This window comes from Thermoanaerobacter thermocopriae JCM 7501, assembly GCF_001310975.1.
Lineage (GTDB): Bacteria > Bacillota > Thermoanaerobacteria > Thermoanaerobacterales > Thermoanaerobacteraceae > Thermoanaerobacter > Thermoanaerobacter thermocopriae.
This window is the reverse complement of the sequence record NZ_BAZY01000006.1, coordinates 1-57,671: the sequence shown is the minus strand read 5'-3', so window position 1 is coordinate 57,671 and position 57,671 is coordinate 1. Positions and strand designations below refer to the sequence as shown.

Below are 57,671 nucleotides of genomic sequence, written 5' to 3'. Positions count from 1 at the left end.
CAATCTTTGCTTCATTTGCAGCAGTAGAAGCAAGAAGTATAGGAACATTCTTTCTTGTAAAGAAACACTTCTTTTCTGCACAGTCACCCACAGCAAATATATCTGGATCGTTAGTTCTCATGTACTCATCAACTACAATTGCTCCTTTTTCATTGAGTTTTATACCTGCTTCTTCTGCCAACTTAGTATTTGGTTTTACGCCCATAGCTAATATCACAACATCAGCTTTTATCTTTTCTCCTGTATCCAATTCTACTTCTTTTACTTTAGTATCTCCTACAAGTTTTGTAACTTTTGTGTTTGTTTTTACTGTTATACCGTGATCTTTTAATGTAGCCTCCACCATATCACTATATTCAGGGTCAAAGGCTTGCCATAAAAGCTTGTCAGCAACCTCAATTATTGTTACATTTTTGCCAAGAAGTTGCACCTGCTCTGCCATTTCAACACCAATAAATCCACCACCAATTACTACAATATCCTGAGCCTCGTTAATCTTTTGCTGAACAAATTTTAAGTATTCTTCGTCTTTTTTTATTGTCAATACATTCTCTAAGTCATGTCCAGGTATAAAAGTAGGAACTATTGGCAAAGAACCTGTCGCTAAAATTAGTTTTTTGTAATAAATTTCTCCACTCTTTTTTGCATTAACTTTTTTGTTTTCCCTATCAATTGAAACAACTTCATCTATTATTATATCAATACCGGCATTGGTAAGCATTGTATCAGCTATAACATTTTTAGAAGTGTCTTTTAATGTTCCAAAAATGTACGGAATACCGCAAGGAACCATGACTTTCTCTGTCATTCTTACAACAGTAACCTTCTTATCTCTGTAGGTTTTTTTAGCGGATAAAGCGGTTAAAATACCACCTGCACTTCCTCCAATGACCAAAACATCAGTTTCTATCACTTCTATTACCTCCTATATCTTGTATTTTGTTAAAAACTACCCCTCCCCTCGTGGGTGCCCCTACATAAATTATAGGATTATTATAAATGTACGTCAATAAAACGTCAAAAATTTGTTAAGAAAATAATTTACCAATTTTATTGATTTTTTATTAACAATTACTTATACTAATTAAGGAAAGCGAGAGTGATATTCATGATAAATGAAAAAGATAACGATGTATTAATTGAAAAATTAGAGACGCAGCATGACATTGAGAAAGAAGAAATCGTAATGCTATTAGCATTGAAAGATCCTTCCAAGCTTTATCAAGCTGCAGATAGAGTTAGAAGAAAATATGTAGGAGATGATGTACATTTAAGAGGTCTTATAGAATTCAGTAACTACTGCAACAACACTTGTTTTTATTGTGGCCTTCGGGGTCCTAACAGGACAATTAAACGATATAGAATGGAACCTGAAGAAATAATACAATGCGCAAAATACGGAGCAGCAGCTGGACTTAAAACTATAGTTCTTCAAAGTGGTGAAGATAAATATTTTAAAATAAACACTTTATGTAAAATAATAGAAGAAATTAAAAAATTAGATATGGCAATTACTTTAAGCATTGGAGAACTTACCACCAAAGACTACGCTGAATTAAAAAAAGCAGGAGCTGATAGATACTTACTTCGCATTGAAACTACAAACAAAGAGCTTTATCAAAAATTACATCCCGGCATGAGTTATGAAAATCGTGTAAGGTGCCTTATGGATTTAAAAGAATTAGGTTATGAAGTCGGAACAGGAAGCCTTGTAGGCCTTCCGGGGCAGACCTTAGAAATGCTGGCAGACGACCTTATATTCTTTAAAAAAATAGATGCAGATATGCTAGGAATAGGTCCTTTCATACCTTGCGAAAACACACCTTTAGAAAGAGAAAAAGGCGGCAATGTGGAAATTGTATTAAAAATGTTAGCTTTATCAAGACTACTATTGCCTGACATTAATATACCTGCTACTACAGCATTAGCTGTTAAAGATAAAGAAGGTTATATTAAAGGGCTAAAGTGTGGAGCTAATGTGATAATGCCAAATATAGGTAAAGATGAGTATAAGAAATTATACAAGCTCTATCCTGGAAAAGTACCTGACAATCCTTCAGAAGCTGTAAATAGCCTTGAAAATATCAAAAAGCTTATTCTATCCCAAAATAGGACAATTGGAAAAGATAAAGGGTATCGTAAAAAAATATTAAATTGATGTTCAATAGCCTTTTTTCTATGGAATCGCCTCTACAAGGCAAATATCAATACATCTGTTTTTTTAAACAATAATGGAAGAACTTGTAGTTAAATAGGACAGTTTGTCTTTTAGCACTGATTTTAAAATCCCATATTCCTCTATTCCCGTACAATGACCTGTATATATTTTCTCTATTCCATAGCTATCTATTTTTTTGGCTATTTCTATGATTTCCTCTTCTGGCATACCTTTTAAATGGAACCCTCCAACTAAAGACTTGAGAGAACTTCCTTTAAACCGCCTTGTCGCTGTTTCTAAAATATTTAATATTCCTGAGTGAGAACATCCTGTAATAGCATTGATACCATCCTCTTCTTTTACAACCACAAAAACCTCGTCTAAAAATTTATCTTTTATCTTTTCTCCCTCCTCTTCTACCAAAAAATTTTTCGTAGTAAAATCATTGTCATAAATTATATCAGTGCTTGTAATTACAAAAAAATCTTTCTCTATCTCTGTATCCTCATCTATTAACAGGAAATTGTCTTTATACTTATTATAGACCGCCAAACTAAACCCTATCTCATCTATATTTCCATTTTTTCTCAATGCATATTTTTTATCTAAAATCCGCTTATGAGCATATATTTTTACATTGGGATTCTTTTCAAGCAAACCTTTGAGCCCACCAATATGGTCATAATGCCCATGGGTGAGAACCACTTTTTGTATTCTTTCTACCTCTATACCCATTAAACCACAATTTTTTATAAAGTTTTCACTCTGGCCGGTATCCACCAAAACTTCCTTATCATCTTTTTTTACTAAAATTGATAATCCATGTTCTGCTACAAAGTTTTTATTAAAAACCACATTTTCTATAAGTACCTGTACTTCCAATTATTCTCTCCTCCCTTCTTTAATGATGATGTTCGTGTTTTTCACAAGGACTGTTAGAAGATATCAAAGTACCATTGATGTACTTCTCTGCCACTTCTGTAGCATTTCCTTCAGCGCCAGTTATTACATCTATTCCATAACTATCAAAAAGCTCAATAGCACTGGTCCCCATTCCTCCAGAAATTATACAATCAACTCCTTTGTCTTTTAAAAACTGTGGAAGAAACCCTGGTCTATGACCGGGATTAGGTAAAAAAGTAGAGTCTTTTATTTTACCATTCTCCACATCAAAAATCCAAAAACCTTCACAATGTCCAAAATGCATTGAAACTTCTTCGTCTTCTGAAGCAACAGCAATTTTCATTTACTTTCCACCCCTTCATCTAAAATTTCTTTAATCCTAAGCCACATTTTATAAATTTGCTGGTAAGCAGTACTGTCAGGATAACTACTTAAGCTTTGTAAATTTTTTAAAGCTTTTACAACTGTTTCATCAAAATCTATTTTCCCAACAACCACAATTTTGTTTTCCTCACAATATTTTTCTATTTGTTGTGATACTTCTTTATTTAAATCCCATTTATTGACACACACCACGGAAGGAACTTTAAAGCTTTCTATCGCTGACAATACTCTCTTCATATCAGCAAAACCAGAAAGTGTAGGTTCCGTAACAATTAATACTAAATCAACACCCGTAGCAGAAGCAAGGACAGGACACCCTATCCCTGGAGTGCCATCAATTATCAAATACTCATCGCTCTCATCACTTACTTCCTTCGCCTTCTTTCTCACCTCTGTCACCAATTTCCCTGAACCATCTGCTCCAGGAAAAAGCTCTGCATATACTACTTTTTCTCCCGACTTTGTCTTGGCATATATCACATGGCCTGTTTTTTCCTCTACCAATTTAATCGCTTCAACAGGGCATTTATACATGCAAAGGCCACAACCTTCACAATAATAAGGATTTACCTCAAAATTTGAAATAGCGCCAAACCTACAAAGTTCTTCGCAAAGTCCACATTCAATACATTTGTCTTTGTCAATTACTGCTGTCTCTTTGCCGTAAAAGTCTTGTTTTTCTATTATTTCTCCTTGTAAAACTATATTTAGGTTAGGAGCTTCTACGTCACAATCCGCCATAATCTTATTTTTAACAATGGTGCTCAAAGTAGCGGCAACTGTAGTCTTCCCTGTACCACCTTTTCCGCTTAAAATTGCCAACTGCTTCATTTTTTTATCAACTCCAATGCATCAGTTGTCAACTTCTCAAATATTTCTTTTACCTCTTCATCAACCTCAATCAATAATTTCCCTTTTGAATAGGCCTCTGCAAACTCTTTTTTAAAAGGAATCTTCGCTAAAACTTTTATCCCTTCTTTTTCGCAGTATTCCTCGATAATATTGTCTCCTTCCCCAGATTTATTAATAACAGCAGCCATAGGAATGCCCATCTGTTTTACAAGCTGCACCGCTAAGCCAAAGTCGTGCAAGCCATAAGGGGTAGGTTCTGTAACCAGAATACACAAATCGCTTCCTTCAATAGAATGTATAACTGGGCAGGAAGTCCCTGGCGGGCTATCCACTATTACAGGTCTATCTACATTCTCAATTAATTTATTAATCTCTTTTAAAATAGGCACTCCAGTGGCCTCACCATAATTTAATTTTCCGTCTATAAAATCTACGCTTTGGGCTTTGCCTTTCCTTATCGTACCAATAGGTTTATATTTTTCTACTATGGCATCATAAGGACACATCTCAAAACAAGCTTCACAGGAATGACATAAGTGGTCAAACACGAGAATTTTTTTGATTAATTTTGTCAAAGCTCCAAATCTGCAGGCTTTTACACACTCACCACATAATGTGCATTTGTCGGAGTTTATTTCAGGTATTATGACTTCAACCGTTTTTTCATCTTCTATTTGAGGATTTAAAAATAAATAGCCGTTGGGCTCTTCTACATCGCAATCAACATACACGCTATTATTAAAAGTTTTCGCAAGGTTAACAGAAACGGTTGTTTTCCCTGTCCCACCTTTACCGCTCAATACAGAAATCTTGACTCTTCTCATCTTTAATGCTCCTTTTAATGATGGTGATGTCCTTGATTTGTCGCTTCTGTTATCTTTTCAAGGTTTCCCTTTTTAAAAAGCTCTATGTTTGTTTTTACATCTCCCTCTACTGCTTTATAAACTGGAATTTCTGCTGCTTTAAATACTTCCATAGCGTTTGGCCCTACATTGCTTGAGATGAGAACTTGCACGTCTTCATCTATAAGAGTCTGTGCCGCTTTAGTGCCCGCACCACTGCTTTTGGCTACTGCAGCGTTGTCAATAACTTTATAATCCATCGTCTCACTATCAACTATAATAAAATATTTAGCACGTCCAAATCTTGAATCCACCTTAGCTTCAAGTGTTTTTCCTTCTGAAGAAATAGCTATTTTCATATTGCGTCCTCCATTTCATTATTGACATATGTTACTTACATTTATTAATATATTATTATTTTTGTCATATGTCAATAATTTATTAAACAAAAAGCACACTTAATAAATAAGCAGCCACTTGCGTGACTGCAACTTTTAAAACTAATTATTCCTCTTTTTTATCATCTTTTTTATCTAATTGGTCCAATCTTTCTTTTATATATTTTAATTGATCTTCCAAGTATTTTGCTTCAGCACTTAAAATATCTTTTTCGTCTATATTGGAGACAGGATATGGAGGATAACCAAACCATCCTCTTGCCCAGCCAGGAAGTCCTGTTAAATAGTACATGTGTCTAAATCCTCTTCCTCTGCCAAACCACCCAAAGCCTCTGCCAAATCCCCAATATGCTCCTAGGGGATTTAAATAACCAGGTACATTATATCCTGAACAATATCCTAAGCCTCTTCCTGTTCTTGGGCCTAATCCCATTGGACCTGTTCCGTCTCCTTTTGGCATATCAACCCCTCCTTTTTTTATTTTGGTCATATGACCATTACCTAGTTATATAATATCACCGTTTTGGACTTATGTCAATAATATTTTACCCAAAAAATTTTTTATTGTGGAATTTTTAAATCCTTTAATCTGTATACTAAGTAAAAACTACAAGGTGTAAATGCATTACATTTCGGTCATATGATGCGAAATAGTTGAGTTACTTTACGAGACAGGTTTCAAAAATTTCAATTTCTCTCAGACCATTTTTAAAAAACTTGATAAAATAAAAGAAAAAGAACCCGTAAGATATGGCTTCGGCAAAGGCTCCTTCATAGTAATAAGCGCTAAAAAGTGACATTTGAGCTATGTTTTTTAAAGCAAAGCTTTTATTACGTTATCTAAAAAATCCCCTTCTTCGGGTTGCAAGTCCTCTTTTGATTGTATTTTTTTCTCAATGTACCTGATAAAACAATTTGCACAGTTTGATTTCTATCCACAATTATTGAGATAGGCTCCAAAGCTCCGCCAAGTATACCTAAAATAACCATTATCTGTGAAGGGGTTAAAACTCTCCTCTCTTTTTCATCTCCTCCTTTTCCACCTGTGTTATATTCTTCACCATTTTCCCTATTGCCTTTATCGCCATTTCCTCCACCTGCAACAGGATGTTCTTCATCTTCTTCGTTTTTATCCTCCTCATTATTTCCTTTTTGGCCTTTCCCTTCGCTATTTTCTTTTATTCCTAGCTTTAATAGCAAATCTTTCAGTTGGGATTCTAAACTACCTGATGAATACATGCTTTTTTCCTCCTATGAGCTTATGTCATATTGTTGGCAGTGGAAAAACTATTATCACTGGCTCTTCAGGTTTTGCATAACCCAAACCAAAATAAAGAATCAACAAAAGTGTAATTACAAGCAAATAAGCATTTAATCCTTCTTTTTCTTCTTTCATAGTGCTCACTCTTTTCACGAAATTTTATATACTCCTTCTTATATATGATTTTATAGTTTGTCCTGTGCTTGTACTGGATAATAAATATAGGCCTCCACATTATTGTGGAAGCCTATGCTTTGTCGCCTTTGTAAATTAAAGCCTCTTCGTCTACATACAGCTCACAAGGTTTATCTTCATTTTCAATTCCTTTTGAATCTTTTAAGGTCTCTATGCGATACATAGAAGACCTGTACCAATTAAGTCTTGGCTCTACTTGCACAAATTCATATTGTTTACCTACTGTATTTAAAAGATAATCCCAATTTACATAATGATTAAAGTCATGGATAATATCTGTCACTACCACTTTAAATTTGCTTGCTAAAATTTGCTGGAAAACATTCCACTTTTCCAATGAGGCCTCTATCAATGTCAGTCCGAAATACCCACCACACCCTTCTCTAGAAAGAGCAGAAATCCCTCTTCCTATGCAAATTTCCAAAGCCTCTATTGTTTCTGGCGGGTCAGTAATAAAAGTATCAAAATACCCTACATATTCCTCTGGTAATTTGTCTCTAAAATCATATTTTATAGCTTTTATAGGTAAATTATGTTTATTTGCTATCTCATTGATATACCCAACTAACCTATCATCTATTTCCAACACTATAATCTCAGTTGGCATGCCCGAAAGTCCTGCTGCTATACTTACAAGGTCATCATCGCCTAAAACTAAAAGTTTCTTTCCTTCTAAATCTCCTCTTTCAGCCATGAGAGCTATTCTACCCATTACCGTTTGTGTCGTAACAAAACCTTGGTCATAATCACTAATAGCTTTTGGACGATTTGCTGTCACTTGGTCAAATTTTTTAATCAAGTCTTCTAATTTAGAAAGATTTATTCCTCTTCCTTCACAATGAGGGCAAGTATATGTTCTTGTTGGAGCAATTTTAAGGTTATCCAGATATTCTAAACCTTTAGAATTAAACTTTATATCTCCACTTTTGTCAACTTCCAACAGATTTTTTTGACGTAGTATCTCAATTATTTCTGCTACAACCGAAAAAGGTTTCTGAGATAAGGTTATAATCTCCCAAAAATGCGGAGTTGCTGCAGCAGCTGATAATATTTTCTCTACATCTTTTGAGGAAGTCATAACCCCTGTTTTTTGGTAGATTTGGTGTGCTATATCTTGTAGATTTTCCATCCTCTCACCCCCATACTAGTATTGCTACAAGTTTTTTACACCTTCAAAATACCATACAGGGGTATATTCCATTTGAGTCAATATTTAGGCCAGCACATAAATTATACATTTAATTCAATAAAAAAGTCAAGAGAGGTCAAAATTAAGTAGTCTCCCTCTCCATCAAAGTTACAGGCAAAATATTTTCTTTTTCTACTTTTTCTCCATCTATTTGGCGTAACAAAAGTTCAATAGCTTTTCTTGCTATTTCTTTAATTGGTTGTCTTACGGTTGTTAAAGATGGAACTACCAAATTAGCGACATTTATATCATCATAACCTACAATTTTCAAATCTTGAGGTATTTTTTTATTTAACTCTTTAGCCACACTTATTACAGAAGCAGCAATTAAATCGCCACTGGCAAATATACCGTCAATGTCTGGATGTTCTTTAAAAAGGCCTCTTACTATTTTTTATATTCTTCTATCTCAAACCTGTTTAACTTTGTTTCTACAACAAAATACTCAACATTCTCTTGTGTTGCTACCTCTTTGAACGCTTTATAACGATTATTTGCCGGTGTATTCAAAATCAATGGGCCGCTTATGTGAGCAATTTTTTTACATCCCTTTTGTATTAAAAGTTTTGTAGCCAAAATTCCACCTTTATAATTGTCTGAAGCTACATAAGGTATATTGGAATAATATCTATCAATTGCCACAATAGGAAGTTTCACATTTAAATATTGCTCTGCTTCTAAGGTATGACTGCCAATAATTATACCATCAACTTGATGCCTTTTCAGCATATCTATATACTCTTTTTCCTTGCTACTATCTTGCCCAGAATTGCACAACAAAATTTTATAACCTTCTTGATAAGCATAATATTCTATATAACCGGTCAATTCTGCAAAAAAAGGGTGCGCTACATTGGGAATTAATAAACCTATTAAATAGGATTTTTTTCTGTATAAGGACCTTGCTAACTCGTTAGGCTGGTAATTTAACTCTTTCATCGCCTCATAAACTTTTTTTCTCGTTACCTCGCTTATATAGCCTCTGTTATTTAAAACCCTCGATACAGTCGTAACTGTAACTCCTGCTTTTTTCGCTACGTCTTTTATAGTTGGCATGTCTATCACCTTCTATTACTACTTTTTGTCTCCTCTTCTATTATACCTTTATCGTAATTACAATTAAAGTCTTCATAATGGCATATTTTACAACAATTTTACACCATGTACTAGTAAATATTTTACCTCTTCTAACGTTGGCATTGCAGGAATTGCTCCTCTTTTAGTTGTACACAGGCCACCGGTTGCATTAGCAAAGTCAATAATTTTTTCGAGTTCTTGAGTTTTTATTTTTTCTAAAGAATAATTTATTTTTGATATATTATAAAGAACTCCTCCTAAAAATGCATCTCCAGCTCCTGTTGTATCTACCACATTTACACGATATGCAGGTATATGTCCTGTGCCCGATGTATGTCTATAATAACAACCTTTTGCTCCTAAAGTTACTAAAACTAGTTTTATCCCCATATCAAATAATATTTTGCTGCCATATTCCAAGTTTGATTCTCCAGTTAGAAATTGTAGCTCTTCTTCAGATAATTTCACTATATCTGCATATTGTAATCCCAAAACCATTTCTTTTTTCGCAACAGTTTCATTTTTCCATAAAGGTGGTCTCCAATTAGGGTCATATGAAATAATTTTTTTATTTTGTTTTGCATATTCAACAGCTTTCAATGTGGCACTTTTTGAGGGTTCATCTGTCATAGATAAAGACCCAAAATGAAATATTTTTCCTTTCTCTATTAAATTCAGGTCAATATCTTCTTCTTCCAACATCGTGTCAGCTCCCGGATTTCGATAAAAAGTAAAGCTTCTGTCTCCTTTGTCATCAAGATGTACAAAAGCAAGAGTTGTATTTGCTTTTTTAGTAAATTTTAAACCATCTGTGTTAATTTGATTATTTTCAAGTACTTTTTTTAAAAAATATCCAAATTGGTCATCACCTACTTTACCTATAAAAGCACCTTTTCCTCCTAATTTTGTAACAGCAGTTAACACATTTGCAGGTGCTCCCCCAGGATTCATTTCAAATAGTGTATTTCCATTATCAGAAAACCCTGCAGGAGTAAAATCAATCAGCAACTCACCTAAAGCTACAACATCATACATTATAATCACCCCACACAGATTTTATTTTACACTGTGGTAACGCCCACTTTAAATTTATCAATAAATTTAATCTACAATAATATCCCATTTATTTAAATAATTAATTTTGCATTCCCCTTTGGAATATACAGATATATTTACCGAATCTTTGCTAGGATATATCCTTCCACTCATTACCTTTTCCCCATCATTAATAAATATCTCAACTGAACTTACATCTACAAATACTCTGAGTTTAAGTTTATTATTTTTTAAAGCTACATTTATTTTCCTTTCTCCTTTAGGTCCTATACCTGATTTATTGCGGTCAAATATAAATAATGATTCATCTCTTTTATATGATAAAATAGTTTCTTCATTGTCTCCTTTTCTTATTTTTAAACCAAATTCCTCTGCTTTACCCCCCTCAAACTCAACTTCAAGTTCATAACAGTCACCATATGTGTCTAACTTTTTTTCTCCATCTATCATTAAGTTTGTAAGCTTATAATGATTTTTTCTGTAGTTTTCTATTTCTTTAATCGGCCTAAAATATAATTTACCATTAGCCATTAAAATTTCCCTTGGTAATGTCATGGCTCCAGCCCAATTATGGCCTCTTTCCTGTGTTGGCATAACTTCCCCCCACATATCCATCCATGCAACCATAAGCCTTCTTCCGAATTTATCACTAGTAGTTTGTGGAGCATAAAAGTCAAATCCATAGTCAATCTGTTGATAACCATCAATATCAAACTTAAATATCCCTTTGTTTATGTCTAAATCTCCAATAAAATATATAGATGAGTGAGTACCATTAAAATCATTCCCTCTAGTCTTTATATGTTCTGTAGATACCATCAGTACATACTTACCTTGTAATTCAAATAAATCAGGACATTCCCAATTGTAACCTGTGTTTTCATTCCCTCTCGCAAGTATATTTACAAAATCCCAATCTTTTAAATTTGTTGATTTATACAATAATACCTGCCCGTGTCCCTTCCCATCATTTGAACCTAACATCATGTAATAATACTGTCCGTTCTTAAAAACTTTAGGGTCTCTAAAATCCTTTTTACTTGCTTCTTCTGGAATCTGCTTTTCTCCAATTACAGGATTTTTACTATATTTTACGAAATTAATACCATCTTTCGAGTAAGCCAAATTTTGAACCTGCTTATAATCTTTACTCTTATCAGGTCCTGTATATATGTGTCCAGTATACAGTAAACATAACATATCGTCTTTTTCAATGGCACTACCTGAAAAACACCCATCTTTGTCAAAATCATCTCCCGGCACTAACGCTATTGGAAGATAAGTCCATTTAACCAAATCCTTACTAATCGCATGCCCCCAATGCATTGGACCCCAAATTGCTTCATAAGGGTTGTGCTGATAAAACAAATGGTAATTACCTTTGTAATATATAAATCCATTAGGGTCATTAATCCAACCATATTCACCCATTAGATGGTATTTCAATCTATACTGTAAATTTAATCTACTCTTATTTGCTTGAATATACTTATTTGCATCATTTATATTTATCAATTCCAATTCTACTACCTCCAGACCTTTATTTTATTGAACCCTTTAAAACGCCTTCTATAATCTGCTTTTGCATTAGTAAATATGCAATTATTACAGGAATTGTAGCTAACATAAGAGCTGCCATAGCAGGCCCATATTCAATCGTGTAAGTTCCATAAAAATAGAAAACAGAAAGCGGTAAAGTTCTCTGCTCTGGCGCCATGAGTACTAAATATGGCAATAGAAAGTCATTCCATATCCACAAAATATCCAATATAGCTATTGTTGTTGTTACTGGCTTCAAAAGTGGAAAAACAATTGTAAAAAAAGTTTTAAGCTGACCGGCTCCATCAATCATAGCAGCTTCTTCTAATTCCAGTGGTATACTCTTTATAAAACCGTGATACATAAATACAGCCAAAGATGCACCAAAACCTACATACATATAAATCAATGCCCATTTGCTATTCATCATGCCGATAGAACCATATATTTTTACAAGGGGTATCATTATCCCTTGAAAAGGAATAATCATAGATGCCACCATAAAAAAGAACATAAACTGATTAAATTTCCACTTTTTTCTCACAAATATATAAGCGGTCATTGATGACAGCAATGTAATCAAAAATACACTAAAAGCAGTTATAATCAAAGAATTCAAAAAAGCATGCATATAATTCATTTTTGTGAAAGCATCAATGTAATTGCTTAAATTCAGCGCCGACGAAAGCTTGAGTGGATTTTGGAGTATTTCCTTTCTCTCTTTAAAGGAATTAATTAAAACTATAAAAAATGGAAATATATAAAGCACCAAAAAAACACTTAAAGCAAAAAACTTTATGCCGTTAAGTAGGCGATTATTTTTTTCCATTAGTTTTCCACCTCCAGCTTTTTGCTAAAATACACTTGAAGCAACGTGACAGCCGCTACCACAAAAAAGAGAAAAAACGCCTCTGCTTGACCAATACCATACTGTTGACTTAAAAAAGCAGTGTTATATATATGAAGAGATATGAGCTCGGTGCTTTTGTAAGGCCCTCCATTTGTCAAAGCCAAGTTTATGTCGTAAACCATAAACCCTCGTTGTAAAGTCAAAAAAACACTTATAGTAAAAGAAGGCGCCATTAATGGAAGTATTACATTTTTTAATCTTTGATAAAAATTTGCACCGTCTATACTTGCCGCCTCTAACAAATCTCTCGGTATATTCATAAAACCTGAAATATATATTACCATCATATAACCAGTATACTGCCAAACTGTCACAATAACCAAAGCCCAAAAAGCTTTGTCAGGATCTGATAGCCAAGAACCTGAGAAAATTGGTATATTATATGATTTTCCCAAATATACTAAAATGTTTGAAAAAATAAATTGCCATATAAAACCTAACAATATTCCGCCTATCAAATTTGGAGTAAAAAACCCTGCTCTAAAGAAATTTTGACCTTTTACGCCACTCGTTAACATATAAGCCAAGAAAAAAGCTATGACATTAATTAATATTACTGTGAAAAATACATATTTTAATGTCAATAAAAAAGATGTCCAAAACACTTTATCATTAAACGCTTGTAAATAATTTGAAAAACCTACAAAAGCATGCGTAGCAGAAATACCATTCCAATCAGTAAAAGTTAAATATATTCCATATAAAAACGGTAATATTATTACTGTGAGAAAAGCAAAGGTAGTAGGTCCTGCAAATATCAAGTACGTTTTGAGTTTAGCCAATAAAGTTTTCTCTTGATTCACATTCATATCCTCCTTCACTTTTATATTGAATAACGGATAGACAATAACATTCTATCCGTTATTCAATCAAACCTTACATATTATTGAACATTTTTCCAATAATTTTCTATTTCATCAATCAAGCCTTTTCTGTCAATTTTGCCTGCCAAATACTTTTGCATTGAAGCTCCTAACTTTGACCAGTGGTCTGGTGGCAATATAGTATTAAACTCTAATTTTAATGTATTACTTTCCTTCATATATTGTCCTATAGATTTAGCCAAAGGATCTTGTGGCTCTAATGTTATATTTTTAAAAGCAGGTATAACATTGGCTTTGTTCACAAGAGCATCCTGTCCTGTCTGGCTGTAAACTAACCAATTCAAAAATTTCTTAGCGGCATCCTGTTGAACAGCATTGTTCTGTGTCTTATCTATTCCTATAAACTTCGATGGGCCTACAGCTATCTGTGAATTGCCATAATCCCCAGGATTATTGCTTATGGGCACAGGTATAAAGCCGTATTGTTCATTTGCAGTATCAAATTCTTTTATCTGTGGCCATGCCCAATTTCCCATAAACCAAAATCCAACTTCACCTTTACCAATAAGCTCTGGTCCTCTATCATAAGTCGGAGATAATGGATCATTTTTATCTATGTTGTACTTTTTCATCATGTCAAAAGTATCCATTAAACCATTAAACACTTTGTTATTTGCCAAATCAACTTTTCCAGCTTTTAAGTCTGATAAAAATTGAGCTACTTGTGCAGGATCTTTCGATTGAGCAGCATACGCTATTGTCAGAAAGTGTGCGCCTAAAGACCAATCCATTGGAGAAATTTCTAAAGCTTTGACACCAATTGCTTCTACTTTTTTAAATGCTTCTTCCAAAGCATCTCTCGTCCTTATAGAACTCGGATCAAAGTTTCCACCATAAGCTTTATCTAATACAGCTTTGTTGTAAATGAGCCCATACCCTTCAACTGCAAATGGGAATGCTATAACCTTCCCATCTACTCTGGCTACACTTAAAGTCCAATCGATCGCATCCTCAACCCATTTTTCTCCGCTTAGATCTAAAAATTTATCTTTGAATTTTGCTATATCACCCGGATCCAGCATCGCCATTGTCGGTGCATTACCAGATGCATACATAGCGGTAACCTTTTCAAAAGGTGACTGACCAGCCGCTGCAGGAATAACTTCTACAGTAATATTTGGATTTTCTTTTGTAAAAACTTTAGCTGCCTCTTCTAATTGAGCCTGAATTTCCCCCTTAGAATTTAGCAAAGTAATTTTTACAGTCTTTGTTGCCGTGACAGTACTATTACTTTCTCCATTATTGCTGCCTTTTGTATCACAGCCTGCCATGAGCGAAAAAACCAATGCAAACGTCAACATAATGGATAAAATTTTTCTTTTCATGACAATCCCCTTTCTTTGAAATCTTTTTAACTTACTTTTATTATACTTGATTAATTTTTATATGTCAACCGTTTGACATAAATTTTTTGATAAAATGTCAACCGTTTATAATACGGTTGACATTTTTGAAACTTATTAATATTATAATATCTTGCTATTTTATTAATTTGTTCAACTAATCGTTCTACCTTTTCCTTTTGGGAAAATTCAAATCGTGACTTAAAAACATTAGAGCCAGATTTAACTATCAGTAATTTCAAAAGAAATCCTAATCTTTTTTTCTTTAAAGATTTTCCTTTCTCCGTAATTTGCTGTAATTTATAAGTGACGTTCTCTTTTAATGCAATTGCCAAACCCAATTTATCATATGAATTATTCAATAATTCCAAATGATAATGGCAGAAATTTGTCTCTCTTATTTTGACATACATTTCAGGGTCTTTTAAAACCTCATCTTCAAACAAATGCTCACAATATGCTTTTTCTTCGTCTTTTATAATCTTGCATATTGGACAACCTCCCTTATATTTTTCAAAAACCTCATACAATGGAATAAATTCTAACTTCATGCAAATCCCATCCTTCCTTCTATTGTCAAGATAAACAAAAATGGCTTCTACGAATGCGCGTAGAAGCATCAGCCTTCACGGCAATTAGGTGAGCTTCATCACCTTATTCTACTTTTTATTTCCTATAATAATATTATATATTAACAAAAATACAAGTGAAAAGGCTACAGGTTAAAAACTGTTTTTAAATCTACGTCAAACCATAAACTTTGCATATTTTGCCAACCAAATAATTTTACAGCTTTAACTACTCTCTTGTTTATATATCTCAATACCCTCTTTTAAAATATTTTCAAGCAGCTTATCATTATGCAATCTTCCAACTTCAACAATATCTACTTTATAAATCCCTACTGCTTCATCCACTTCAAAATAAAGCTCAGGCTTAAGTCTTCTTCACTAAATATTGCTATATCAATATCTGACGCTGGTTTAAAGTCTCCTCTTGCACGAGAACCATAAATAACAACTCTTTTTATTTGCGGATATTTTTTAAATATATCTTTGAGGGAATCAATTAACTTATCACTAAGCCCAAATTTCATTATCAAATTCCACCTTCAATAGTTTTTGCCAAACTCTCAAGATGTTCCCAATAGAAATTTTTAATACGGTTGTAAATTTCAATCGCTCCTTCTTGATTATAAGTATGGCTTGAAAGATTCCTGTCTCTTATCATCGAAAGCCACACTTCACCATCCTCAACTATACCTGTTGCAAATGCCTCTTTAAAGATATCCCTTGGAAATTTAACATCATTACCACCTTTGTATTCTATAAATGCTTTCATCAGTTTCCACGCCAGTTCATAAGTAAACTCAAACCGCTTAATAACAGAATCATACACATATTGGTTTACTTTTTCCTCTTTAAGAGCTTCTTCTAAACGTGAAAGAGCTTTTTTATAATTACTGAGTTTCTCTCTTAATCTTTCTTCTGTCATAATAATAAAAAACCTCCATTAAAAATTGTAATAAAATACCTCACAAATTGCTAAGCATTTAATCAAGCAAAATCATTTTAATCCTTTTTATATAATTATACCACACAATATCTATGGTATAATTATAATGTATAAACAAAATCCTTACAAAAAGGGGTTAGAATAAAATTGACATCATATGTAAAAAAACGAACCTTTATCATATTTATCTTTTTCACTATCATGATTTTCGCCCTTATTGCAAGGCTTATATGGATACAGGGTATAAACTCTTCAAAACTTGCCATGGCAGTCGAAAGGCAAAGTACTGCTGATATCATATTAAAGCCTCAACGGGGCAATATTTATGATGTAAACGGGAATATCCTTGCCTGTAATGTTCCAGCAGGAGATGTATTTGCGGCTCCTAAATTTATAAAAAATCCAGAAAAAGCTTCAGAAGAACTTTATAAATACTTAAATATAGACAAGGACTCACTTTATAAAATTCTTTCAAATAAAAACTCAGAATGGGCTGTACTTGGCAGGTCCATTCCTCTGGAAAATATCAACAAAATAAGAAGTCTTAACATACCAGGCATATATGTAGAAGATACTTTTATGAGAAATTATCCCAACGGCAAAATGCTATCACAAGTATTAGGTTTTACAGGAATTGATGGCAACGGTTTGTATGGCCTTGAATATTCTTTAGACAAATATTTAAGTGGTGTACCTGGTCGTGAAATCACTCTTGTGGATGCAGAAGGTAGAAAAATAGGAGTTCCAAGCAAGTTTTACAAACCTACAAATGGGAATAATATTGTCCTCACAATTGATTCTGTAATACAAAGCTATACAGAAAAAGCTATAAAAAATGGCTATGAAAAGTATAAACCGCAAGATGGTATAACAGCAATAGTTATGAATCCAAAAACAGGTGAAATACTTGCAATGGCTAACTTACCTGATTTTGACCCAAATAATCCGCAAAAGGTACCTTCACAGGAATACTGGAGAAATCCTGCAGTATCGGATATTTACGAACCTGGTTCAGTATTTAAAGTAATAACTGCTTCCGCAGCATTAGAATCAGCTGTAGTTACACCAGAGGAAAAATTCCATGACCCTGGCTATTATGTAGTAACCGGTAGAAAAATTAGAAGTTGGACGGTTTTAGGAGACATAACTTTTTCGCAAGCTATTGAAAAATCAAGTGATACCGTTTTTATCCAAATAGTTGAAAGATTAGGTGTTGATGCTTTTTATAAATACATAAAAGCTTTTGGCTTCGGTTCCCCTACCGGAATTGAGCTTCCTGGCGAAGCCAGTGGAATGATTTTACCAAAATCAAAAATATATCCTGTGGACCTCGCTACTATGTCCTTTGGCCAAGGAATTGCTGTAACTCCAATCCAAATGATTACAGCTTTTTCCGCCGTGATAAACGGTGGCAACCTCATGGTTCCATATATTGTAAAATATATCGAAAACGGTGATAAAATAATTAAAGAATATAAGCCTCAAATAGTTAGACAAGTTATCTCTAAAGAAACTTCCGATACAATGAGACATATACTTGAAAAAACAGTAACAGAAGGTACTGCTCAAGCAGCACAAGTACCTGGCTATACAGTAGGTGGAAAAACAGGTACAACGGAAAATTATGCTCCAGGAAAATACATAGCCTCGTTTGCTGGATTTGCTCCAGTTGAAAACCCAAAAATTGCAGTACTAGTTGTTGTTAAAAATCCAACACAAAATGGTTATATGGGAGGAGAAGTAGCCGCGCCAATAGCCCAGGAAATATTAAGAGATACTCTTAGATATTATGACACAGTAAAAAAGTAAAAATAATTCCCCTTACTTTTGTTGTACCAACTGATTTACACTATTTTTTATTTCCTCTGTTATATCAAAAGCATTTTTGTTATTTTTTATTCCTTCTTTTATTTTCGATATCACTGTGTTGTTTATTTTTCCCCATCCTTCAATTTGTGGGATGGCATTTGTATATTTAGTAGCTAATTCAATTACTTTCATTTTGTCATCTTCAATATTTTTATCTTTTTTAACTGGTACATAACCTAATTCAATCGCCTTTTGTTGGTCTTCTGTAAGAAACTTTATAAATTTATACTCCATCTCAAGTTTTTTTTCATTTTTTTCCTTCTTTATGCCATAGGCATATATTTTAGGTGATAAAGTTAATGGTATGCCACTTTCCCCTTCGGTACATTGCTACATCAAACTCAAACAGTTTTCCTTTTGACTGTAAATTTTTAAGTTGTGCTATTTTATAGCTCTCCTCTACTAATACAGCAGTATTTTTAGTAGTAATAAAGTCTTGCCACAACTTTTCTCTGTCTCCCTCAAGTGAGACAGGATTGACAACCTTATATTTATTGAATAAATCCAAAACTTTTTCCACTCCTGAAACTGCTTGAGGCCCAAAAAAAGAATACTTTTCTTCGTCAAAAACTCTCGCACCATCTAAAAGTAAAAACCCCCACAAATTATAATTATCAGGTTTAAGAGAAATACCTAATCCATAAAAGAATTTTTTATCCTGTTTACCTTCACTATAAGTCAATTTTATCATACTATCCATAAATTCTTCGTAATTCCACTCACCGTTTTCAGGAAGTTTAATTTCTTTTTCATAAAACATATCCACATTTAAAAAAAGCACATTAGTATACATTCCCAAAGGCATACCATAAATATTGCCTTTATACTTTAAAGCATCAATAACACCTTCTTTGTACTGTTTTTTTAATTCTTCGTCAATGTATTTAGTGATAGGGCTTAAATAACCATTTGAAATAAAGTAAAAGTCTGCACCAACAGGTAAAATATCTGGCAAAGAACCCTCTTTAGAAGAATTAATCAGCTTCTTATATCCGTTTTCGTATGAAAGAGGCTCAAAATCTATGACAACACCCGGGTATTTGTACTGAAATAACTCTATTTTTCTTTTTATAAATTCAAATCCTCCGGGATCTTCTATTGATGGATGAGGAAAATCCCAAAAAGTTATTATACCTCTAAACTCTTCTTCCTCATGTTTTTTGTCTTGTATTTGTTCTTTTTCATAAAGATTCATGTAATAAGGCCAATATATAAGAAAAAATATCACTAGCAAATATAACAAAGTAGTAAAAGGCTTTCTCACATTAACCACCTCTTACTATCTATATTCTCAAAATTGCTGTTAAATAACTTAAAAAGCAGGATAGATTTCTTAATATCTACCTGCTTTTTATCAATTCATATTTTGAGCCCAGCTTTTCTCCAATCCTCTTTGAATCTTTCTATTCCTGCATCTGTCAACGGATGTTTTACCATCTGCATAAGCACCTTGTACGGCACTGTCGCTATATGTGCCCCTAGTTTTGCTGCCTGTAAAACATGTATAGGATGTCTTACACTTGCAGTTATTATCTCTGTATCTATGTCGTAATTATTGAATATCGTAACAATATCCTCAATAATCTGCAAGCCATCTGTATTTATATCATCAAGTCTTCCTACAAAAGGACTTACGTATGTCGCACCTGCACGAGCTGCCAGTAATGCTTGATTTGCTGTAAATATTAACGTCACATTTGTTTTAATCCCTTCTTTTGAAAGGACATTTACTGCTTTTAGCCCTTCAGCCGTCATAGGAATTTTTATTACTATATTTTTATGTATCTTTGCAAGCTCTCTTGCCTCTCTAATCATGCCCTCACTGTCATCACTTATAACTTCTGCACTTATAGGACCATCTACAATTTGAGTAATTTCTTTTACTACTTCCTTAAAATCTCTTCCTTCTTTAGCAATAAGAGATGGGTTTGTAGTAACACCTGATATTACACCTAATGCATTAGCTTCTCTTATTTCGTCTACATTAGCTGTATCAAGGAAAAACTTCATATTTACCCCTCCGTTATTATTTTTATTTATTTCTATTATATATCTAATTTTCACAAATTAAAAGGCATCTTTTATCTTGTGGAAATTAAGGGTTATTCATTTTTAAACTGTACTTAAAAATTTTTTTAACTTTTTCAAATAATTTTTCCACAGGAAAATTTATATCTTCTGCAAGTCTTAATATTGTATAATTTTTTCTTATTTCTTTAGCATTATTTAACATATCGTAAAGTAAAACTTCATTTACTCCTATTTCATTTAATTTAGATGGAGCACCTATTCTCCGTAATAAATCCCGAATGGTTACTGCCTCAGGAACATTTATTTTTACCCAATTTCTCATATGTCCCCACTTTTCAAGTATCCTCTCTTGTCTTTGTTTTCTTTTTATCTCATCTATATAAAAATAATTTAAATTACTCAGCACTTCGTTAGCTATAGCACCATATGCATTTTTTATCCTCGCTTCAAATTCGTCACGATTTAGTGAAAGTTTTTTTGACATAAACTTTTTAATATCGTCTACTGTAAATGAAAATATGTAATGATAAATTTCTGAAATAATAATGCTTGTTATGCCGACTTTTGTCCCATGAAGATGGTATTCATTTTTAGATAATATTTCTTTCATCTCTAAATAATGTGATAAGTGATGTTCTGCGCCAGATGCAGGGCGAGAATTGCCAAATTTAAGCATTGCAATTCCCGAAATAATAAGTGCCTCCATTAATTCTTTTATTGATTTTTTATCTCTCTTCAAAAGTCCTGTCGAAGCATTAACACATTTATCTATCGATTCCTTTACTAAAGCTACTATATCCTCTGAATAAGTTTCGCCTGTTATTACATTGCTTATATACCAATCGGCAAGAGAAGTATATTTTCCAATAACATCACCAAAGCCCGCTGTTATCATCTCATATGGAGCTTGAGAAATTATATCAATATCTCCTATTATAATCTCAGGATATATTGCTGAGTATGTCCGCTTAAAACCTTTGACAATTAAAGGCGAAACAGAAGAGGCATAGCCATCCATGGAAGGTGCTGTTGCAACAATTCCATAAGGCTTACCCACTTTAAAACTTACAAACCTCACTAAGTCATTTATAGTTCCTGAACCAACAGCTAATAAAAATTCGGTATCTTTGTCTAAGTTTATAAGAACTTCTCCTAAGCTATATTCATCAGGTATGAGTAAACTGTCACGTTCTAACACACACTTGGTAACAAAAAAATTGTTACTTTCTAATCGCTCTATTATCTCTTTTGCGGCTACTTTATAGGTATTATTATCACAAATGATCATTATTTTAGAATTTACACCTATTTTATTGATTATGGGCGTTAAATCATTAATTGCTCCTTCTTTTATGACAATTTCTTTTATAGGCATTAAATTTTTCATACTTTCACTTCTTTCGCTTCAATGCTTTTAGCTGATGTTCTTATTTTTAATTCAGGTTTCACACATATAGTTATAGGATTTTCAAATGCTTTATTTCCCATTTCCATCAGTTTAAACAACGCTTTTGCAGCTTGTCTTCCCATCTCTTCTTTAGGATGAACTATTGTAGTTAATTTAATATCCGATAATACTGCATAATCAGAATCATCAAACCCTACAATTGATACATCATTTGGTACAGTTAAACCCAAATTTCTTAAAGCCTCTATCACCCACATTGCAATTTGGTCATTGTAGCAAACTATAGCTGATGGCTTGTCACCTGTGCCTTCAAATATTTTTTTGACCATTTCTTGCGGTTTAGTTCTCATTTCTTCAGTTGTATACCATACAATATTATCTTCTCTAATTTTTATGCCGTATTGTCTTAATGCTCTAATATACCCTTTATATCTATTTAATCCTTGATTATCATCGCTTTTAAATATGCCTAAAATATTACGATGACCTAATTGTATAAGATGCTCTGTAACAACAAAGCCCCCTCCTTCATCATCTTGGATGATATATGAAGGTTTTAATTCTTCATAATAACTATTTATAAAAATATACGGAATTCCTCGCCTTTTTAACTGCTCAAAATAGTCAATATTTATATGGGGAAGGGCACTTTTCGTCGGTTCAATAATAACTCCTTTAATATTTTTTGTCATAATATTTTCTAAAATATCAATTTCTTTTTCGATTTTATTGTTTGTATTATATAGTAATATTGTATAACCTTCTTTTGTTAAAACTTGGTCAATACCTTTTATTATTCTTGGAAAAATATAATCACTTACATATGTGGTTATTACTGCAATATTTTTGTCGTCTATTTTCTTTATCACAGACCTGTCAGCACAAAAAGTGCCTACTCCTTGCTTTCTGTAAATCCATCCTTCATTTTCAAGTTCGTCGAGCGCTTTTCTAACAGTATGCCTGCTCATGTTAAACTTAGCTGCGAGTTCATTTTCAGTAAAAAGAGGGTCATGAGCATTTAAGTTGTTCTCAACTATATACCTAATTATAAATTCTTTAAGTTGCTGATATTTAGGTAAATTTTCTGCCACGATTAAACATCCTTCCCAATTATCAAGAATAGTTTTTAAAAAATTAATTTCCGCATATTATTATAACATTTTTATTTTTCATCTTAAATATAAATATTAAGAAAGATACCTGATACCATTATAATTCCTTATAAGTATCAGGTATCTATAATAAAATTTATCGTAATTTAATTTTGTCCATATTTTGTCATATACCTTTCATGAGCTCTTTTTACCTCTTCTTCAGGAATTTCCTCTGGCTCGCCAAGTAGCAATGCTAAATGAACTGTCTTTGCTACATCTTCAAGCATCACTGCTGCCTTTACTGCCTCCTCTGGAGTCTTCCCTATCGTAAAAACTCCATGATTTTTCATAAGTATTGCTGGACTTCGACCAATATATTTTATTACCGCCTCCCCTATTTCTTCTCCACCAATTTTTGCATATGGGCCAACCGGTATTGGCCCTCCAAATTCATCTGCAATTGCTGTCAGATACACCGGTATAGGTTTCCCCAAAGCAGCAAAGCTTGTAGCATAAGGAGAATGTGTATGAACTATTCCATTAACATCACTACGATGTCTGTATATATACAAATGTGTTGCAGTATCTACAGAAGGTTTCCATTTTCCTTCTATTATATTACCATTAAGGTCAACCACAACCATATCCTCTGGTTGCATTTCTTCATAAGGAATCCCGCTTGGTTTTATAACTACATATCCTGTTTCAACATCTCTTCCACTGACATTCCCACTTGTCATTGTAACAAGATTATTTTTCGGCAACATCATATTCATTTTGTATACTCGTTCTTTAAGCTTCTCTAACATTGGAACCCCCCTCTTTTAAGGCTTTTAGCCTTTTCATTACATTATTTATACCTCTGCCAAAATAGTCATGAAGAAGTTTGTATTCTTCAAATAATTTATCATATATTTCAACATTTTCAGGTATTGGATTGTATGTTTCTTCCTTTAGCTTGGGTATTACTCGTGCCGCTTCAAATATACTATCAAACCCTCCTTTTTCTTTACCTGCTGCAACTGCTCCAAACATTGCTGCACCAAGTGCTGGTGTTTGTGAAGATTTTGATACTTTAATTTCGAGATTTGTAACATCAGCATAGATTTGCATAAGCATAGGATTTTTTTCAGGAAGTCCTCCACAAGCGTACAGTTCACTAATACTTACTCCATTTTGATTAAAAGTATCAATTATCATCCTCGTCCCAAAAGCTGTTGCTTCGATTAATGCTCTGTATATCTCCTCAGGTTTCGTAGTTAAAGTCATTCCTAATATTACACCAGTAAGGTCTGCATCTACTAGTACTGACCTGTTTCCGTTCCACCAGTCAATCGCCAAGAGGCCACTTTCTCCGGGTTTTAGCTTTGCGGCTTTTTCTGTTAATAACTCGTGAATACTTATCCCTCTTTTTTCTGCTTCAATTTTGTATTCGTACGGCACACAATTATCAACAAACCAGGCAAAGATGTCGCCAACCGCAGATTGTCCTGCTTCATATCCATAAAAGCCTGGTATAATTCCATCTTCTACAACGCCACACATGCCTGGGACCTCTACTTCTTTATCATCTAACACCAAATGGCAAATCGAAGTTCCCATTACCATTACCATTTTCCCTGGCGATGTAACTCCTACTGCTGGTACTGAAACATGAGCATCAACATTGCCTACAGCAACTGCTACTCCCGGGTTTAAGCCCATTATTTTTGCCATTTCAGGCGTCAATTCCCCTGCTTTTGTACCTAATGGATATATATCTTTAGATAATTTTTCTTCTACCAAATTTTCAAGCCTCTCATCTAATGCTCGAAAGAAATCTTTGGAAGGATACCCCTTTCTTTTGTGCCAAATCGCTTTATAGCCTGCAGTACAGCTATTTCGCCTTTCATTACCTGTTAGCTTCATAACAACCCAATCAGTAGCTTCAATAAATTTATCAGCTTCTTCATAGATATCTGGCGCTTCATTTAATATTTGCCATATTTTGGGTATAAGCCATTCTGAAGATATTTTTCCTCCATACCTTGCTAAAAAATCCTCACCCCTTTGTGATGCTATTTCATTCAATTTGTTTGCTTCAGGTTGCGCAGCATGATGTTTCCATAACTTAACATATGAATGAGGGTTCGATTTGTACTGGGGGATGTCACAAAGAGGAGTTCCATCTTTTTTTATAGGCAACATAGTACAAGCTGTAAAATCTATGCCTAAGCCTATTACATCAGCTTTGTCTATATCTGCCTGATTTATTACATCAGGTACTATTTTCTTTAAAACTTCAATATAGTCATCTGGATGTTGTAATGCCCAATCTTGTGGAAGTTTTGTTCCATCAGGAAGTTCTTCATCCATCACGCCATGGGGATAATTCATTACAGAAGTAGCTACTTGTTCTCCCGTCTCAAGATTAAGGAGCAGAGCCCTTGCAGACTCTGTCCCGTAATCTATTCCAATTGAATACTTTGCCATTTTTCATCCCCCTATACTTCTACATATTCAATGTCCAAGAGGTTACATAATATTTTCCATCTCCGTGTGTTATCACCTAGATTTAAACATTCATGATGTGTTCCTCCATTTGTAAGCCATCCATCAAGACATGCCTTCACACCTGTTGAAGGCCTAAAGTGGAAATATGGCATTTCAATATACTTTGCTTCTTCTGTATCCAGAATTTCTCCTTTTGACACAACTAACCTATATCTTTCTCCTTCTAAGGATACTAAAGAAACAAGAGTCGCTGGCCCAGGTTGTGCCATAAAAACAACCGTTGGTGGATTATTAAGTTTACCAATGCCTAGTTCTCTATCAATAAGTTTAATCGGTCTATCCTTTCTTGCTATTTTCCAGTTACCTTCGCCCATATGGCTCATTAAAATTGAATTTCTCTTAAAATCCATAGCATACATTTCTGTAAAATGTGCATCTCCTATCAATACATGACCTGCCGCAACCAAACTTGCAGTTACAGCATCACCCTCTGCTGCATATCCATATCCTTCAGCCATTAAATTTGACGCAGCCATCATTGGAATTTGCTTGAATCTTCCATCTCCTTTAAACACATCGAAATGCGCAGTAAATCCGTCATATCCTTTATTAATAAGAAATTTTTTAAATCCAATTTGTAATCTTGCAGCATATCTATGGCTTTCTTCGCTAAGATTTGGATCGATATAAAAATTCTTTCTATTCTCTTCAATAACCGCATTAATCTCCTCTTCTGTCGCAGTTTCCATATATCTATAAACTTCGCCAATGTATTCTTGATTAATTTGCGACCTATTTTTCTTGTAAAGGCTGCATCATCTCCCAAAATATCATACATTCCATGCATTCTTCCAAACTGCGCTATTTTCATGTTTCGCAATGCTTTAATTGTCTGCACAGCTTTAGCCCAATCTCCAACAAATTTTTTAAATTCTTCTGAATGCCATTCTTCTGTAATAATAGGACACTTAATTCCCATCCTTAAAATGGCATTTGCTGTATCTTGGGCACCGTGAACACCTTGATTGTATGTCAAATCTCCATATCCCAATCCTCTGTTACTGTCGGAACAGGTTGAATGTTCGCAAGCATAATAGGTAGTTTATTATTCCTTAGTGCATTAACAATATTTGTAGCAGGTCCATACGTAAGCATTACTATCATAATACCATCAAGGTCTTTTTCATTAAATTCTTTCACAATATGTTCAATGTCCTGTCTATTCTTTGCTGCTTTAGGAAAATGAAAATCGGCAACATCTTGAAGTTGTTCTATAACTTCTCTTGCATATTTTTCTTGTCTTTCAGTAATGCCTGGTAACATATCATCGTACAACTCTTGCATAATGCCTAAAAATCCTATTTGCGGCTTTTTCTTGGTTTGCATAATAAATCCTCCCTTTGATTTGTTATTTTGTTGTTCGTATATTTTAATTATCATGATATTAGATGTACGTACATTTATAATTAATATATTCTACATTTTATTTAAAATTCCTGCTTTGTTTTTAAAGATTTGATGTCAAAAGTATATTGTTTTTTTACAATGATTATAATTTATGAAATTTCAACCAAGGAAGAAAACCTTTCTTCCTTGGTTGAAATTATCAATTAACAATTATTACTTGCTATAAAAATAGTCTACATTATCTTTAGTAACGACATTTACTCCTGTATCAACGATAGGGGGCAATGGAGCAACACGAGCAGTTTTCCAATCTCCATCAATTGGACGAACAAGGTCATGTTTTAAGTGGTATAAAAACATCATACCCCAATATCCCATGTTCCAAGTTCCTTGTGCTATAGTAGCATCTATGACACCTGCTTTAATATTGTCTAATGTTCCTTTATCAGTATCAAAACTTACAATATGAACCTTGCCAACTTTATTTGCTTCTTTAACCGCCGTAGCAGCACCAACACCTGTAGAAGCTTCTGTTGTAAAAACTCCTACTAAATTTGGATGCGCTTGCATCATACTCGCCATTGCTTGTGCAGAAGCTACTTGATCTGACTTCCCATCTTGAACTGATACAACTTTCATATTTGGAAATTCCTTGGCAATTGTATCTTTAAAACCAGCTGTTCGTTCTTCGTGATTAAGTTGTCCAGGAATAGTAATAACACCTACCTCACCTTTTTCACCAACTAATTTTGCAAGTGTACGAGCAGCAATTACTCCAGCGTTATAATTAGAAGTTCCAAGATAAGAATATCGTAATGAATTAGGTGAATCTGCATCAAAAGTGATAACAGGTATCCCTTGCTGTATTGCTCTATTTATCGGGTCTTTTAAGGCATCCGGATTTATACAGGTAAGTAATATTCCACTTGGTTTTTGAGCAATAACTTGTTCCAATACAGTAACTTGCTGATTAATATCATATTCATTCGCACCTGTATATTGTGCTGTTACTCCTAGATATTTGGCTGCGTCTTGCATTCCTTTAAATGCACCTTTCCAATATTCAATTCCTGAAACAAAAGTTACCATAACGTATTTTTCATCTTTAGAACCAATTAATGGACTATTAGATGAGTTTGAAGTACTACTAGCTGAGTTAGAAGTACTATTTCCGCAGCCTGTTAGAAAAGTCACAATTACCAAAGTCATCACTATAAATACCGAAATAATTCTTTTCGTTTTCATTATATTCTTCCTCCTCCATAATATTTTGTTTTTTATAATAAGAGCAAAAGCTCTTATTATTCTATTGTTTTTTGGCATGAGCATAAACATCTATTACAACTGCACTTAACAACACTATTCCAGTTACGAGACTTTGCCAATAAACTGATACATTTAAAAGAATTAGCGCATTATTAACAAGCCCAACCAGAAGTATACCTAATAATGCACCCCATATCGTACCAACACCACCTGAAAGACTAGCACCACCAATTACTGCGCCTGCAATTGCTCTAAGTTCTGCTCCAGTCCCAACAGTAGGTGTAGCAACTCCAAAACGGGAAAGAGTTATAATACCTGCTATCCCAGACAATAAAGCACTCAAAATATATACAAACAATTTTACTTTATTTACATTTATACCAGATAAATATGCTGCTTTTTCATTAGAACCCACATAATATATTTGTCTAAAAGTTGCCGAATTTCTCATAAGATAATCAAATACTATAACAAGTACAAAAAGTATTATAACAGGATTCGGAATTCCAAATATTTGACCTTGTCCTAAAGAATCAAACGATTTCGAAATGGTTCCTAAGCTAACAGGTGAACCTTCTGTAAACACATATGCAATGCCTCTTGCTATAGACATCATACTTAACGTTGTAATAAAAGGATTTAAGTTTATTTTAGTTATTAATGCCCCAACTAATCCTCCTGCTATTATAGAGACAATTATAGCAATTAAGACCGATAGCCATGCATTAAATCCAGAAGACATCAATATTCCTGCTATCACATTAGACAATGCCATCACTGAGCCAACCGAAAGATCTATTCCACCTAATACTAGTACCATTGTCATTCCAACTGCAATAATCCCATCCATGGATAATCCTACTAAAGTGGTGGATATATTTGAAGCAGTCATAAAATCAGGAATAAAAATTGACATTAATATTATTAATATAAATATTATAAGCACAATCGACATTTCTCGTATTGCAAATAGTTTTTTTAAATCATAGCTTTTCTTCTTAATTTTATGACTATTTTCCATCATTTTTAATTCCTCCTACATAAGTGTTTTTAAATATCTTTTATCTCTTTTCGTACCAGTTGCATATTGCATTACTATTTCTTCATTTGCCTCATTATCCGTCAATTCTCCAACTATCTCCCCTTGATACATTACTAAAATCCTATCACTTATTCCTAAAATTTCTGGAAGCTCGGATGATATAACGATTATTCCTATTCCCTGATTTGCGAGATCTCGTAAAATTTCATGTATTTCGTGTTTAGCACCAACATCAATTCCTCTTGTTGGCTCATCTAAAATTAAAACTTTTGGCCCAAGTGCTAGCCACTTCGATAAAAGTACTTTTTGTTGATTTCCTCCACTTAAAGTTATAACATTTTGTTCTATATTTTTACATTTAATGTTCATATTTCTTCTAAACTTCTCGCTTATTAAAGTAACTAAATTCTCCTTGATAAATCCTCGTTTACTAACCTGCTGAAGATTTCCTGCGATAATGTTTTCAGCAACACTCATTTCTAAGAATAATCCTTCGTTTTTTCTATCTTCTGTAACGTATACAAGACCTCTCTTAATAGTATTTTGTATGTTATTAATAGAGATTTTTTCCCCATTCAAATAGATTTCTCCATGATCTACATGATCAATACCACAAATACCACGCGCTACTTCTGTCCTTCCTGCTCCCATCAGACCAAATATACCCAATATCTCCCCTTCATACAGTTTAAATGTTACGTCAGAATATACCCCCTTTCTTGTTAATCCTTTAACTTCTAATTTTACATTATCACTCTTTCTACCCTTTTCAGGATAAATATTATCCAACTTACGTCCTACCATTGATGACACCACTTCATCTATGGTAATATCAGAAATCGTTTTTGTCCAAACATGCTCGCCATCTCGTAAGACAGTTACTCGCTGGCAAATTTTGAATATTTCACTCATTCGATGACTTATATACAATATAGCCATTCCATTTTGCTTAAGAATTTCTAAAATATTAAATAAAGTTTCTGTCTCAGCGTCTGTAAGTGCTGAAGTAGGCTCATCAAGAATTAAAAGTTTACAATTTGATGAAATGGCTTTTGCAATTTCAACCATTTGTTGCTGCGAAATACTTAAATCACCGACTATTTCGTCTGGCTCAATATTCGTTTTTAATTCTTTAATAACTTCTTTCGCTTTTTTATTCAATTCGTTTTTATCAATCAAATCGCCATGCCTTAATGGCATTCTTCCCGCGTATATGTTTTCAGCAACCGTCAAATGAGAAAAAAGACTAATTTCTTGATGGACGATGCTAATACCAATTTGCTGAGCATCCTTAGGACTGTTAAAAACAACTTTCTCTCCATTAAAATATATATCACCAGAATCTGGAGGAAAACTACCAGTTAATATATTCATTAAAGTTGTTTTCCCAGCCCCATTTTCTCCACATATCGCATGTATTTCTCCAGGAAAAACATCTAAATCAATGTCTTTTAGGACTGTTACTCCGTAAAAAGATTTACTTATCCCTCTTACCTGAAGAATTGGTTTTTGATCCAAATTGCCTCACCTCACTAACGTATGTATATATAGTTGATTTTTTATAATATGTACGTACATCTATTAATACAATATATTCTTTATTAATTTAAAAAATCCTTCTCATAAACATTAATTTTTACAAAAACTTATGGATATAACTTGAATAAATTAGTATATAGCCACATAATTTTTGAGATAAATATTCGTTTATTAATGATACTTAGGTACCTTCAATACTACCACTTTGTATCTTGTTCCTTTATTTTTTATCTTTACTTATATCATCCCTTTCATTTATACTTTTTGCCACATTATTTACTTCTCTTAATTAATATCAATCAAAAATTATTATTAAACGAAAATTATTGGCTATGTTTTATTGTACGTATATTAACAATCAAAATCATTCTTTTGTACGTACATCTATAATAATATATACGACATAACTTCAAAAATTCCTGCTACGCAATAATAAAATTTTTATAATTTTTTAGTTTTCGATTAACATTCACTATAAATCGATTTTTAACTATCTACTTAACGTAAAATAGCTCAAACAGTATTCTTATATATTTCATATCTCAAATGATCTATAAATTGTTTTGCACTTCTTGGAGACCTTCCATTGTGCCACATCGCCCATCTTAATGCCTTTTCCTTTAAAACATTCCAATTAATATCTATATTATTTTTTTCAGCTAAGCCTTTAACAATTTTTAAATACTCTTCTTGACTTGGAGCAACGAAGGTAATAGTTATCCCAAATCTATCGCTTAAAGAAAGTTTTTCTTCTCTCGCATCTGTATTATGAAGTTCATTGTCCTCTATACTTCTGTAACAATATGCCTCCTATTTGACGTCGCATAAATTACTACATTTGAAGGTAAAACCTCTACTCCACCTTCTAATACTGACTTAAGTTCTTTATAATCCGCCTCATTTTCATCAAAAGACAAATCGTCAAAAAACAATATAAATTTCACTCCTCTGTCTTTAATTATATCAAGTATGTATGATAAATCTTTTATATCATTTTTATTAATTTCGATAAGCCTAAGTCCCTCCTTGTAAAACTCATTGAGCAAAGCCTTAACAGTAGATGACTTTCCAGTACCTTTATCTCCATATAAAAGCACATTATTCGCAGGAAAACCCTTTAAAAAAGCTTCTGTATTTTCTATAACTATTTTCCGTTCTTCTTCATACCCTATCAAATCCTCAAAAGTTACAGGGTCAACACTTTCTATTCCTTTTAACTGTCCTAACCCATTTTGTTTAACCCATCGAAAAGCTTTATATTTTCCAAAAATACCACAGCCATTTAAACGGTAATAATTAGACAGATATTCAGCAAATTTGTCTCCTTTTAGTTCCCATAAATTTCTAATAAGAAAGTGGTATTATTAATTTTCATGAAAATATCATTAACAGAGTTTTCAAAATCCGGTAATTCCGTATTTAATAAATTATTTACAGTTTCTGCTATATTTATAGTGGAAAGTTCCTTTAAAATTCCTATTTCTTTTTCAATAGTTTTAATCATCGAATTGCTCACACTATCAAAACCATATTTTTCTGAAATCCGGCTAAATGGGTTTTCATCACAAGCGATTTCTTCTGCCAAAAAAGTAGGCCAAATATTTTTATGAATCCTCCTTTTTAAAGCATATTCAGTAATGCCTTTGTAAAAACTACTATATTCAGAATAAATAAACTTAATAGAGGGTTTTTCTTTTAAAAGTTCTTGCAAAATATTAATTCCTCTTTTTATTAAACTGTGATTGATAATATTTCTATAAACCACTATTTCATTTAACCCATTTAAAATGTTTTTTAATTTTTCTTTATTTTCCAATTGCATCATCTCCCTTTCGTTTTTGAAAAATTGTCACTTAATATCTTTATTTTACTAAATTATATCATATAAAACGCTATTTCCTAAGCTTTATTAAAAGACAAGTTAACCCATATAACAACTTACAGTTTTTTTCACCTGAAAGGCTAGTCTCTTTTTGAATCTTAATTTCCCATTTTTTTAGCTTTTACAGAAATTATTTAAAAACTTTCGACTTTAAAAATAAGTTTCTGAGGATGTATAATATTCTTAATTAGAAAATAAAATGTTTTTGAAAAAGTAATAAGAGCAAACGAAAGGAGAGTTGTACAAATGCATTACAAAATATCAAGTGAAAATCACATATTTAGTTTTACAAAAGATAATATACCTGTATTATTTGTAAAAGAAAGCGATGAAATAGAGGTTGAAACATTAGACTGCTTTTCCAATCAAATTAAATCGAACAACGATAGACTTGAATCAATGGATTGGAACAAGGTAAACCCCGCAACAGGTCCTATTTATGTTGAGGGTGCAAAAGAAGGAGATGTCTTAGAAGTTACAATTAAAAAAATTGAAATAGCGAATAAAGGAGTAGTAACAACAGGTAAAGATTTAGGGGTATTGGGAGATTTAATGGAGGGACTGTATTCCAAAGTAGTTGATTTAAAAGATGGGAAAGTTATTTTTGACGAAAAAGTTTCTCTGCCAATAAAACCTATGATAGGAGTAATAGGGGTTTCCCCAAAAGAAGGTAATATAAACTGTGGAACACCAGGTTCTCATGGTGGAAATATGGACACAATACTTATTAGTGAGGGTGCAAAACTTTACTTGCCAGTATTCGTAGAAGGTGCATTGTTCGCTTTGGGAGACTTACATGCTGCAATGGGAGATGGAGAAGTAGGAGTATCAGGTATAGAAGTGGCAGGTTCTGTCACAGTGGAATTTAGAGTTTTGAAGAACTTCAAACTTTCTAACCCAATGGTAAAAACAAAAGATGTAACAGCAACAATAGCATCAGATGAGTCTTTAGATAAAGCAGTAAAGATAGCAGTTCATGATATGGCAAAGCTATTCCAAAGCTTTACTAAATTATCAATAGAAGAAATAGCTACACTATTTAGCATATCAGGAAATGTGCAGATTTCACAAGTAGTAGATCCACTTAAAACTGTGCGCTTTAGTTTGCCAAATTGGGTATTGGAAAGTTATGGGATAGTATTTTGAAGTCTATGTTGTGATGATCTTAATCACCATGCTAAATTCTTTATGGTGGTTGAATTTAAATAGATTTATAATGGTAAAAAATGTTGCCCATCTCAAATGGTAAAGATAAAATACTCCTTTTATTTCCCACAGAGCAATATTTTCCAAAGAATCTTCTGTCTTTTCTACCACTTCTCTTATTGACACTCCCTACTGATTATTTTATTTATATTGGCGTAGATTTGATTTTAACTCCTTAAACGATATACATACATCATAAATTCCGCACCTCTACTTTTAAACCTTCCTCTTTTCCTTTCTCACTCTTTCAAACCTGTTAATTTTATTCCTTCTATTAAATATTTCTGAGCAAATGCAAAGAAAATAATAGTTGGTACTACTGAAATAGTAGCTGCCGCCATCATCCAATTCCAATAAGTACCATACCTGTCTAGAAACTGAGGAAGCCCAAGTGCAAGAGGATATTTACTTTCATCAGTTAAATATATCAAAGGTCCCAAATAATTATTCCATGCACCTATAAAAGTAAACAAGGTTATTAAAAATAAAACAGGTTTAGCAAGTGGTAGCATTATCTTTGTATAAATTTGTAATTCAGAGGCTCCATCGATTCTTGCCGCATCCATAAGTGAATCAGGAATTGTTATAAAAAACTGCCTTATAGGAAAAATACTTAGAGGATTTCCAAAAAAGCTAGGAACTATGAGAGGTAAGAAAGTGTTTATCCAGCCAAGTTTTTTAAAAATTATAAATTGAGGTATCATAGTAACTGCAAATGGCAGCATTATTGTTGACAACATAATGTAAAAAAGTATATCTCGTCCTTTCCAATTAATTTTAGAAAAACTGTAAGCAACTAACGGTGAAGAGAAAAGAGTACCAACTATTACTCCAACAGTAATTATTACACTATTTTTAAAATATTTCCAAAAAGGAAAGTATTCTGTTGCTTTTTGGTAATTTTCAAAAGCGGGAGGAATAGATATTATCTTTGGTGGAGACGCATAAAGATCTTGATTCGCTTTTAAAGATGTTGTTACCATCCAAAGAAGTGGAAGCATGTATATAAATGTTACTAATATCAATAATAATCTTGTCATATTGGTATTAAATATTTTTTTTATTTTTGAATTACTAAACATTTTTATTGAAGTCCTCCTTTTAATTATTTTTCATTTCCACCGTAAAAAGTCCATCTTGCCGAAGTTTTAAATATTAAAATAGTAAGAATAATTGTTAGGATAAATAATATCCACGCCATTGCAGAAGCTGTTCCTATATTCAAATATCTAAACCCCTGCCTATATAAATACATTATATAAGAGAGAGAAGCATTAGCAGGTCCTCCACCAGTCATTATTTGAGGCAAATCAAAAATCTGAACCGTTCCTATTGTAGCAGTAATTAAGTAATAAAGAATAGCAGGCGACATAAGCGGCAATGTTATCTTCCAAAAAGTTTGCCACCCATTGGCACCATCGAGCATAGCAGCTTCGTATAAATCTTTTGGTATATCATTTATTGCTGCCATAAATATTAAAGCAGTCCCGCCTGCTCCCCATTGCGAAAGAAGTACAATAGTAAATTTAACCCAGTTTTCATCAGATAACCACATCGGCCCATTTGCCCCAAAAATCGATAAAAAACCATTTACAAGTCCAAAATAGGGATTAAAAAAAACTAATGAAATTACAGCAAGAGCGTAAACCGGAACAATGCTAGGTAGATAAATCAAGGCCCTGTATAAATATTTTTCTTTCAATGGTTGTACTAATAATAACGCTAATATTAAACCAACAATAAGCCCAAGTGGAACTAATCCCGCAACATAATACCCAGTATTATAAAAAGCTTTTAAAAACAATTCATCTTTGAATATACTAGTATAATTTTCTAAACCTATCCATTTAGGCTTAGTTGCAACATTATATTTAGTAAAACTGTAATAGAAAGAAGCAACTATAGGATAAAATGTAAAAATTAAGAAACCAATTATCCACGGTAAAGCAAACAATAGCCCGTTTACGTTATTTCTCATTTCGAGAGATAATTTTTTCGATTTAAACATTATCGTAAGCCTCCCACAAATTTATTTGACTAACCTTGCCCTTTGAAAAGGGCAAGGTTAGTCTTTTAGAATATGACTTTTTATTCACTCAGAGCTTTATCAAGTTCTTTCTGAACTTTCTCCTGCGCATCTTTTAAAGTTTGTCGAGGTGTTTTCTTACCATAAAGTGCATCATTCCACGCATTTACTAACTCATCCCAAACAAGTGCTCCTATCGGAATAACAGGTCGACTGTGAGCATTTGGGCCATTTAAAAGTTCATAAAACAAATTCTGGTCTGGATCTTCTTCTACAACCTTCAAAGTCCCCTCTTTAATTGCAGAGAAATGAGCAGTATCTTTAGCATATTTTATAGCACCTTTTGTAGCCATCCACTGAATAAATTCAGCTGCTTCTTTTGGATGTTTTGCACCTTTCGGAATGACTAAGCTCCAACCTCCTGCCCAAGTTGATCCTTTTTCTCCCCCATCAGGATATGGTATAGGAGCTATTCCCCATTCGCAAACCTTAGGATCTGCAAATTTTCTCAAAGTGCTCAAAAGCCAATTACCATCTATTCTCATAGCTTCTTTTCCCATTATAAATGGGTCGACAGGTTCTGCTCCTGCTCCTCCTTGACCAAAAGCAGCAAAGAAAGAATCAATATTTTTTATTCCATATTCAACAGCATATGTCTTCTCCCATTCTAATGCAGCTAAAATCTTAGGATCATCTGCAAAAGTAAATTTTTTGTTTTCAGGATCATAAAATTTTCCTCCAAATACCCAACCCCAAGTGTAAGGCCATCCTTGACCACGCCAAGGAATAAAACCTATTTGCAGGATTTTACCTCTCTGTATTTTTGTAAGTCTTTTAGCATATTCATCAAGTTCCGCTATAGTTTGTGGTGGCCTTTCCGGATCTAATCCTGCCTCTTTAAATAATTTCTTATTATAATATAAAACTCTAGCATCAGTATCCCATGGAAGTGCATAAAGTTTTCCTTTATAAGTTGATTCTTCAATTGCAAAATCAAAAAATTTATTCTTTAATTCATCAATATTTGTACCAAGCTCCTTTAAATAATCTTCCAATGGTTCTAAAATACCTGCATGAGCTCTTTGTGCTACCGTAAACCTATCAAGATAATAGACATCAGGTCCTTCCCCCGCTGCAACAGCTGTCATTAATTTCGTTGCATCTGTTTCTGTACCAGGAACTAATACTGCTTTTACTTCAATGTTCGGATGTTCTTTGTTAAACATTTGAACTGCTTCCTCAATAGATTGTCTATCAGTCAGTGCATTCATATTATGCCAGAAAACTACTTCAATCTTCTTTTGTGAAGAATTCGTTTGAGAAGGTGAAGTTTCTTCAGTCATCTGGGAAGTTTTTTGTCTACACCCCGAAAATAGTATTGTGAGAACAAAAGTAATAACTAGCATCACTGAAATATATTTTTTTGTTTTACCCACAACATTTATCCTCCTTTTTTCAATTTATTTGCTATTATAGAACCACAAAAATATTTAAGTGGTTCTATCATTTATTTTTCAAAGGAATCCCCTTCTTTTCATGAAAGAATAGGAGACTCCTTCGAAAGCAAGTCTTAAAAACGCGGATGACCTTTATCTTAACTATTTTTTAATGTATAGCCATGTCATTTATAACCAATATCCCCCTCTCCTCTTACACGTCTCTATTACTACTGAACTAAAATTGGATTTCCGCTTTTTGCAATTAATATTTACTAAAACGTTTTTATAATTCCTTATAATAAAACTTTATGTATATATTTTCTTTTTTAAAATTTAAAGAAAACATTCTCAAGTGTTTACTATCAATGGTAATTAACGGAAATACTTTTATTTTGGAATAGTTTTCTGACAGCCGTTTAATAGTAAATAAGGTTTAAATAAAGGTAGATAGTTAAACTCAGATATGTTTTTATTCCTGTTTATTATTATAACTAAACCATAAAATTTATAAAATTCTAATCTAGGACATTATTTTAAGTTTTTAGGACATTTTCATGTTATGGCTGTAATCTCTTGAAAATATTAAATATATAAAAAAATAGTAGTCATATAAAATATTACAGAGCCTCAATAAGCGGCTCTGTAATATTTTATAAAAAGGATTTACTGTTAAAATATTATTTTAAATGTTTTAATTTCATATGGTTTTATTTCAAATTTAAAGCTATTCCCTTCGAAATTTATTTTGTTTATTTCATTTTCCATAAGATCACATTCAATTATATCTTTTATTTCCTTAAATAAAGTTAAGGTAACTTTTTCTCTTTTGTTTTGATATTCATATAATCTTACAATAATGTCATCACTTTCTTCTGCTTTTTTTACAGTTTCGACTATCACATTTTCTTTATCTACATTAAGTAAAGAAAATTTTTCTGGCAAACCACCATCATGTGGCTCTTCAATTTTAGCATACATTGGACAATTTAAATTATATGCCATTTTCACAGTATTCCCAACTTTCCAATCGCCTTTATGAGGATATAAAGAATATACAAATTCATGGACTTCTCTATCTACATCCTCATTGGGATAAATCGCAGATTTAAGAAGCGTAAGTCTCATCACTGAATCTTTAATGTCGTACCCATATTTACTATCATTTAATAAACTTACTCCATATCCTCCTTCAGATAAATCGGCCCATTTATGTGCAGGAACTTCGAAACGCGCATAATCCCAACTCGTGTTCCAATGCGTTGGTCTTTCTATATTTCCAAATTGTATTTCATAAGTTGCTTTATCTGCGTGTACATCAACTGGAAAAGCAACTTTGAGTAATATTTGTTTTTCTTTCCAATCTATCTTATTATAAAAATCTATTCTCGGTATATCATTATATAAATATATAACTTGTTCAATAGTTGAATCTAAAAAATTCTTCTTTATTTTAAGTGCTCCTCTCACAGGCCCTATTTCCAAAACTTCAATCTTTTCTACATTATTAATTTCCCACATTTTCTCTTGATAATAAATATTAATATCCCAGGCATCAAAGTTAATAGGTTTGTCCTCAAAAGCTTGGAGTACATTACCTTTCTGATTACTTTTAAGTACTTCTCTTTCGTTTAATTTGTCATAGATAGAAATAATATTACCATTGTCATCAAATTTAATATTGAAGAATTTATTTTCCATTTCTCTTTCATTTATTTTAATTTCACTACTTGTCTGAGATAAATTTTCTGTTTCCTTTAATGTATATACTTTATACCCCTTTGATGGAACATTTTTGCAAATATTATTTTGTTACTTTCGACTTTCTGTGAAGTTATTAATTTTTCTCCATCATACACTAAAACGTCAGACCAACTCTCAGGTAATTCAAATTCAACTATATCTGATCTTTCAAAACTGAGTTGATTAAATACAACTAAAGAAATATTTTTTAAATTAATATTAGAACATATACTATCTAAGGCAGAATTTATTATATTTTTCCCTCTAGCATTAATTTCTTCATACTGTTTTTTTGATTCTTCATAGACTTCTTTTATTGAAGAGCCGGGAAGTATATCGTGAAATTGATTAAGTAAAGTAATTTCCCAATTTTTATTAATTTCACTTTGAGGATATTCTTTTCCTTGTAAAATCATGTTCATGGTAGAAAAAAGCTCAGAATCTAAATTCAAAAATTCTATTTTTCTATTGTATTTTTTGTTTCTTGCCATAGAAGTATACGTTCCCCTATGATATTCTAAGTACAGTTCTCCTACCCATTTTGGAAGCCTAGGATTATCTTTTACATTTTTCTCTAACTGTTTAAAAAAGTCTATTGCTTTCCCCATTCTTACTTTTGGTACACCTGGTATACCTTTTGCAAGTCTCTTTCCAATTTCCAGCATCTCTTTAGTAGGGCCACCACCACCATCCCCATAGCCGTAACTATTTAAGACATAATTATTTATACCTTTTTGTTGATATCTCTGCCAACAACCCATTACCTGTGAAGGATTTAAAAAGCCATTATATGTGGTAAACCATCCTTTAGCTTCTCCTTTTACATAATCAGTAGTTGTTATAAAATGTGTTAGTATTTCTGTTCCATCTATTCCTCTCCACATAAAGGTATCATAAGGCATTTTGTTGTATTCGTTCCAACTAATTTTAGTTGTCATAAAATAGTCTATTCCACTTTTTTTAAGAATTTGTGGTAAAGCAGCACTGTAACCAAATACATCAGGTAACCATAATATTTTGTTATCTACTCCAAATTCTTTTTTGAAAAATCGTTTTCCAAACATGATTTGTCTGACAAGTGATTCTCCCGATGTAAGATTTGTATCTGCTTCTACCCACATCGAACCTTCTGCTTCCCATCTTCCTTCTTTTATTCTTTTCTTTATTTCTTCATATATTTCTGGATGATCTTCTCTTACAAACTTATATAATTGTGGTTGACTCGAGATAAATATATATTCCGGATATTGTTTCATAAGGTTTAAAACAGTTGAAAAGCTCCTTGCTACTTTTTCTCTTGTCTGTGACAACGTCCATAACCAAGCAACATCAATATGCGTATGTCCAACGCATATCTCGATTACATCATCATGTCCGCAATATTTTCCGTAAAACTCCCTTTCTAAATACTCATTGGCTTTATTTATAGAATTATAAAAATCTTTACTAAATGGTTTCCGGAGATCTAAAATATTAATAGCTGTCTGCAAATATTTTAAGGTATTTATATATTCTAAACTATCTTTTTCTAACAGTTTAATTACTTCCAATGGCACTTTTATATTATAATAAAGTTTTTCAATTTCTCTTTCTAAAATAGCTATCTCTGTATAAAGTTCTATGTACCTTCTACCATCCAGCATAAGCATATAGATCTATATCATATTTTTTTCCAACCTTTGCATTTTCACTTAATATTATTTCTCTATGATTAATATCCAATCCCTGCATTAATGTTTTATCAACATAGATAAAAAACTGGGGATTTAATGCATCCCACTGGTCTTCTCTCCCTGTTGATACCTTGTATACTACTGTTTTACCTTCAAAATTTTCGGGAATAACTATTTGTGTCTTAAACCAAAAGTGTTTATCTTTCCCTCCCCATCGATCCCCTCTTTTAAATATATTCCAATCTTTACCTTCTTCTTTTAATAACTCATAAGAATTATAATCGCATTCTTTTACCCTATAAATATCTAAAGAAACTTCTTGTGAATAAATGTATTTTTGTAATTCTTTTAAAATCCGTTCTATTCTTTCAAGTTGAAAGTACATTTTTTACTCTCTCCCCTTTTAGATTGTTATATTCTCGTTTACATTATAAATAAAATTCTAAATTTATAAAATCAAATTCCCAGACATTCTTTTAAGTTTTTCAGACAATTTTAATATATTTTTTTGATACTATTTCTATAAATTCCAGGAGGAAAGCCCTCTTCTCTTTTAAAAAACTGGTTAAAATAATATTCACTAGAAAAACCCAATTTATTAGCTATTTCTTTTATTGATATATTAGTATTTTTTAGTAATCTTTTCGCTTCTTGAAGCTTAATAAAATTTATAAATTCCTTTGTAGATTTACCTGTTTTTTCTTTTATAATTCTATTTATTTGCTTTGAACTTAAATGCATATAATTTGCTATATCATTTACTCTAAGGTCACTTGTAATATTATCTTCAATAAATTTTTTTATTAAATTAAATCTATAATCAGTTTCTTCTAGCTTTTTGGGTACAGAATAAAAATAAGATGTGCTATTCTCAAAAACTATTGCACGTACAGCCATAATTATTATCATTATAGCTAGACTTTTTATATTATTGTAAAATCCTATTTCTTGATGGTATGCTTCCTTTAGTGCTAATTCAAAATATTTCATTGAACCATAATGATCTTTTACAGGAACACATTTTGATGAATTTAATACCTCTAAGATAACATCTCCCTCAAAAAAAACACTATCGTCTGCTTTCTCAAAATCGCAATTTATGCTATACTCTATATATCGTTCTCCAGCTGAACGCTGTTCATGATAAAGTCCTGGTGCTGTAACATAAAATTCACCTTCTCTAATTATAAATTCATGATCATCAAGAATAACTAAGGAACTCCCAACTGGAATAAAATGAAATTCAAAACTAGAATGAGTATGTCTGCTAATTTCCCACTCCCCTTCCAAAGACATTACTCTAAACCATAATATATTTATTACAAAATTATCAATACTAATTTGAAGATCCAGCTTGGATAATTTTTCTGAAGCCTTAGACATATTCATAAAAATCTCACTCCTCCCAACGCAAAAATATTATTGAAAAACATCTACATTACCTCGCCTTTTAGTACTTTTTCATGATTATTATCAAATGATCTCATAATAAGTTGTAATTAATCCATTCGTTGCCCTCTATATTGCACTTAAATATATTACTTTCAAGAGATATATTGCGTAAAAAAATGATCTATTTGCCATTATATGACATTATAATAAAGGATCTATATTTCCTTATATGGAATCCTGTGTTTTTCCTTCATCTTTCATATGTTCTCATACAAATTATATCTTCAGCTTTCAAATTTTATAAAAATATTATATGGTACACTTATTGTAATACCACCTCTCAATAAATTTTATTGGTTAGTCAATTATATTAAAACCGGCATTCAGAATAAATGCGCTATTTTTAAGGATAATCTTTATCTATCCTGCCATTTATTATAGAACCTTTAAAATAAGATCGTTATTTCATTATTGATAATTTTTTATTCCCCAGTATTTATTAGAAAAAAGAATTAATATACTGAAAAACCCACCCTAAAGGGTGGGCTTTCTGTTAATATCCTATTGACCTAGTTTTTATAGACATACTGCTTTCTTCCGCTACATAAGGAGATTTAGCTTTTAAAATTATTTCTCCCGGTTTTCGTGTTGATTTTACATAAACTGCTCCTCTTCCTGCTTCTAATGTCAATGGATTTTCCCCAATCAGTATTCCTTCACCTTCTATTTCAAATGATACTGGTATATTAGCATAAGGAAGAATAGATCCATTTTCATCTACAACACTTATAACAACCCTTGTACAATCGGAGCCATCTGCCATAATCTCATTATCGTCGCAAGAAAGAACTAATTTATGTGGTTTCCCATATGTCCTTATTGTATGCCTTGCCACTTCTTTACCATTTATTAAACCTACTGCAGTAATAGAAACATCATTAGCTTTTATCGCCATATCCATATAGTTAACTCCCAGTTGATTTAATGAAAATTCGAATGGCGGATATGGCAGACTTGGAAAGTCAACTCTATTAGGCATTTGCTTCATTACAAACTTATCGTTTATATAAAGTTCTATTTCTTCACAATTGCTAAATACAAGCAATTTGTCACCGTTTTCTTCTCTAAATGATGGTATTAAGTACGAAGCTATAAACACATAGGCCCATATAAGTGAGGATCAGCCTGGCTTCTGTAAAAATGAGCTGCAAATTTTGGAAGTCTAAATATATCACAGACTCCATGATAGCATATATTGTCTCCTGAACCAAAAGCACTTGTGGTATTATAATCAAATGCACACCAGCCTGATGCACCAGCCATGTTTGGTATCCCATATTGTTTGTCTTGGATAAGAGCATGCAACCTTGCATGAGTAATAAGTCGATTAAGGTTATCATAAGATTTTGTCGGATACATGTGACCCATATATTCTGTTACCATATACTTTTTGTGATTTGGAAGTTGTATTTTGCCTTCTAAATTGTATATAAAGTCGTTATATGTAAATACATCCTCTAGCTTTTCACTATCTCTTAAATATCTAACACCACCTGTTGGTCTACTTCTGTCTAATTTATGAGCTATTTCATTCATTTCTTTATAAAAATCGTGGTCATCTAAAGACTCATTTATTCGTACGCCCCACATAAATATGCATGGATGATTTCTATCTCTTAAAATCATTTCTTTTAAATTCTCTTTTGCAATGTTCTTCCAATTTTCATCGCCTATATGCTGCCATCCAGGTATCTCTTCAAAAACTAACAAACCTATCTCATCACATCTATCCAAAAATGAAACAGCCTGCGGATAATGTGACGTCCTAACATAATTTAATCCCAATTCATACTTTAATATATCTGCATCTTTTCTTTGAACCCTATCCGGCATAGCACCGCCAACATAAGGAAAAGTCTGATGTCTGTTTAATCCTCTTAATTTTAAAGGTTCACCATTAATATAAAATTTGCCGTCATCTCTAAATTCAACTGTCCTTATTCCTGTCTTAAAAGTGTAATTATCTAAAATTTCATTCTCTGCAACAAGTTTTACAGACACATTATATAAATACGGATGATCCGGATGCCAAGTTAATGGATTCTCCATCTTTATTCGCTGTACAATCTCCTTTTGCATGTCTTTAACATCAGTAACCGAAGATGAACACACAACACCTTCTTTATTTATAACCTCTGTCAATATTTTTGCATTCCTTACCTCTTTACCTTCGATGGTTGTAGTAATTGAAATTTCCGCAACAGAATTTTGCAATTTATCTACAACAAAATAAACATCTTTTATATGGGTATCATTTAAAATTTTCAGCCATACATTTCTGTATATTCCACCAAACAACATATAATCTACAAGATGACCTTCTGGAGGAATATCTTTATGTTCTCTTGAATCCACTTGTACAGCAATTAAATTTTCAAAATCGCCATATTTGACATATTCTGTAATGTCAAATTCAAAAGGGGTATATCCTCCTTTATGTTCTCCTACGAATTCGCCATTTACATAAACCTTCGCAACAGTCATAACACCTTCAAAATGAATATAAACCTTTTTCCCTTTGTATCTCTCAGCTACTTTAAAGTGTTTTCTGTACCATGAAACAAACCTGTAGTCTTCTTCTTTAAAATAGTGGTGAGGAAATGTTTTGTTTGCATGAGGAAGACTAACAACTTCAAAATTGCTCTCATCAAAATCAAATTTATATGCATCATTTAAGTCTTCAGGAATATATAGCCAATCTACATTAAAATTCAATACATCTCTACCCATCTTTTACGCCTCCTTTTTAAAATGCATCATAACACTTTGAAAATCTCCTTCCAATTGTGGTATTGCAATGCCTGCATACATAAGCTCATCACCACCATATACTTCACCCGTATCTTGCAATGCATATTTGTAATCGGGGTTTAAAGCCTTTAAATAAATCCTTTTTATCGTGTCATTAGGAGTTGCCAAGACTTTAAAGTAAAAAGCTACAAATTCAGTTTTTTCTTCATTAATAAACATCCATGCTGTTTCATTTCCTTCAAAAGGACTTAATAATCTGTAAAAATCTCCAAATTGAATCAATTTTCTTATCTCTTTGTACTTTTTAACATATTTTTTAACAAGGTCTTTTTCCTCTTCACTAAGCTTCGTTAAATCAAGCTCAAATCCAAAATTGCCTGATATCGCCACATCAAGGCGAGTCTTTAAAGGAGTTATTCTGTGAACTTGGTGATTGGGCACAGCAGACACATGGCTTCCCATAGCTACAGGAGGATATATCAAACTTGTGCCGTATTGAATTTTAAGTCTTTCTATGGCATCTGTATCATCACTAGTCCAAGTCTGGGGCATATAATAAAGCATTCCAGGGTCAAAACGACCGCCACCACCAGCACAACTTTCAAACAAAACATCAGGAAACCTTGTCGTTATTTCTTCTAATATTCTGTAAAGTCCAAGAATATATCTGTGAGCAGTTTCTCTTTGTCTTTCAGGAGGCAAAAGTGCAGAGCCTATCTCTGTCATATTTCTATTCATATCCCATTTTACATAACTTATGTTGGCGCTTTCCAAAATATCTGACACTACTTTTATAATATAATCTTGTACATCTTTGCGCGACAAGTCTAACACAAGTTGATTTCTGCTTTCACTTCTCGGCCTATTAGGTACATGTATACACCAATTGGGATGCTCTCTATAGAGGTCACTATCAGGAGACACCATTTCTGGTTCCATCCATAATCCAAATTTTAAACCTAAAGAATTTATCTCTTTTGCAAGACCATCCAAACCACTTGGAATCTTTTCTTTATTTACAAACCAATCTCCCAGTGAAGAATTGTCAGAATTTCTCTTTCCAAACCATCCATCGTCAAGAACAAACAGTTCAATCCCCAAATCTTTAGCTTCTTTAGCAAGTTCTTTAAGTTTTTCTTCGGTAAAATCAAAATAAGTAGCTTCCCAATTGTTTATAAGAATTGGTCTTTCTTTGTCCTTAAATTTACTTCTCATAAGTCTATTTCTGTACAGTTTGTGATAGGTATTTGACATTTTATTTAAGCCACTATCCGAATAAACCATAACGACTTCTGGTGTTTGAAATGTTTCACCTGGTTTTAAAAGCCATGAAAAATCAAATGGATTAATTCCCATAGAGACTCTCGCTATCTTATATTGATCCACTTCTACTTGTGCCAAGAAATTGCCACTGTAAACAAGGCTAAATCCATAAACATCTCCATGCCATTCATCAGCGTCTTTCCTTAAAAGTGCTATAAAAGGATTTTGCTGATGGCTGCTTGCACCTCTTCTGCTTTCAATAGACTGAACTCCAGAAGTAAGTGATCTTCTTATAACATGTCTTTCTCTCGCCCAAGCCCCTGACAATTGAAGCATGTCAAACTTATCATCATTAAAATCAACATTCATAGATAAAGCTCTTAACAATTTTATGTCTTCTTTTCCCATGTTTTCAAATCTCACTGACCTTGTGATAACATCATAATCTCTAAATGCCGTGTAAATTAAAGTTACTTTTAAATTTGCTACTTTATCATATAACTCTATTTCAAGAGTATCAGCTTCATCTTCATTTTCAACATAAGTAGCCGGAAGCCCTTCTAATTTAGGTTTACCTTTATAGATTTTGTGAGATAGGTATCTTAAATCAGAAATAGTAGAACCGTTTTCAAGCTGAATTTGATATGCAGGACTTCTAAAATCAGTATTGCCATACGCAGGATATTCTTGAGGCATTACCTCAAATGAAAATTTTTCCTTTGCTCCACAACTGATACATATACTTTTTCTACTTCAGAACTTAAATGAATAGTACTTTCATCTTTTATCCTTTTGCCAAAATAAACATGAAACAGATGACCATAAGTACTCACATATACTACATAACTTGTATCCTTTGCTACAAGGTGAAACGTTCTTGTTTTTTCATCATAATATATAGCCATTTTGGTTGGGTAAAACCCATTCCCTCCTTTCTTAAAAAATCAAGACCTATTCTAACATTGAGTATTTTATTGTTTTACTGCTCCAGTCATACCTTGCACGAAATATTTCTGTAATGCAAAAAATATAATTAGGGTAGGTAATGTAGCTATCACAATTGCGGTCATAATAACTCCATATTCAGGAAAATATGCAGATGACAAATTAGATATCAAAAGAGTCATTGTTTTTTGATTATCTGTTTGAAGCACTATAAGTGGCCATAAATAAGAATTCCAACTTGTTGTAAAAGAAAAAATTGCTGCTGCAGCATAAGTAGATTTCATCGACGGTACCACTATAGAAAAAAAAGGTCCTTATTTCACTTGCACCATCAACACGTGCTGCCTCTATGATTTCTTTAGGAAAAGATTTAAAACTTTGTCTGAAAAAGAATATTATAAAGACTGATGCAATACTTGGCAAAATCACTCCAGCATGGGTATTTAAAAGTTTTAGTTCCACAATCAATCTAAATAAAGGAACCATAAGTGCTGCAAATGGTACCATCATTGTTAAAAGTATTATTCCATAAACAATTTCGCGGTTTTTGGAACTATATATTTCAAACCCATATGCTGCCATCGATGCTACTATTAAAGTACCAATCACAGTTAGACCTGATACCTTTATTGAATTTAATAATATCCTACCTAAATTGTATGAGGTATTGAGGGTAATTAAATTATGAATTAATTGATTGCCAAAAGTCATTTTCCCTTTTATCACATCAACAGCACTATTTGTCATCCCTACTATCATCCAGTAAAACGGAAATACAGAAATTATAAACATAATAATTAGAAAAGCGTATATGATAATTCTGAATAAAAATTTTTTTGATTTCAATTTTTCTCACCTGCCACTTTAAATTGAATAACAGTAAGTATAGCTGCAAAAAACACTATAACATAAGATACAGCAGCAGCATATCCAAAATTGGGCATATATTTGAATGCAAGATTATAAATATACACAGATAACGTAAGTAACGAATTCCCTGGACCTATACTAGAAGCCGTTACACCACCACTTGATAGATTCATAGGTTCATCAAATAATTGTAAAGTTCCTATCGTTGACATGATAGTTGTGAAAACAATAATAGGTTTAAGCATTGGAATAGTTATATAAAAAAATTGCTGTATTTTATTTGCTCCATCCATTTCTGCTGATTCATATATCTCATATGGAATATTTTGTAGCCCTGATAGGTAAAAAACCATATTATATCCTGTCCATCTCCATGTCATCGCTATAATAAGTGTAACTTTTGCCCAAAAAGGATCCAATAACCAAGGAACAGGTTCCTTTATTATATGCAAATTTATCAAACTTGTATTTATGAAACCATCCAAGCTAAACATCATTTTGAATAAAACAGAATATGCAACAAGTGAAGTAACTGCAGGTAAAAATATACCTGTTCTAAAAACACCTCGAAATTTAATACTTTTATCATTAAGAATGGTGGCAAGCACTAATGCTAAAAAAAGCATTATAGGCACTTGTATTATCAAAATCGTAAAAGTATTTTTCAAAGCTATCAAAAACATTTGGTCATTAAAGAGTCTTAAATAATTATTTAATCCAACAAATTTTTGTACAATGCCTCTAGAAGACATAGTAGAAAGATATAAAGAATAAATTATTGGATAAAATAGAAAAGTTATAAGCAATATTAACGCTAAAAATGTGAAGCCCCATCCATATCTGTTTAAAATTCTTTCATAGCTAACATTTTTGCTTTTTAACGGAGTTTGTGCTTCATTTCCAACCATAAATTATTTCACCCCTTATTTAATCCGAGGAATAGCAATTAAAGCTAATTGCTATTCCTCATTCCATTTTTAAATCTAGGTAATTATTTATTGGTTAATCTGATTTTTCAATTGTTCTTCTGCCTTTTTCAAAGCATCATCCACAGATATTTTTCCTGAATATACATCCGGCATTATACCCATGATTGCTGAATCTGCTTCATATGTGTATACACCATAATTTACTGGAGGAATTTTTTTCATATATTCCGATAAATCTGAATATATTTTTTGATTACCGAAAAATGGATCAGGTGCAGAGTAAGCATTTCCTGTCTGAGCAGGCAAATAAGTAGCAAATGCTCCTCGTTCTACAAGTATTTTTTGGTAAAAATCATTATTTCCCGCATATATTTCTTTAAGAAAATCTATTGCGACATCTTTATTTTTAGAACTATTAATCACATACCAGCTTGAACCTCCAAGATTAGAAGCATTAACTGAGCTACTAATGTTTAAACGTGGCACGGAGCAAGTCCCCATTTTCCACTTTGCTTGATTCCGCTTTAATTGAGCCAATAATCCAAACGCCCGTAACAACTGCAGCTACATCTCCTTTGTTAAAAGCAGCAACCCATTCATTCCATCCACTTACCTTTTTTATTATCCCTGAGTCTAATAAGTTTTTGTAGGTTATTACTGCTTCTTTCAATGCAGGGTTATTTGTAAAATCAGGTTTTCCCTCTTTGTCAAAATACCATTCCCCAGCAGACTGAAGCATTATTCTCATCAACCCACCATCTACGGCTCAAAGCCAAACATATATTTCCCTGTTTTTTCCTTTACTCTTTTGCCAATCTCTATGAATTGGTCCCAAGTTATATTATTTAAATCTTCCGGTTTATATCCTGCTTGCTCTAATATATCTCTTCTATAGAAAAATCCAGCAACCCCTGAATCAAATGGAACACCATACGTCCTTCCATTGAGAGTCATAAGTTCTACTTTATATTTTGCAAATTTACTATAATCAATTTTATCTGTTAAATCTGCAAATGCACCTGGATATGCTTGAAGATATTTCTGTGCATTATAGTCTTCTATTAACACTATATCAGGTAAACCTTCTTTAATTCCCGACGCAAGAACTGTATTTAATTTTTGTTCCAAATCACCTTTTGCCATTTCTACAACATCAATTTGCACATCAGGATGTTCTTTAGTGTAAATTGCTTTTGCATCATTCATTATGGCAATATTAAAATTGGGGTCCCATGCCCATACAGTAATCTTTTTTGTACTAGACGTCGCTGTATCTGATTGTTGATCAGAGTTTTTAGAAGAAGTCGAGCTGCCTGAGCTTCCACATCCTGTAAATAAAATTGTGAACAGAAATATAACTGAAATAACATAAGCAACGAGCTTTTTCATACACTTTCCTCCTTTAGATAATTTTCTCTTCACACATTAATATAAAGTCGTCTTTAAAATGTTTCACCCTCCTTTCATCTTGGACTAGATTTATAATGATAAGATTCATAGATAACGTTGTCAAATATTACAATAACTTTGAGTTTTTGAGTTAATTGAATACTAAGCAGACTTTATTAATTATTTTAATATAATATATTTGACATATCGTTGGAAATCCTGCCTGATTTATCGACTTATTTAAAACATTTTTATTTTGCTTTGTATATTTTACATAAAATTTATATCATTATATCAGCATATTAGACAGGTTTTTACTTTTATGTAGGCAAGTTTATTTTTTATTTTAATTAACTCCTATATTATATATTCGACGTAAATTCAAAAATTCCTTCTTGTAAACCGTAATTTATTAAAATTTTTTATAAACTTTTTGTTGCCCAAATTTTACCTTTCACAATATTTTTTTGCAATTTCATCAAACAAATCCTCATTTACATCCTTTACATTTACATTATTGTAAAGCTCCCATTCTTCAATGTGTTCAACAGCTTCACCTGGTTGTAATCTTGTAAATGGACTTAATGTTTCTATTTCAAGCATCCAATCGTTTGTGTATGTCTCAAAAGATACACCAAAATCAGGATATACTGCATTTTGTTGCAGATAATATCTTTTTACAAATAAATGCCCTTTTCTGGCATAAGCAGCCCAACCAGCTTCATTATTAATTCCTAATTTAAAAGGATTTTCTTTTTTTGGGTTTTGCCTTAATGCAATGTATTTTTCTCCCCAGTATACTCTTTCGTCATTCATTTTAGAATAAGGCCAGAGTACAATTTGCCTATTTGGAAGTAAATCTGTATTTTTGTTTGGCTGAGGTATTATTTCTATACCTTCTGTATTTAATACTGTTATTGTCCATGCTGAAAGCTCAACAGGCCATGCTCCAAGATTAGTTATCCTGTGTACAAGCCTTACTCTACTCTCATCAGGACTTAAGATTATATCGATTTGCTTTTGTGTGTTAACCCATTTTTCTGGCTTTTGAATAAGTCTCACACCGTTTTCTATTTCGTGCCAATCAACTGGTTCATTGTCTGGCACATACGTCCTCTTTCTGTCTTCAGGACTATGCCACAGTCTGTGACCACCGTAAAACCTAAATTCGTTACCTCCTTTTAAACCAATAGTTTTAGGGTCTAAGTTAAATTCGTTTACATCATTTTCAAAACCAAATCTGACAATTCTGGGTCCTATATCAGTAGTAGCAACAACGTCAATGATTCCATTTGACAATTTAACGCTATTTTCCCATCCCAAAAAGTTTACTTTTTCAATTTTTATTGCCATAGTCATCCTCCATCCTTCTCACAAAACTTCATCCATAACCATATTAGCAGCGCCAATTAAAGTAGCATTATCCCCCAACTCAGCAAAAGCTATGCTGCATGAGGAATATGAATTTTCAAAAGCCCTCTTCTTAGTCGTTTCTCTCATTATATCTTCAAAAAAACTCCGTCCTTGAACAATCCCTCCTCCTATTAAAATAAGTTCAGGATTAAAAGTGTTTATTATGTTTGCAATCCCTATCCCTAAGTATCTCCCGATAGTTTCTAATGAATTAATCGCTAATTTGTCATTCAATTTTGCAGCCTCATAAATCATTTCTGGTGTGACACTGTCGAGTATTCCTTTTGCCATCTGGTATACAATAGAATCATTTCCTTCTTTGATAGACTTAACGACTAAATTAACAAGAGCCTTTTCCGACGCTAATGCTTCAAAACAACCGTAATTGCCACAGCTACACTTAGGACCTGCTACATCAATAGTAGTATGACCTATTTCCCCTGCACTATCATTATTACCTATATATAATCTTCCATTTATCAATATCGCGGAACCTATTCCATAGCCTACTTTTAAAAAAATCATGTTTTCAACTTCTTTAGCTTTTCCCATTTGAAACTCGCCCCATGCCATTGCTCTAACGTCATTCATGATATAGGTAGGGATCTCAAACTTTTCTTCTATCATCGCCTTTAAAGGCACGTTTCTCCATCCTATGTTAGGCGCAAATACTGAAATACCCTCTTTTGTCTTAACAGGACCCCTTACCACAATTCCTATTCCTGATATATTGTTTGGAGATTCTTTTATCGCTTTATCAAGAGTAGACATCAATAGCTCCAGTACTTCTTGTTCTTTTAAACCTTTTATAGAATGTGTTTGCTCGCTTTTTCTATTGAGCTCGGCATCAAGAGTGTATTCATGTAAATTATTGGTGCTTATGTGAACAATAATAATTGTCATAAATTCTGGATTTATTTTGATAAGCACAGGAGGCCTGCCGCCATTTGACTCTCCAACCTTATATTCAACAACTACTCCTTCTTCAATAAGTTTGTTTACAATGTTAGTTACAGTTGGAGGTGTTAAATTTGTCTCTTTTGCAATATCTGCTCTAGATATTGGCCCCATTTTTCTTATAATATCTAAAATAAGCGATTCATTCATGCCTTTTAATAATTTGTAGCTTACAGGTATCAAGTTTGCCATTAATATCCCATCCTTTATCGCTCTTCAAATCCTTTTGGATGATTTTTATGCCACATCCACGCACTTTCAATTATTTCTTCTAAAGAAGTATATTTAGGAGTCCATCCCAATTCCTTTGTGATTTTTTCTGATGAAGCCACCAGCACTGCTGGATCTCCCGGGCGGCGGTGAGTTACTTCTGCAGGAATAGGATGTCCTGTCACTTTTCTTGCAACTTCAATAACTTCTTTTACACTAAATCCTTCTCCATTTCCCAGGTTATAAATCGCACTTTCATTGTCTTTTCTCAATTTATCCAGTGCAAGTATGTGGGCATCTGCCAAATCCATCACATGAATATAATCTCTTATACATGTTCCGTCCTTTGTAGGATAATCATCTCCGTAAATCCTAATTTTGTCTCTCTTCCCTAATGCAACTTGAAGTATAATTGGGATGAGATGGGTCTCAGGAGAATGGTCCTCCCCAATTTCACCCGTTTCAATAGCCCCTGCAACATTGAAGTACCTTAGTGCAACATATTTAATTCCATAAGCTACATCTGCCCATTTCAACATTTTTTCAACCGCCAGTTTAGTTTCACCATAAGGGCTGGTAGGATTAGTTTTATCTTCTTCTTTTATAGGAATCCTTTCTGGTTCTCCGTATACCGCAGCAGTAGAGGAAAATACAATTTTTTTAACATTGTGTTTTTTCATTGCTTTTAAAAGAGAAAGAGTACCGCATACATTATTTTCATAATACTTAAAAGGCTCCTCAACACTTTCCCCAACAAGAGAAAATGCCGCAAAGTCAATCACTGCTTCAATTTCATTTTCTTTAAACACTTTGTCTAAAAAAGCTTCATCTCTTAAATCCCCTATATACAACTTCCCGCCTAAAACAGACTTCTTGTGGCCCTTTACAAGATTATCAACTACTACAACTTCTTCCTTTCTATTAAGAAGTGCAGCTACCGTATGACTTCCAATGTATCCTGCTCCACCACATACAAGAATTGCCATTTTTCTCACTCCTTTGATATATCAATTTCTCTTGCTCCTTCACCTACTCCGGTTATGTAGCTGTAGGCTCATATCCAATTTTTTGTTTGTAATTTTTAGAAACCACTTTTATAAAATCTGGCACTTCTTCTTCTTTCACAATGCTTACAGTGCATCCTCCAAAGCCTGCTCCAGTCATACGAGAACCTATTACCCCTTTTAATTTTAACGCTTCTTCTACCAATGTGTCCAGTTCTTTCCCTGTAACTTCGTAATCATTTTTTAAAGAATTATGAGACTCAACCATTAATTTCCCAAATTTGATTAAGTCTTTATCATTAAGTGCTTTTACAGCCTCCAATACTCTTTGATTTTCTGTTATAACATGTCTTGCCCTTTTTACAAGCACTTCCTCCGGTATTAAATGTTTATATTCTTCAAACTGTTCAATTGAAACCTCCGAAAGATTGTGTATTGGTAAAGCCCTCTGAAGGTATGAAAGGGCTTTTTCACATTCACTTCTTCTTTCATTGTATTTTGAATCCAAGAGCCCCCTTCTTTTATTTGTATTTGTTATCAAAATTTTATAACCCTCTAATTTCAAAGGCACGTAAGAATACTCTAATGTATCGCTTTTTAATAAAATTGCATGGTCTTTTTTACCCATTCCAACAGCAAACTGGTCCATTATGCCACAATTTACCCCAACAAAAGTATTTTCTGCTTTTTGACACATTTTAACTAATTCTATCCGGTCAATATTTAAGTTGAAAACTTCATTCACTGCAACAGCAGTAACCAGCTCTATTGAAGCAGATGAAGAAAGTCCAGCGCCATTTGGGATATTGCCTTCAAACACAATTTCAAATCCAGAAAAAGTATATCCCTCATCCTGTAATACTTTTAAAACTCCCTTAGGGTAATTTGCCCAATCATGGCTTTTATCAAAATTGAGTGCATCAAGGTCTACTTCCACCTTTAAATCGAAATTTAAAGAAGCCATGAAGACTTTTTTGTCATTTCTTTTTCTAATCGCAGCATATGTTCCAAAGTCAAGTGCACAAGGAAATACATAGCCTCCATTGTAATCTGTATGCTCTCCAATAAGATTCACTCGCCCTGGAGCGTAGAAAACCCTTATTTCAACTTCATTTCTACCATAGAATTTTTCAAGTGCTTCAATTACAGTAGTTTTCATTTTAAATCTCCTTTCTTATCTATTTTTTCAAAGCCTGCTTCTTTCATAAATCTTTCAAATGCTTCTTTCCCTTTTTCATCTCTTTTAAACACTCCTGCATCAAAAAGAACTTGCAAAAATTTGTTTCCAACTTCTTGCTGTATATAGCTTTCTGCCTCCTCTTTGGTGCATTTATTCCCATATTTTAAAAGCAATTCTTCCACCCATGGAATGTGCTTATATAAAGGATGGTTTTTGTCATACAAAGTTGGATCAAATTTTTGTTCGCCTGTTAAAAATTTCATTATCTCATCCAGCTCAAATTTTAACCTGCCTGGCAAAACTGCTAACCCCATGACTTCTATAAGTCCAATATTTTCCTTTTTTATGTGATGAAGCTCTTCATGGGGGTGAAAAATTCCATAGGGATATTTGTCTGTCGTCCTGTTATTTCGCAAGACTAGGTCTATTTCAAATTCACCATTTTTATTAATCCTCGCAATAGGTGTAATCGTGTTGTGAGGGATAAGTTCTCCATTCTTTTCGCTGTGAGATACAATCTCAACCTCTAAATCATTGTAATTTTTCCATTTATTTAATATATGTGAAGAAATATCTATAAGCCTACTTTTTTGCTTTCCTGCAATGCGTATAACAGACATAGGCCATTTTAATACGCCAACCTTGACATTATTATACTCATTATGCACAAAAAAACTCTCTATTGGAGCCTCTTCCATCGGAAAAACATGCCTTCCACCTTGAAAATGCTCATGGGATAGAATGGAACCTCCCACAATTGGCAAATCCGCATTCGACCCCATAAAATAATGAGGAAATTGCTCAACAAAGTCCAAAAGCCTCACAAAAGTTTTTTCTGATATTTTCATAGGCACATGTTTTTCGTAAAATAAAATGCTGTGTTCATTGTAATATACATACGGTGAATACTGAAAGTACCACTGCTCTCCTGCCACTTTTACCGGAATTACTCTGTGGTTTTGCCTTGCCGGGTGATTTAAGTTTCCTGCAAATCCCACATTTTCAAGGCATAAAAGACATTTTGGATAACCAGATTGCTGAACTTTTTTTGCTGCCTCAATCTCTTTTGGGTCTTTTTCTGGCTTTGAAAGATTTATAGTAATTTCAAGAGAACCGTATTGCGTTTGAACTCTCCAATACAAATTTTTAGCAATTCTATTCATCCTAATGTAATTAGAGGCTTGAGATAATTTGTAAAAATACTCTGTGGCCTTTTCAATTCCCTCTTCCGAGGCAATAGTATTAAACTTTTTTACAACTTCCGATTGCCGTGGCATCAAAAGCCCCATGATTCTAGCATCCATTAAATCTCTGTAAGTAATAGTATTATCACAAATAATTCCTATCTGTGCTGCATAGTCCAATAATTTGTTCAAAATATCAGAAGGACTATTAAGCTCTTCTTCCGGAACCTCACCTTCATAAGGTTTTTCTATTTTAAATAAATCCATAAGTGCATTGCGGCTTGGAATGACATCTAATTCCTCTATCAAGCCTTTTTTAAGTGCAAACTTTATAAGCCGCTCAATGTGTAATGCTACCTCCCTGGAATCCATAATATATCCTCCACTGACTTTGTTATATTTTTTAATTAAGTCTTCAATAAAAAAGAAATTCAGAGAATACAATCGTTTTGTTAAAATAACAGATTTATTAAAACATAACCTTTATGTGCAATAAAAATCAATTAATAGAGTTTGTTTATTATTTTAATTAACCTCTTTCTATTTATATTCGACACATATTTAAAAATTCCTTCTTCTTTATAAAAAGTTTTTTAGATATTTTTATAAAGGTAATGAATAATTGTTAATATTGAAAAATGTGCTAAAATATATTTAGAACAAGTAAATGGGGATGATATAATGGAAAATATAATACCTAAAAACAAAAAAATTACTTATGAAGAATTCGAAGAAATAGACTCTAAAACTGATGAAATGCTCGAATTCATAAACGGCGAAATATATTTGTTATCCGCACCTTCAGTGGCACACCAAAGAATTTTAACGAACTTATCGACAGAATTTGGAATATATTTTAGAGATAAAAAGTGCAAACATTTTTGTTGCCCCTTTAGATGTTATACTACAAAATGACCAAGAAAAGCACAAAGTACAGCCAGATATAACTGTTATTTGTGATGAAAGAGGACTCACTGAAAATAACTATACTAGTATCTGAACTTGTGGTGGAGATACTATCTCCTTCCACAGCATCAAAAGATTATATCATAAAAATGGATTTGTAAATAATGTATTTTAAAAGTGCAAAGAACAACTTCTCTGCGCTTCAGATTAAAGACAACTCCCACTTTTCGTCCATGTAAAAATGGGGGTTGTCTCTTTAATAGAAAGCGCCAGGACTAACCTGGCGTTTTTTTAAAATGACATAGCTGCTTTTACAATATCCTCCGCTGTCAAACCATAATGTTTTAAAAGTTCTTTAGGTGAACCTGACTGGCCAAATTGCTCTTTTATACCTATTCTCTTTACCTTTACTGGGTATTCTTCTGAAAGAACTTCTGCCACAGCAGACCCAAGTCCTCCTATTATGCTGTGCTCTTCTGCTGTTATAACTTTGCCCGTCTTTTTAGCTACTTCTACTATTAAATCTTTGTCTATCGCTTTATGGTGTGGATGTTGACCACCGTCGCCTCTATCCCTTCTTCTTTTAGTTTGTCTGCC

52 protein-coding genes, 7 pseudogenes and 1 riboswitch (1 of these 60 running past the window's edge) are annotated in these 57,671 nt (G+C 32.8%); of the genes and pseudogenes, 4 read left to right on the top strand and 55 right to left on the bottom strand.

Translation table 11 applies throughout. The features are described 5' to 3' along the window. Positions 1 to 910 carry the 5' portion of an FAD-dependent oxidoreductase gene (locus JCM7501_RS03960; RefSeq protein ID WP_028991883.1) on the bottom strand. 431 nt of this gene lie to the left of the window's left edge, so only the first 910 of its 1,341 coding nucleotides appear in the window; the start codon lies at positions 908 to 910; its stop codon lies off the left edge, out of view. A gap of 198 nt (positions 911 to 1,108) precedes the next feature. On the opposite strand from JCM7501_RS03960, the gene hydE reads away from it, so the two are divergent. Further along, complete coding sequence (gene hydE / locus JCM7501_RS03955) at positions 1,109 to 2,158, top strand: [FeFe] hydrogenase H-cluster radical SAM maturase HydE (protein WP_013150607.1); 1,050 nt, start codon at positions 1,109 to 1,111, stop codon at positions 2,156 to 2,158. 63 nt (positions 2,159 to 2,221) lie between these two features. Here hydE and JCM7501_RS03950 read toward each other — a convergent pair whose 3' ends face one another. The 19 genes and pseudogenes from JCM7501_RS03950 to JCM7501_RS03870 form a co-directional block, all read right to left on the bottom strand. Beyond that, positions 2,222 to 3,040 carry an MBL fold metallo-hydrolase gene (locus JCM7501_RS03950; protein WP_028991882.1) on the bottom strand — a complete coding sequence of 273 codons (819 nt, stop codon included), beginning with the start codon at positions 3,038 to 3,040 and terminating at the stop codon, positions 2,222 to 2,224. Positions 3,041 to 3,059: 19 nt separating this feature from the next. Then, complete coding sequence (locus JCM7501_RS03945) at positions 3,060 to 3,404, bottom strand: NifB/NifX family molybdenum-iron cluster-binding protein (RefSeq protein ID WP_012995648.1); 345 nt, start codon at positions 3,402 to 3,404, stop codon at positions 3,060 to 3,062. Next, positions 3,401 to 4,276 carry an ATP-binding protein gene (locus JCM7501_RS03940; RefSeq protein WP_012995649.1) on the bottom strand — a complete coding sequence of 292 codons (876 nt, stop codon included), beginning with the start codon at positions 4,274 to 4,276 and terminating at the stop codon, positions 3,401 to 3,403. The genes JCM7501_RS03945 and JCM7501_RS03940 overlap by 4 nt, the downstream gene beginning before the upstream one ends. Beyond that, entirely contained in the window at positions 4,273 to 5,121 is an 849-nt protein-coding gene (locus JCM7501_RS03935) for an ATP-binding protein (protein ID WP_012995650.1), read from the bottom strand. Before JCM7501_RS03935 ends, JCM7501_RS03940 begins: the two co-directional genes overlap by 4 nt. Before the next feature lie 14 nt (positions 5,122 to 5,135). Continuing rightward, on the bottom strand, positions 5,136 to 5,498 hold the full coding sequence (locus tag JCM7501_RS03930) for a NifB/NifX family molybdenum-iron cluster-binding protein (RefSeq protein ID WP_028991881.1): 363 nt from the start codon (positions 5,496 to 5,498) through the stop codon (positions 5,136 to 5,138). Positions 5,499 to 5,643: 145 nt separating this feature from the next. After that, on the bottom strand, positions 5,644 to 5,997 hold the full coding sequence (locus tag JCM7501_RS03925; protein ID WP_012995652.1) for a DUF5320 domain-containing protein: 354 nt from the start codon (positions 5,995 to 5,997) through the stop codon (positions 5,644 to 5,646). A gap of 354 nt (positions 5,998 to 6,351) precedes the next feature. Beyond that, positions 6,352 to 6,776, bottom strand: a pseudogene (locus JCM7501_RS03920) (hypothetical protein). 25 nt (positions 6,777 to 6,801) lie between these two features. Beyond that, entirely contained in the window at positions 6,802 to 6,951 is a 150-nt protein-coding gene (locus JCM7501_RS12895; protein ID WP_154653780.1) for a hypothetical protein, read from the bottom strand. 94 nt (positions 6,952 to 7,045) lie between these two features. After that, on the bottom strand, positions 7,046 to 8,122 hold the full coding sequence (locus tag JCM7501_RS03915) for a bis-aminopropyl spermidine synthase family protein (protein ID WP_012995655.1): 1,077 nt from the start codon (positions 8,120 to 8,122) through the stop codon (positions 7,046 to 7,048). A 142-nt stretch (positions 8,123 to 8,264) separates the two neighbouring features. Further along, a pseudogene (locus tag JCM7501_RS03910) lies at positions 8,265 to 9,238 on the bottom strand (LacI family DNA-binding transcriptional regulator). Between the two features lie 87 nt (positions 9,239 to 9,325). After that, a complete protein-coding gene (locus tag JCM7501_RS03905; protein WP_028991880.1) occupies positions 9,326 to 10,294 on the bottom strand; it encodes a carbohydrate kinase family protein in 969 nt (322 codons plus the stop codon). Positions 10,295 to 10,360: 66 nt separating this feature from the next. Beyond that, a complete protein-coding gene (locus JCM7501_RS03900; protein WP_012995658.1) occupies positions 10,361 to 11,836 on the bottom strand; it encodes a glycoside hydrolase family 32 protein in 1,476 nt (491 codons plus the stop codon). Positions 11,837 to 11,855: 19 nt separating this feature from the next. Then, positions 11,856 to 12,683, bottom strand: coding sequence for a carbohydrate ABC transporter permease (locus tag JCM7501_RS03895; protein WP_012995659.1), 828 nt, complete (start codon positions 12,681 to 12,683; stop codon positions 11,856 to 11,858). Next, the gene (locus JCM7501_RS03890) at positions 12,683 to 13,567 is read right to left on the bottom strand and encodes a carbohydrate ABC transporter permease (RefSeq protein ID WP_013150613.1); all 885 of its coding nucleotides are present in this window, start codon (positions 13,565 to 13,567) and stop codon (positions 12,683 to 12,685) included. Before JCM7501_RS03890 ends, JCM7501_RS03895 begins: the two co-directional genes overlap by 1 nt. Positions 13,568 to 13,647: 80 nt before the next feature. Then, positions 13,648 to 14,973, bottom strand: coding sequence for an ABC transporter substrate-binding protein (locus JCM7501_RS03885; protein ID WP_012269100.1), 1,326 nt, complete (start codon positions 14,971 to 14,973; stop codon positions 13,648 to 13,650). Between the two features lie 50 nt (positions 14,974 to 15,023). After that, positions 15,024 to 15,542: a DUF6062 family protein gene (locus tag JCM7501_RS14065; RefSeq protein ID WP_245599050.1), complete on the bottom strand. Its 519-nt coding sequence runs from the start codon at positions 15,540 to 15,542 to the stop codon at positions 15,024 to 15,026. A 53-nt stretch (positions 15,543 to 15,595) separates the two neighbouring features. Beyond that, positions 15,596 to 15,654, bottom strand: a riboswitch (Fluoride riboswitch). 131 nt (positions 15,655 to 15,785) lie between these two features. Further along, a complete protein-coding gene (locus JCM7501_RS14060) occupies positions 15,786 to 15,908 on the bottom strand; it encodes a hypothetical protein (protein ID WP_256201111.1) in 123 nt (40 codons plus the stop codon). Beyond that, positions 15,893 to 16,087, bottom strand: coding sequence for a nucleotidyltransferase domain-containing protein (locus tag JCM7501_RS14055; RefSeq protein ID WP_256201110.1), 195 nt, complete (start codon positions 16,085 to 16,087; stop codon positions 15,893 to 15,895). Before JCM7501_RS14055 ends, JCM7501_RS14060 begins: the two co-directional genes overlap by 16 nt. Before the next feature lie 2 nt (positions 16,088 to 16,089). Next, the gene (locus JCM7501_RS03870; protein ID WP_013150616.1) at positions 16,090 to 16,485 is read right to left on the bottom strand and encodes a nucleotidyltransferase substrate binding protein; all 396 of its coding nucleotides are present in this window, start codon (positions 16,483 to 16,485) and stop codon (positions 16,090 to 16,092) included. Between the two features lie 168 nt (positions 16,486 to 16,653). On the opposite strand from JCM7501_RS03870, the gene JCM7501_RS03865 reads away from it, so the two are divergent. Next, positions 16,654 to 18,315 carry a peptidoglycan D,D-transpeptidase FtsI family protein gene (locus JCM7501_RS03865; RefSeq protein ID WP_028991879.1) on the top strand — a complete coding sequence of 554 codons (1,662 nt, stop codon included), beginning with the start codon at positions 16,654 to 16,656 and terminating at the stop codon, positions 18,313 to 18,315. A gap of 12 nt (positions 18,316 to 18,327) precedes the next feature. Here JCM7501_RS03865 and JCM7501_RS03860 read toward each other — a convergent pair. From JCM7501_RS03860 to JCM7501_RS15790, 12 genes and pseudogenes are all read right to left on the bottom strand, one after another. Further along, positions 18,328 to 19,639: pseudogene (locus tag JCM7501_RS03860) on the bottom strand (ABC transporter substrate-binding protein). Positions 19,640 to 19,734: 95 nt separating this feature from the next. Next, positions 19,735 to 20,385: a fructose-6-phosphate aldolase gene (gene fsa, locus JCM7501_RS03855; protein ID WP_013150619.1), complete on the bottom strand. Its 651-nt coding sequence runs from the start codon at positions 20,383 to 20,385 to the stop codon at positions 19,735 to 19,737. Positions 20,386 to 20,470: 85 nt separating this feature from the next. Beyond that, entirely contained in the window at positions 20,471 to 21,793 is a 1,323-nt protein-coding gene (locus JCM7501_RS03850) for a sn-glycerol-1-phosphate dehydrogenase (RefSeq protein ID WP_054644793.1), read from the bottom strand. Continuing rightward, positions 21,790 to 22,905: a GntR family transcriptional regulator gene (locus JCM7501_RS03845; RefSeq protein ID WP_013150621.1), complete on the bottom strand. Its 1,116-nt coding sequence runs from the start codon at positions 22,903 to 22,905 to the stop codon at positions 21,790 to 21,792. Before JCM7501_RS03845 ends, JCM7501_RS03850 begins: the two co-directional genes overlap by 4 nt. 167 nt (positions 22,906 to 23,072) lie before the next feature. Further along, positions 23,073 to 23,717, bottom strand: a complete 645-nt coding sequence (locus JCM7501_RS03840; protein WP_013150622.1) for an L-ribulose-5-phosphate 4-epimerase — start codon at positions 23,715 to 23,717, stop codon at positions 23,073 to 23,075. Next, positions 23,701 to 25,380, bottom strand: a complete 1,680-nt coding sequence (locus JCM7501_RS03835) for a ribulokinase (RefSeq protein ID WP_028991876.1) — start codon at positions 25,378 to 25,380, stop codon at positions 23,701 to 23,703. The genes JCM7501_RS03840 and JCM7501_RS03835 overlap by 17 nt, the downstream gene beginning before the upstream one ends. 11 nt (positions 25,381 to 25,391) lie before the next feature. Continuing rightward, on the bottom strand, positions 25,392 to 26,150 hold the full coding sequence (locus JCM7501_RS16525) for an L-arabinose isomerase family protein (RefSeq protein WP_457921086.1): 759 nt from the start codon (positions 26,148 to 26,150) through the stop codon (positions 25,392 to 25,394). Between the two features lie 283 nt (positions 26,151 to 26,433). After that, positions 26,434 to 26,787 carry a hypothetical protein gene (locus JCM7501_RS16520; RefSeq protein WP_256201107.1) on the bottom strand — a complete coding sequence of 118 codons (354 nt, stop codon included), beginning with the start codon at positions 26,785 to 26,787 and terminating at the stop codon, positions 26,434 to 26,436. A 234-nt stretch (positions 26,788 to 27,021) separates the two neighbouring features. Beyond that, positions 27,022 to 28,131 carry a substrate-binding domain-containing protein gene (locus tag JCM7501_RS03825; RefSeq protein WP_256201106.1) on the bottom strand — a complete coding sequence of 370 codons (1,110 nt, stop codon included), beginning with the start codon at positions 28,129 to 28,131 and terminating at the stop codon, positions 27,022 to 27,024. Beyond that, on the bottom strand, positions 28,115 to 29,098 hold the full coding sequence (locus JCM7501_RS03820; protein ID WP_038002069.1) for an ABC transporter permease: 984 nt from the start codon (positions 29,096 to 29,098) through the stop codon (positions 28,115 to 28,117). Before JCM7501_RS03820 ends, JCM7501_RS03825 begins: the two co-directional genes overlap by 17 nt. Positions 29,099 to 29,110: 12 nt before the next feature. After that, the gene (locus tag JCM7501_RS03815) at positions 29,111 to 30,634 is read right to left on the bottom strand and encodes a sugar ABC transporter ATP-binding protein (protein WP_028991872.1); all 1,524 of its coding nucleotides are present in this window, start codon (positions 30,632 to 30,634) and stop codon (positions 29,111 to 29,113) included. A gap of 534 nt (positions 30,635 to 31,168) precedes the next feature. Next, positions 31,169 to 32,471: pseudogene (locus JCM7501_RS15790) on the bottom strand (ATP-binding protein). Positions 32,472 to 32,783: 312 nt separating this feature from the next. Between JCM7501_RS15790 and JCM7501_RS03805 the strand changes: the two are divergent. Continuing rightward, positions 32,784 to 33,683: an acetamidase/formamidase family protein gene (locus tag JCM7501_RS03805; RefSeq protein WP_028991870.1), complete on the top strand. Its 900-nt coding sequence runs from the start codon at positions 32,784 to 32,786 to the stop codon at positions 33,681 to 33,683. A gap of 3 nt (positions 33,684 to 33,686) precedes the next feature. Here the strand turns inward: JCM7501_RS03805 and JCM7501_RS12890 are convergent, their stop codons facing one another. From JCM7501_RS12890 to JCM7501_RS03730, 22 genes and pseudogenes are all read right to left on the bottom strand, one after another. After that, entirely contained in the window at positions 33,687 to 33,869 is a 183-nt protein-coding gene (locus JCM7501_RS12890) for a hypothetical protein (RefSeq protein ID WP_156202099.1), read from the bottom strand. A 113-nt stretch (positions 33,870 to 33,982) separates the two neighbouring features. Beyond that, a complete protein-coding gene (locus JCM7501_RS03800) occupies positions 33,983 to 34,825 on the bottom strand; it encodes a carbohydrate ABC transporter permease (RefSeq protein WP_028991869.1) in 843 nt (280 codons plus the stop codon). A 23-nt stretch (positions 34,826 to 34,848) separates the two neighbouring features. Further along, positions 34,849 to 35,751 (bottom strand): carbohydrate ABC transporter permease, encoded by a 903-nt coding sequence (locus JCM7501_RS03795; protein WP_028991868.1) that lies wholly within the window; start codon positions 35,749 to 35,751, stop codon positions 34,849 to 34,851. A gap of 80 nt (positions 35,752 to 35,831) precedes the next feature. Next, positions 35,832 to 37,205 carry an ABC transporter substrate-binding protein gene (locus JCM7501_RS03790; RefSeq protein ID WP_028991867.1) on the bottom strand — a complete coding sequence of 458 codons (1,374 nt, stop codon included), beginning with the start codon at positions 37,203 to 37,205 and terminating at the stop codon, positions 35,832 to 35,834. A gap of 672 nt (positions 37,206 to 37,877) precedes the next feature. After that, complete coding sequence (locus tag JCM7501_RS16515; protein ID WP_256201104.1) at positions 37,878 to 38,906, bottom strand: alpha-mannosidase; 1,029 nt, start codon at positions 38,904 to 38,906, stop codon at positions 37,878 to 37,880. A 56-nt stretch (positions 38,907 to 38,962) separates the two neighbouring features. Further along, positions 38,963 to 40,591, bottom strand: coding sequence for an alpha-mannosidase (locus JCM7501_RS16510; protein WP_256201103.1), 1,629 nt, complete (start codon positions 40,589 to 40,591; stop codon positions 38,963 to 38,965). Further along, entirely contained in the window at positions 40,578 to 41,006 is a 429-nt protein-coding gene (locus tag JCM7501_RS16505; protein WP_256201102.1) for a hypothetical protein, read from the bottom strand. The genes JCM7501_RS16510 and JCM7501_RS16505 overlap by 14 nt, the downstream gene beginning before the upstream one ends. Before the next feature lie 110 nt (positions 41,007 to 41,116). Next, a complete protein-coding gene (locus JCM7501_RS03780; protein ID WP_028991865.1) occupies positions 41,117 to 42,010 on the bottom strand; it encodes an AraC family transcriptional regulator in 894 nt (297 codons plus the stop codon). Positions 42,011 to 42,566: 556 nt separating this feature from the next. Next, a pseudogene (locus JCM7501_RS03775) lies at positions 42,567 to 44,803 on the bottom strand (glycoside hydrolase family 2 TIM barrel-domain containing protein). A gap of 3 nt (positions 44,804 to 44,806) precedes the next feature. Further along, entirely contained in the window at positions 44,807 to 46,783 is a 1,977-nt protein-coding gene (locus JCM7501_RS03770; RefSeq protein ID WP_457921085.1) for an alpha-galactosidase, read from the bottom strand. Continuing rightward, positions 46,783 to 46,992 (bottom strand): hypothetical protein, encoded by a 210-nt coding sequence (locus JCM7501_RS16500; RefSeq protein WP_457921084.1) that lies wholly within the window; start codon positions 46,990 to 46,992, stop codon positions 46,783 to 46,785. The genes JCM7501_RS03770 and JCM7501_RS16500 overlap by 1 nt, the downstream gene beginning before the upstream one ends. 66 nt (positions 46,993 to 47,058) lie before the next feature. After that, the gene (locus JCM7501_RS16495) at positions 47,059 to 47,316 is read right to left on the bottom strand and encodes an ABC transporter permease family protein (RefSeq protein ID WP_256201099.1); all 258 of its coding nucleotides are present in this window, start codon (positions 47,314 to 47,316) and stop codon (positions 47,059 to 47,061) included. Then, complete coding sequence (locus JCM7501_RS03765) at positions 47,225 to 47,878, bottom strand: carbohydrate ABC transporter permease (protein WP_256201098.1); 654 nt, start codon at positions 47,876 to 47,878, stop codon at positions 47,225 to 47,227. The genes JCM7501_RS16495 and JCM7501_RS03765 overlap by 92 nt, the downstream gene beginning before the upstream one ends. Beyond that, positions 47,875 to 48,810 (bottom strand): carbohydrate ABC transporter permease, encoded by a 936-nt coding sequence (locus JCM7501_RS03760; RefSeq protein WP_013150642.1) that lies wholly within the window; start codon positions 48,808 to 48,810, stop codon positions 47,875 to 47,877. The genes JCM7501_RS03765 and JCM7501_RS03760 overlap by 4 nt, the downstream gene beginning before the upstream one ends. 87 nt (positions 48,811 to 48,897) lie before the next feature. Continuing rightward, positions 48,898 to 49,317, bottom strand: coding sequence for a type 2 periplasmic-binding domain-containing protein (locus tag JCM7501_RS16490; RefSeq protein ID WP_256201097.1), 420 nt, complete (start codon positions 49,315 to 49,317; stop codon positions 48,898 to 48,900). After that, positions 49,298 to 49,579, bottom strand: a complete 282-nt coding sequence (locus JCM7501_RS16485) for an extracellular solute-binding protein (RefSeq protein WP_256201125.1) — start codon at positions 49,577 to 49,579, stop codon at positions 49,298 to 49,300. The genes JCM7501_RS16490 and JCM7501_RS16485 overlap by 20 nt, the downstream gene beginning before the upstream one ends. An 11-nt stretch (positions 49,580 to 49,590) precedes the next feature. Then, the gene (locus JCM7501_RS16480) at positions 49,591 to 50,220 is read right to left on the bottom strand and encodes an ABC transporter substrate-binding protein (protein WP_256201096.1); all 630 of its coding nucleotides are present in this window, start codon (positions 50,218 to 50,220) and stop codon (positions 49,591 to 49,593) included. A 447-nt stretch (positions 50,221 to 50,667) separates the two neighbouring features. Further along, positions 50,668 to 51,573, bottom strand: a complete 906-nt coding sequence (locus tag JCM7501_RS03750; protein WP_028991861.1) for a TTE1925 family mutarotase — start codon at positions 51,571 to 51,573, stop codon at positions 50,668 to 50,670. An 18-nt stretch (positions 51,574 to 51,591) separates the two neighbouring features. Continuing rightward, positions 51,592 to 52,782: a transcriptional regulator GalR gene (galR, locus tag JCM7501_RS03745; protein WP_012995687.1), complete on the bottom strand. Its 1,191-nt coding sequence runs from the start codon at positions 52,780 to 52,782 to the stop codon at positions 51,592 to 51,594. A gap of 14 nt (positions 52,783 to 52,796) precedes the next feature. After that, entirely contained in the window at positions 52,797 to 53,786 is a 990-nt protein-coding gene (galE, locus tag JCM7501_RS03740) for a UDP-glucose 4-epimerase GalE (RefSeq protein ID WP_013150644.1), read from the bottom strand. A 5-nt stretch (positions 53,787 to 53,791) separates the two neighbouring features. After that, positions 53,792 to 54,963, bottom strand: a pseudogene (locus tag JCM7501_RS03735) (galactokinase). Further along, positions 54,960 to 56,540: a UDP-glucose--hexose-1-phosphate uridylyltransferase gene (locus JCM7501_RS03730; RefSeq protein WP_028991859.1), complete on the bottom strand. Its 1,581-nt coding sequence runs from the start codon at positions 56,538 to 56,540 to the stop codon at positions 54,960 to 54,962. Before JCM7501_RS03730 ends, JCM7501_RS03735 begins: the two are co-directional and overlap by 4 nt. A gap of 309 nt (positions 56,541 to 56,849) precedes the next feature. On the opposite strand from JCM7501_RS03730, the gene JCM7501_RS03725 reads away from it, so the two are divergent. Beyond that, positions 56,850 to 57,083: a Uma2 family endonuclease gene (locus tag JCM7501_RS03725; RefSeq protein WP_256201095.1), complete on the top strand. Its 234-nt coding sequence runs from the start codon at positions 56,850 to 56,852 to the stop codon at positions 57,081 to 57,083. A gap of 282 nt (positions 57,084 to 57,365) precedes the next feature. Here the strand turns inward: JCM7501_RS03725 and JCM7501_RS03720 are convergent. Further along, positions 57,366 to 57,671, bottom strand: a pseudogene (locus JCM7501_RS03720) (transketolase C-terminal domain-containing protein); the annotation flags it as partial.

Coding starts and splice junctions, on each gene's coding strand:
- JCM7501_RS03915 (WP_012995655.1), bottom strand. CDS start 8,122: ATGGAAAATCTACAAGATATAGCACACCAAATCTACCAAAAAACAGGG.
- JCM7501_RS03905 (WP_028991880.1), bottom strand. CDS start 10,294: ATGTATGATGTTGTAGCTTTAGGTGAGTTGCTGATTGATTTTACTCCT.
- JCM7501_RS16485 (WP_256201125.1), bottom strand. CDS start 49,579: ATGAGAATAATGCTTCAGTCTGCTGGGGAATGGTATTTTGACAAAGAG.
- JCM7501_RS16495 (WP_256201099.1), bottom strand. CDS start 47,316: ATGAAATCTACTTATGCTGCAGCAGCAATTTTTTCTTTTACAACAAGT.
- fsa (WP_013150619.1), bottom strand. CDS start 20,385: ATGAAGTTTTTCCTTGATACAGCTAATGTAGACGAAATAAGAGAAGCT.
- JCM7501_RS03945 (WP_012995648.1), bottom strand. CDS start 3,404: ATGAAAATTGCTGTTGCTTCAGAAGACGAAGAAGTTTCAATGCATTTT.
- JCM7501_RS03825 (WP_256201106.1), bottom strand. CDS start 28,131: ATGCCAAAAAACAATAGAATAATAAGAGCTTTTGCTCTTATTATAAAA.
- JCM7501_RS03820 (WP_038002069.1), bottom strand. CDS start 29,098: ATGATGGAAAATAGTCATAAAATTAAGAAGAAAAGCTATGATTTAAAA.
- JCM7501_RS14055 (WP_256201110.1), bottom strand. CDS start 16,087: ATGAAATTTGGGCTTAGTGATAAGTTAATTGATTCCCTCAAAGATATA.
- JCM7501_RS03760 (WP_013150642.1), bottom strand. CDS start 48,810: ATGGTTGGAAATGAAGCACAAACTCCGTTAAAAAGCAAAAATGTTAGC.
- JCM7501_RS03850 (WP_054644793.1), bottom strand. CDS start 21,793: ATGAAAAATTTAATGCCTATAAAAGAAATTGTCATAAAAGAAGGAGCA.
- JCM7501_RS03725 (WP_256201095.1), top strand. CDS start 56,850: ATGGAAAATATAATACCTAAAAACAAAAAAATTACTTATGAAGAATTC.
- JCM7501_RS16480 (WP_256201096.1), bottom strand. CDS start 50,220: ATGAAAAAGCTCGTTGCTTATGTTATTTCAGTTATATTTCTGTTCACA.
- JCM7501_RS03750 (WP_028991861.1), bottom strand. CDS start 51,573: ATGGCAATAAAAATTGAAAAAGTAAACTTTTTGGGATGGGAAAATAGC.
- JCM7501_RS03935 (WP_012995650.1), bottom strand. CDS start 5,121: ATGAGAAGAGTCAAGATTTCTGTATTGAGCGGTAAAGGTGGGACAGGG.
- JCM7501_RS03895 (WP_012995659.1), bottom strand. CDS start 12,683: ATGGAAAAAAATAATCGCCTACTTAACGGCATAAAGTTTTTTGCTTTA.
- JCM7501_RS03930 (WP_028991881.1), bottom strand. CDS start 5,498: ATGAAAATAGCTATTTCTTCAGAAGGAAAAACACTTGAAGCTAAGGTG.
- JCM7501_RS03940 (WP_012995649.1), bottom strand. CDS start 4,276: ATGAAGCAGTTGGCAATTTTAAGCGGAAAAGGTGGTACAGGGAAGACT.
- JCM7501_RS03885 (WP_012269100.1), bottom strand. CDS start 14,973: ATGAAAAGAAAAATTTTATCCATTATGTTGACGTTTGCATTGGTTTTT.
- galR (WP_012995687.1), bottom strand. CDS start 52,782: ATGGCAAACTTGATACCTGTAAGCTACAAATTATTAAAAGGCATGAAT.
- JCM7501_RS16525 (WP_457921086.1), bottom strand. CDS start 26,150: ATGGAAACTGCGACAGAAGAGGAGATTAATGCGGTTATTGAAGAGAAT.
- JCM7501_RS03925 (WP_012995652.1), bottom strand. CDS start 5,997: ATGCCAAAAGGAGACGGAACAGGTCCAATGGGATTAGGCCCAAGAACA.
- JCM7501_RS03730 (WP_028991859.1), bottom strand. CDS start 56,540: ATGGATTCCAGGGAGGTAGCATTACACATTGAGCGGCTTATAAAGTTT.
- JCM7501_RS16505 (WP_256201102.1), bottom strand. CDS start 41,006: ATGTACTTTCAACTTGAAAGAATAGAACGGATTTTAAAAGAATTACAA.
- JCM7501_RS16515 (WP_256201104.1), bottom strand. CDS start 38,906: ATGGAAAATAAATTCTTCAATATTAAATTTGATGACAATGGTAATATT.
- JCM7501_RS03805 (WP_028991870.1), top strand. CDS start 32,784: ATGCATTACAAAATATCAAGTGAAAATCACATATTTAGTTTTACAAAA.
- JCM7501_RS03780 (WP_028991865.1), bottom strand. CDS start 42,010: ATGAATATGTCTAAGGCTTCAGAAAAATTATCCAAGCTGGATCTTCAA.
- JCM7501_RS03800 (WP_028991869.1), bottom strand. CDS start 34,825: ATGTTTAGTAATTCAAAAATAAAAAAAATATTTAATACCAATATGACA.
- JCM7501_RS16510 (WP_256201103.1), bottom strand. CDS start 40,591: ATGCTGGATGGTAGAAGGTACATAGAACTTTATACAGAGATAGCTATT.
- JCM7501_RS16500 (WP_457921084.1), bottom strand. CDS start 46,992: ATGGCTATATATTATGATGAAAAAACAAGAACGTTTCACCTTGTAGCA.
- galE (WP_013150644.1), bottom strand. CDS start 53,786: ATGGCAATTCTTGTATGTGGTGGAGCAGGATACATTGGAAGTCATACG.
- JCM7501_RS03835 (WP_028991876.1), bottom strand. CDS start 25,380: ATGGCAAAGTATTCAATTGGAATAGATTACGGGACAGAGTCTGCAAGG.
- JCM7501_RS03840 (WP_013150622.1), bottom strand. CDS start 23,717: ATGTTAGAGAAGCTTAAAGAACGAGTATACAAAATGAATATGATGTTG.
- JCM7501_RS16520 (WP_256201107.1), bottom strand. CDS start 26,787: ATGCAAACCAAGAAAAAGCCGCAAATAGGATTTTTAGGCATTATGCAA.
- JCM7501_RS03870 (WP_013150616.1), bottom strand. CDS start 16,485: ATGACAGAAGAAAGATTAAGAGAGAAACTCAGTAATTATAAAAAAGCT.
- JCM7501_RS03770 (WP_457921085.1), bottom strand. CDS start 46,783: ATGCCTCAAGAATATCCTGCGTATGGCAATACTGATTTTAGAAGTCCT.
- hydE (WP_013150607.1), top strand. CDS start 1,109: ATGATAAATGAAAAAGATAACGATGTATTAATTGAAAAATTAGAGACG.
- JCM7501_RS14065 (WP_245599050.1), bottom strand. CDS start 15,542: ATGAAGTTAGAATTTATTCCATTGTATGAGGTTTTTGAAAAATATAAG.
- JCM7501_RS03795 (WP_028991868.1), bottom strand. CDS start 35,751: ATGTTTAAATCGAAAAAATTATCTCTCGAAATGAGAAATAACGTAAAC.